Genomic DNA, 56,084 nt, shown 5'->3' on the forward strand with positions numbered 1-56,084 from the left:
CCCTGTACACCCCCCGTGCACCCCCCGTACATACGGAATGACCGAAATTCGACGGGCTGCACGGATCGGCAGGGAGAACGGCGATGAAGATCTACAACGGCGGGTGCCTGTGCGGGGCGGTGCGAGTAACGGCGCAGGGCGCGCCGCTGCGTGTCGGGCTGTGCCATTGCCTCGACTGCCGCAAATTCCACGGGGCGCTCTTTCACGCCTCGGCCATCTTCCCGGCGGCGGCGGTCGAGATAACCGGCGAGACCGGCCAGTATGAGGGCCGCGCCTTCTGCCCGCGCTGCGGATCATCGGTTTTCTCGCAAAGCGGGGACGAGCCGTTTACGCGCCAAGACGCAGTGATAGCGGTCGTTTCGCGCCGCTGACCAGAGTCGCATCCACCCGGAGTGCAGGGCTACGTACCCCGAGATTGCCCCAGATGCCGTTTTCGGGCAGGCTGTGCCTTGGGACTGGCTTGCTTTGCACGGACTGATCAGCTGCGAACCGGACCCGCCTCCGAGGGTGGGCTCCGCGCGGGGATCGCCTGCTCATGGATGTCCCGTTCGGCTCATGGGGGACGCAGAAGTTCATTGCTGGCCTCACCGCCGATGCCATGATCGCGCCCTGGGTGATAAAGGGGGCGATAGATGGCGCGGCCTTCGCGGCCGACGTCGAAAAGGTGTTGATCCCGGAACTGGACCCCGGCACCGTGGTCATTCTGGATAACCCGGCCACGAATAAGAAAGCGGTCGCGGCCAAGGCGATGCAGAACGCTGGTTGCTGGTTCCCCTTTCTTCCGCCCTACAGCTCCGACCTCAACCCCATAGAGATGGCGTTCTCCAAGCTCAAGGCCCAGCTCAGGCACATCGGCGCGAGGACGTTCACCGACATATTCGAGGCCATCGCTCGGGTGTGCGATCTCAACACGCCTCAAGAATACCGGAATTGCTTCAAGGCTGCAGGATATGTCTCAGGTTATTGGCGGTGTGCTTTAGCGGCACTTCGCGTCGAAAGCGCAGAGAGTTCCCCACGCCCCTCAGCGCAACCCCGCTGAAGGGCCGGACTCAGCAAGCCCGCAACCGTCCCCGAAACCGGGGGGGCTCCAACTCCGGAGAGAAGCCTCCCAAGCCGCGAGAATTGAGACTGGAGGTTACGGCGCGCGATCTCGCGGTATTGTCTGAACAGGGTGTCTTTCGCAGGCTTGAAGGGTGCCGGCAGGTCCGGTCGCAAGACTTATGGGAGGAAGACATGACACTCAAGAAAGCTTTGGTCGCAACCGCGATCCTCGCGGTTGGCGGCCTGGTCGGCCAGGTCGCGGCAGCAGACGAAGACCCGATCAGGATCGGTGTCTTGGTCACGCAGGAAGGTACCTTTGCCAATGCTGGTTCCGACGGGTTGCGCGGTTTTGAGCTGGCGCTGCGCGAGGCTGGCATGGAGGCCGGTGGCCGCAGCATCGAGTGGGTTCTGGGCCCGACCAACGGCACCCCCGACTCGGCCTTGCGGGCCGCACGCCAGCTGGTTGATAGCGACGACGTCGATCTAATCATCGGGCCGCTTTCGGGGTCTGAAGGGATTGCGATGCGCGACTACGCCCATACCGTGCCCGAGATCACCATCATCAACGGCGTCTCGTCCGCGATGGAAACCACCTTCGTCGATCCGGCCGAGAACTTCTTTCGCTTCAATATTCAGGGCGCGCAGGCCGGGTATGGTCTGGGCAGCTACGTCGTGAACGAGCGCGGCTGGACCCGCGTCGCCACCGTCGCCGCGGACTATTCCTTTGGCTACACCAACTTCCTGGGCTTCGCGGCGGATTTCTGTGCAGCGGGTGGCGAGATCGTCGAGCGTTTCTGGGTGCCGCTCGGCAGTTCGGATTTCGGGGCCGTCATCGCGGCGCTGCCCTATGACGTGGACGCGATCTACCTGGGCATCGGTGGCACCGACGCGATCAACTTCCTGAACCAGTACGAACAGGCGGGCGCCGAGACCAACCTGATCGGCTCGTCGATCATCGCCGACCAGAGCGTTCTGACCGCGCGCGGCACGGCCCGTGACGCCCTGATCGGCACCCCGGCCGCCGGGTGGCAGGCTGCCGATTCGGACCTGCCCGAGTGGCAGGCCTTCGTTGCCGCTTACCAGGCTGGCTGGCCCGAAGACGAGCGGTTCCCGTCGCCGTCGCTCTATGCCACGCTCTACTACAACGCGACCGTCGCGGCGCTGACCGCGCTGGACGAGGTCGGCGGCGATCTGAGCGACGGACACACGGAGTTCCGCGCGGCCCTTTCTGCGCTCGAGATGGACTCGCCAATCGGGCATATCAGCCTCGACGAGAACCGCCAGGCGGTCGGCTCGGTGTTCATTTCGGAAGTGGTCGAGAATGCCGAAGGCACGGGCCTGACAACTCAACTGGTGTCACGGACCGATGGCGTTAACGCCACCTTCGGCCTGCCGACGGACCAGTTCATGTCCATGGTCGGGCTTCCGTCGCGTGACACGCCCGATTGCGACGCGCTGCGTGACGCGGCGAACTGAACCGGGCCTTGCGCCCCACGTGCGGGCGGCCGCCTCTGTGGCCGCCCGCGTTTCAGCTTTGCCAAAGGCGTCTCGGGTATGAGAATGGCCCCTTACAGACCGCGCATACACCTGCTGGAAACCGGGCTGGATGACGTGCTTCAGGCCGAGCTCGATTCTCTCGGCATCTATCGTCCGCTTGTGGTTACCGATGCCCCGTGGGGCACATCGGCGTATCTGGCCGAGGCGTTGGACGTGTTGTTCGCGGAGCGTGTCGAAACAGGCGCGGCGATGCATCTGTGCGAGGGTGGCTGCACGCTGAGGCAGGCGCGAGCCGCTGCCCGGCGCCTGTTCGCCGAGGGGCGCGACGGGGTGGTTGCAATCGGTGGTCGCGCGGCGATCGACCTTGGAAAATACGCCGCCCGCGAGTTTTGCCGCGTCCGGCCCGACATGCGCCAAAGAACCCGGGACTTCCGGCCCATGCCGTTGATCGTCATCCCCGGCAGCCCGGAGGATGGTGCGGGTCTGCGCGCCAGCGTTCGGGTGCGCGATGGCGATGGCCGGTATCTGAGCCTGCAGGACGAGGCCTTTGTGCCTGCAGCGGTGATCTGCGACATGCACCTGCACGCGACCCTGGATGATCGTGCGGCGCTCTGCGCCGATCTGGACGTTGCGATGCATTGCATCGAAACCCTGACCCGCAGCCGCATCAGCCCCCCGGCCCGAGGCATGGCGATTGATGGTTTGCGCCGCGCGTGGAGGATGCTGGGGCGGCGTGCGGCGGGCGCGGTAGCCCCGCGAGCCGCCGAAGAGGTTTTCTCGGCCGCGGTGAATTCCGCGCTGGCCGAAGACGGCGGCCTTGGGGCTGTCCATGCTCTTGGGCTGGCCATCGAGGAGGAGCTGAACGGCCCCGAACCGCATGGGTATTACCATGCGGCGGTGTTCGGGCCGGTAATGACGTTCAACGCCCCGGCCATCGCCCGGGCGATCCCCGATATCGAGGAGGCAATGGAGGTCTCGGGCGGGGTCGCAGGGATCGCCGCCGCAATGACCCGGATCGCTGAGCGTCTGGGATTGCCGGTCACGCTGGACAGTATCGGGCTGGATCGCGCGGCCCGTGCCCGCATTGCCAGCACCGTTTCGACCGATGCGGCCAACGTGACCAATCCAAGGCATGTCAGCAAGGCCGACTATCGGTCGATTCTGAGCGGTAGCATTTGACAGGTCGCGCGAAACGACGACACTTGTCGGGGCGCATAACAAACGAGAGAGAAACTGAAGACGAACGAAGACGCGGAGGGGAAGATATGAGCAAGGCACTGGCGGCGTTTCGCGGCACCTACGGACGGGTGTTCCTGTTTCAGCTGGACCGGGAACTGGTGGTGCATGCCCATCGCGAGGGGCATCTGCTGTTTCACATCGACGGCGCGCCCGCCGAGATGCATGTCGAGGATCAGGCCCACGCCCTGCGCGTCGGGCACGCCGTGGCGGTCAACCCGTGGCAGCCGCATTTCTTCCGCCCCTGCCACCCCGGCGAACAGACGTTGATGTTGGTTCTCTATATCGACCAGGAGTGGTTCTTGCAGGCCAGCGGTCCGCATTCGCCATCGCTCCGATACGGACGCCCGGAGATCAAGGTCGACGGGTTCCTGCGCGCGGCGAAGCACAACATGGTCCGCGGCATGATGGATCCGACGTGTCAGAACGCCGTGCTCGAAGACCTGTTTCGTCAACTCGCCTGCGGCAGCTATGAGCAGAGCTGGCAATGGACCCCGGACGCGGACATCGCACAGCGCAATCAGTCCAAGATGATCGATTTTCGCATACGCAAGTCGATCCGCCTGCTGGCCGAGGTCGCCTTCGACGAGGCCTCGATGGACGAGGTTGCGCGCCAGGTGGGCCTGTCGCGCGCGCATTTCTATCGCATGTTCCGCGACCAGATCGGCGTGACCCCGAATGTCTATCTCAACGCGCTGCGGATGGAGAAGGCCATCGACCGGCTGTTGCTGACCACCGACACCGTATCCGAGATCGGCCACGACCTGGGCTTCTCCAGCCAGGCCAGTTTTACACGCTTCTTCACCTCGAACGGCGTTCTGCCGCCCAGTGAATACCGGCGGGCGGTGGTCTGCGAAGCGCACTGACGCCGCTTTTTGCGACCTCGGGCGCAACGGTGAGACTGCCGGGTATGCCCAAGCCGCACGGCGTTTTCTATCCTCCCTGCACATAACGCGGAAATGCGACGCGGTCCCCGGATCGCGCCTTGGGAGGGCACCATGCGCGAGTTCGCTCGACAGCACCCGGTCTGGTCCGGGATCGCAATCGTTGTAGCATTGTTTGTCATTTGGGCGATCTTCGCCCCGTGGCCGGAAGGCTTCGAAGCCATCTTCGGGCGGAAGCGGGTTTTCCTGAACGCGGTGTTCAGCGGCATCACCCTGGGTGCGCTGTATTTCCTGGTCGCGTCGGGGTTCACGCTGATTTTCGGTCTCATGCACAACGTCAACCTGGCGCATGGCTCGCTCTACCTGCTGGGCGGCTATCTGGGCTACGAATTCGCCGAGTGGACCGGATACTGGCTCCTGTCCTTTGTCCTCGTCTTCATCGTTGTCGGTTGCGTGGGCATGGCCATGCAGGTCCTGGTGTTCCGCCGCCTTGAGGGGCAGGAGCTGCGCCAGACACTGGTGACGATCGGCATCTCGGTGGTCGCCGCCGACCTGATGCTGTGGGCTTGGGGCGGCTCGTCCTACCAGGTCATGTCGCCCGACTGGTTACGCGGGCCGATGGAGCTGCCGCTTATAGCCGGATACGGTCGCGACGGAGAGCTGGTCTACCTGCGATATCCCAAGGTCCGCATCGCCATCCTTTTCGCCGCAATCGTCATCGGCATTGGCATCTGGATGGCGCTGAACCGCACCCGCATCGGGATGATAATCCGCGCCGGGGTCGATGATCGTGACATCCTGGGCGCCATGGGCATTCCGATCAGCCGCGTATTCTTGGGGGTCTTTGCTTTCGGTGCCGGTCTCGCGGGGATCGCCGGTGTCGTCGGCGGCACGTTTCAGTCCATCGCACCGGGCGAAGACACCCGCTTCCTCATGGCCTCCTTGGTGGTGGTGATCGTCGGCGGCATGGGGTCGTTGCAGGGCGCGGCCATCGGCGCGGTACTGATCGGTCTCGCCGAGCAGCTGGGCTCGGTCTACATGCCGACCTATGCGGTGGTGCTGACCTTCCTGATCATGGCCGCCGTGCTGGCTTTCCGCCCACAGGGCCTGATGGGGCGGAGGGGCTGAGCGATGTCGTCGAACACCCCCCCGAACCAGACGCTCGCCAATCCGCAGGCCCCGCGCTGGTGGTTGTGGCTGGTCGACCGCGTCGCCGCCATCCCCGCCCATGCCTGGGCAGTCATGCTGGTGCTGCTGGTGATGCCGCTGGTCGCGGACGATTTCTTCCTGTTCCAGATCTTCGGCTGGACCTTCATCCTGGGTATCGTGGCGCTGTCGCTGATGTTTCTGGCCGGATATGGCGGCATGGTCAGCCTGATCCAGATGTCCGTTGCCGGGCTGGCGGGTTACATGGTGGCTCTGTTCGGTGACAGCGGCACCACCATCAGCCTGGGTCTGCCGTGGTGGTTCGTGGTGCCGCTGGCGATGGTCATCGCCACGCTGTTCGGGTCGCTGGTCGGCCTGCTGGCAGTGCGGACCGAGGGGATCTACACGATCATGATCACCCTCGCGATGGCCTCGGCCTTCTACTACTTCACACGCCAGAACTACACGATCTTCAACGGCTACACGGGCTTCAACCTGGTGCTGCCGCCCGACCTGTTCGGCGTGAACTGGCGCGAACCCGTGCCGTTCTATTACCTGACGCTGGTCGCTGCCGGGCTTTGCTTTCTGCTGGTGACCTACGTCTCGCGGGCACCGTTCGGGCTGGCCTTGCAGGGGGTGCGCGACAACCCGCGGCGCATGGCGGCACTGGGGTTCAACGTCACGGCGCACCGGGTTGCGGCCTATGCCTTTGCCTCGGCGCTGGCCTCGGTGGGAGGGATTCTGCTGGTCTGGCAAAACGCCCAGATCGCGCCGGGCACCGCCGGGATTCATGCCACGTTCGACATCCTGATCATCGCCGTGATCGGTGGCCTAAGTCGTCCTAGCGGCCCATTCCTGGGGGCATTCCTGTTCGTCTTGCTGTCGACCTTCGCGCCCGACGTTCTGCGCGCGATCGGCGCCTCGGGCGAGCGCTACAAGATGCTGATCGGGGGGATTTTCCTGTTCGTCGTCTTCGTCTCGCCCGATGGCCTTCTGGGCCTGTGGGAGCGCTGGAAAGCGCATCTGACACGCGATGACATGGCCCGTGGCAAGGGGGAGACGAGGCCGTGACCACCGAAACCATCAAGTCGCCTGCCGCCGCTACCAGTTCCGCCGGACACGCGCTGGAACTGCGGGGCGTGTCGAAACTCTTCGGGGCGCTCGCGGCGCTGAGCGACATCGACCTTGCGATCCGCCCCGGTGAACGGCGCGCGGTACTAGGCTCGAACGGGGCCGGCAAGACGACGCTGTTCAACTGCATCACCGGCGATTTCCTGCCCAGCACCGGCGGGATCCGCCTGTTCGGCGAGGATGTCACCCGCTTTCCAGCGCAGGAACGCATTCGGCGCGGTCTGCGTCGGACCTATCAGATCTCGCTGCTTTTCAACGGGTTGACGGTGCGCGACAATGTTTATCTGGCGTGTCGGGGCGTATCGCGCGGGCGCTTCAGTTTCCTGAGGTCGCGTGCCGATGACAGCCTGATGCAAGCCGCCGAGGACCTGGTCGCCGCGGTTCATCTGAGCGACCTGATCGACACCCCGGTTTCGGTTCTGGCCTATGGCCAGCAGCGGCAGCTGGAAATCGCGCTGGCGCTGGCCGGGGCGCCGCGCCTGATCCTGTTCGACGAACCGGCGGCGGGGCTTTCTCCGACCGAGCGCAAGGACCTGGTCGAGATCCTGACCGGCCTGCCCGCGCATATCGGCTACGTCATCATCGAGCACGACATGGACGTGGCCCTGCGTGTCGCCGAGCGGGTCACGATGATGCACAACGGGCGCATCTTCAAGGAAGGGTTGCCCGAAGAGATCGAGAACGATCCCGAGGTGCAGGCGCTCTATCTTGGAGACGGCCATGAGTGAGCTACACAAGGGCAGCGCCCCGGCGCTCGAAATCAAGGGTCTGAACGTCTATTACGGTGCCAGCCATGCCTTGCAGGGGGTCGACCTGGGCCTTCATGGCGGGGTGCTGTCGGTGGTCGGGCGCAACGGCATGGGCAAGACCACGCTGTGCAAGGCGATCATGGGGCTGGAACCCGCCAGTTCGGGCACCATCAGCTTCGGTGGGCAGCTACTGAACGGAAAGACCCCGGCCGAAATCGCGCGGCTGGGTGTCGGATACGTGCCGCAGGGGCGGCGGCTCTGGCGCTCTCTCACGGTCGATGAACATCTGCGGCTGGTGGCGCAACCCGGCGGCAACTGGTCCGTCGAGCGGATCTATGACAGCTTTCCGCGGCTGGCCGAACGCAAGACGAACGGTGGCGCGCAACTCTCGGGCGGCGAACAGCAGATGCTGGCCATCGGACGGGCCCTGCTGCTGAACCCCCGGCTGCTGGTGATGGACGAGCCGACCGAAGGCCTCGCCCCCGTGATCGTGTCGCATGTCGAGGACATGCTGATCAAGCTGGCCGCCGAGGGCGATATCGACGTTCTGGTGATCGAACAGAATATCGGCGTGGCCACCAGTGTGGCCGAAACCGTGGCCGTCATGGTCAACGGCCGCGTCAGCCGGATCGTCAAATCACGAGAACTGGCCGCCGACCGAGACCTGCAACAGCGGTTGCTGGGGGTTGGGCAGCATGCGCATGACGAGGAACCCGATGTCGCCCCGACCGAGGATGGGCCGGAAGGCGGCGCTCTTGTGCAGCACTATCGCGCGGCCAGCCACGCCTTGCCGCAGCTGACCCGTTGGTCGGCGATCGACAGTACGGTGACACCGTTGGGCAAGGCCGTCTCTGCCGATGCCGAAAGCGTTTCGGGGGTGCTGGTGCTGGCCGCGATGGACCGGGCAGGTGCCCAGGCGGGTACCGTCGCCGCAAGTCTGCGCGCTGTGGGTCAGAAGGTGACGACCGTCGATATCTCGGCCCGGTCGGGGCTGGCTGCGCTGGCGGATATGCCGGCCCATCAGTTGGCCGCTTGGCACCCCAGGGGCGCGGCGGGGATTCATGATGGCGGCGATGGCGACCCGCGGCTCGGTATCGCCGAAGCCTTGCAGCGGTTTCTTCTGGTGACGCCGCAGGTCGGCGGTATTGTTGCCCTGCTGGATCTGGGCGAGGCGCTGACGATGGTGCCGGCCCTTGTTTCGGCTCTGCCAGCGACGCCGATTGCTCTGGTCAGCGAGGCCCGCGCCAGCGATCTGGGGGTTCAGGGCGACACACTGCTGACCCTGACCGCCCATGACGAGGCCGCGCGCGGTCAGGCCGCTTGCGCGGCGGCCGCGGCAATGGCGGAATTGCTGGCGCCGGCAACCGTGGACCTACGGGCGCGGCATCTTGCGCTGATCTCGGGCCTCGGCGGCGATGCCCTCGGTGGCGCACTGGCTGCGCAACTGGGCAAGGGGCACCGCTTGCTGCGCTATGCGCCCACCCGGGGCGGCACCGCTGCCGCCGCTCGGGCGCTGACCAGCGGTGCGGCGCAGGCGGTGCTGGACCTTGACCAGTCCGACTTTGCGGATCGCCTGTTTTCGGGCCTGATCGATGTCGACCCCACGCGCGTCTCGACGCTCTGCGGTGCCGGGCGGCCCTACATCGCGGTGTTGAACGGCGGCGAACGCGTGCATCTGCGAGACAAAGAGAGGCAGGGGCTGTCGCAACGCAGCCTCGACCGGGCCGAGGCCGAGGCCGTCGGGCGTGCCTATGCCGAGGCGCTGACCGGGGCTGCTGGCGAGATCACGGTGATCGTGCCCACCGCGCGCCGTGACACCGCCGCAGCCTGGCTCACCGAGGCGTTCCTGGGGGCGTTCGGTGACGGTGAAGGACGGACCCTGCTGCGATCCCCCGCAGGTCCGCTGGCCGCCGAGACATTGCAACAGGTGCGTCGCTGTCTGGACGCCGCGCCACCGGTCGGATCGGCGCGCAAGGCGCGATTGCCCGGCGGTGCCTACGCGGTCAACGCCCGATGAACCCGAAACACAGACACTAAACGATTACGCCGAGGCATCGGCTCTGCCGTGCCTGAAGGGAGGACTGACATGGACGCCGGACAAATCATTGCGCAACTGATCCTTTGGTTGATCGTCGCGGTCATCGTGATCGCCATCATCTACTGGGTCATGCATTGGCTTTATCGCCGCTCGACCAAGGAAACCGCTTTTGTTCGCACAGGGTTCCTGGGCGAAAAGGTCGTCGTCGATGGCGGTGCCTTCGTCTGGCCGATCATCCACGACATCACGCCGGTGAACATGAACACGCTGGCGCTGCGCATCAGCCGCATCAACGATGCCGCGCTGATCTCGCACGATCATGTGCGCGTCGATGTCGAGGCGGATTTCTTCGTGCGTGTCGCTCCGGACCGCGAGTCGGTCTCGGTTGCGGCCAGCCGGTTGGGGCGGCGCACGATGAACCGCGACGAGGTGCAGGGCCTGCTAGAGGGCAAGTTCGAGAGCGCCCTGCGGTCGGTGGTTGCCGAATTGGACCTCGTGGACCTGCAAGAACAGCGCCACAAGGTCGTGCAGCGGATCAAGGAGACGGTCCAGGAAGACCTGCGCTTTAACGGGCTCGAACTGGAAACCGTGGCGATTCTGGATATCGACCAGGCGTCCCTGGAGTTTTTCAACCCCGCGAACCGGTTCGACGCCGAGGGCATGACTTTCCTGATCCGCGACATCGAGGAAAAGCGCCGGCTGCGCAACGACATCGAGCAAAGCGCGATGATCCAGATCCGCAATCGCAACCTCGAGGCCGAACGCGAGGCCCTGAGCATCGACCGCGAAAGCGAACACGCGCGTCTGGAGCAGGAGCGCGAGATCGAATTGCGCCGCGCCCAGCAGCAGTCGGAAATCGCCCGCGAGCGCGCCGAGCGCGAGACCGAGGCCGAGAATGCCCGCATTGCGGCGCGCGAGGCGATGGAAACCGCCCGGATCGCGACCGAGCGCGCTATCCGCAGCCACGAGATCGCCCGCAACCGGCAGATCGACGCCGCCGAGATCGAGGCGCGCGAAGCGACCGAGCAGGCGCGCCTGGCCCAGGATCGCAGCCTGACCGCCGCGCGCATTACCCATGAACAAGAGATCAAGGCGCTGGAGATCGCGCGGACCGAGGCGCTGGAGGCCGCCGAGATCGCCGCGCAGGAAGCGACCGAGCGTCAGCGGATCGCCCAGCAGGCCAAGATCAGCGAGATGCGCATCAGCGAGGATCAGCGCGTTCGGGCGCTGGAGATCGAGCGCAAGCGCCTGGTCGAGGAAGCCGAGATCGCCGCCAACCAGGCGGTCGAAGCCGAGCGTATCGCGCAGCGCAAGGCGTTGGAAGCGGCCCGGATCGAGGCCGAAAGCGAAACCCGCAGCAACGAAATCGCGCGCAACCGTGCCGTGGACGAGGCGCGCATCGCAGCCGATGAGGCGCTTGAGGCCGCCCGCATCGCGCAGCGCAAGGCCGTCGAGGCCAAGCGCATCGCTGTCGAGGAAGAGTTGCAGACCCGCCAGATCGAGCGCGAGCAGGCCAATGAGCACGCTGCTCTGACCATGCGTAAGGCCATAGAGGCCGAACGTATCGCGGTGGAAAAGGCCGTCGCCGCCGAGCGCATCGCCGCTACGTCAGAAACGAGCCAGATGGAGATCGACCGCAACAAGGCGATCGACGAGGCCCGCGTTGCCGCCGATGAGGCGATCGAGGCCGCGCGCATCGCTCAGGCGGCCGAACTTGCCGCGCGGCGGATCGCGACCGAGGAGGCCACCCGCTCCCGCGAAATCGCCCGCGACGAGGTTCTGGATGCGGCCGTGATCGCTCAGCGCGAGGCCGTGGAACGCAAGCGCATTGCCACCGAGCTGGCGTTGGAGCAAGAGCGTATCGCCAGCCAGCAGACCCGCGAGATCACCGGTATTCGCAGCCGCGAAGAGGTCGAGGCCGCCGAGATTGCACGCGAGGTGGAACTGTCCGCCAAGCGCAGCGCCAAGGCCGAAGCCGACGCCAAGTGGCGCCGTGCAGAGGTCTCGGCCCGTGCCCAGGTGGAATCGGCCGAGGTCGAGCGCGAGAAGGTTCTGGAGGCGGCGCGCGTCGAGCGCCGCCGGGCACTGGAGCAGTTGGAAGTCGCCCGGCACCAGACCCTCCGCGAGGCCGAGATCGCCAGCCACGAAGAGATCGAACGCGCCCGGATCGCATCCGAGCGTGGGCTCGACGAGGCCCGAATCGGCCACGAAACCGAGCGTCGGCAGCTGGAAATCGGCCGAGAGAAGACGGTCGAGGCGGCGAATATGGAAAAGGCCATCGCTCTGTTCCAGAAGTCGCTGGAAGAATCCGCTGCCCGCGCCGAGGCCGAACTGGCCAAGGCCCGCGCGGTTGAGGCCAGCGAGCAGGTTCAGACCGTCAAGGATACCGAGGCCGCCCGCCGCAAGAGCAGCATCGACGTGCTTATGGCCGAGAAGGCCGCCAAGGAGGCCACGCTGGCCGCCGAAGCCGCCAAGATCCGCACCGCCGTCGAGGCCGAAGCACAGCGCCTGATGAACGAAGCCGAGAACGTTCTAACCGATCCGGCACGCATGTCCCTGTTCCGTCGCAAACTGCTGGAACATGTCGAGGGCATCGTCTCTGCCTCGGTCAAGCCCCTGGAAAAGATCAACGATATCCGCATCATGCAGCTGGATGGCATAGCCGGTCGCGGGGCGGGTGGCGATGGCGGAACCGACGGCAGCCCTACTGACGAGGTGATCAACTCGGCGCTGCGCTATCGCGTGCAGGCCCCGTTGGTTGACAGCCTTCTGGCCGACATCGGCATCGACGGGGCGAACATCGCGCGTCAGGGCGGGTTGCTGCGTGAGGCGTCGGATCTGAACCGCATCGTTCAGGATCAGCAGCGCCAGGCCCGCAAGTCCGATGGCAAATCGGGCGGCGCCGGTGGCACGGCCAAGGGCAAGGAGTGACCATGCCCCGCGTGTTTCACTCGGCAATCCTGAAGCCGTCGACCGATCAGGTCTGGCAGGTGCTGCGCGACTTTGGCGGGGTTCACCGCTGGTTGCCCGGCATTGACCGCTGTGACGTCGAGAACGGCCTGCAGGGCGACCAGGTCGGCGCGGTCCGGCACCTGGTGACACGGGACGGAACCCGGTTTCGCGAACGGCTTCTGGCGTTGTCCGATTATGACCTGACCCTGGCCTATGCGATCATTGAGGCGCCTTTGCCGGTCAGCGATCACCTGGCCGAGATCCGGGTGATCCCGGTGACCGAGGGCGGGGGCAGCTTCCTGGCCTGGTCGGCCGAGTTCGCCTGCCCAGACGGAGAGCACGACCGTGTCACGCGCTTCATGCTGGACGAGGTGATCCGCCCGGGTCTGGCGGCGCTGGAACGGGGGCTTGCGGCATGATCCGGGCGTCGCGTGCCATTGCCATTGCGGCACCGGTCGACACGGTCTGGCAGGCCCTGCGCGATCTCGGTGGCCTGTCCGCCTGGCACCCCGCCGTCGCGCGCTGCGAGATGCTGGGAACCCCACCGGACCGGGTCGGCGCGCTGCGTCGTGTGCAGACCCGTGACGGGCTGAGCATGGACGAAGAGCTGGTGGCTATGCGCGAGCACGAGCGCCGGATCGAGATCCGTGCGCGGGCCATGCCCTTTGCGGTGACAGAGGTCTGGCAGGCTCTTTGCGTGTTCGGCGTGGTCGAGGGCGGCGGCAGTCTGCTGCTGTGGGAAATGCGCGCCGATGCCGTGGCAAAGTCACGTGCTGCGGTGCGCGACTGGTTTGCAGACGGATACATGCCAGCCGGTTTGCGCGGGTTTGCCCGGCATATCGCACCCGGCGCAATGAACGACTTCATCTGAAACAAGATCGATCCAACAAGGAGGACACCCAATGGCGTTGGAAATCAAGGTTCTGGACTATGGCGACATCGAGCTTGAATCGAGCTTCCTGGTGCTCGGTCACGATTGTGGGCGGGTCAAGCGGGTGCCGGTTTACGGCTTCCTGATCCTGGGCGGCACCCATCCGGTGCTGGTCGATACCGGCTATCGTGACAACGCGATCATGGAATCGCTTGGCATGCGCGGCCTGCAGTTCCACGAGAACATGATCGAGAACCAGTTGGCCAAGCACGGGCTGAAGCCCGGCGATATCCGCTATATCTGCCACACCCATCTGCATATCGACCATGCGGGCAAGGACGACAAGTTCCCGATGAACACAACGGTGGTGGTCAACCGGCGCGAGATGGAATGCTCGGTGTCCGGGCTGATGCATCCGCAATACCCGATGCCAGACATCCAGCACCTGGTCGAACGCATCCACACCCCCGGCGCGCTGCGCTTCGAGGACCTGGAACTGACCGGCGAGATCGAGCTCATCCCCGGCGTGACCCTGGAGGCGGCGAATGCCCATACGGAGGGCTCGATGAACGTGCATGTTCAGACCGCCGAAGGGCGCGCCACGATCTGCGGCGACGTGATCTATGACATCAACACGCAGATCGTCGAACCTTTCCGCCAGACGCAGGATCACGAACCGCAGGTGACCGGCAACCATGCCGGATCCAAGCGGGCCGAGAAGGCGGCGATCAAGAAGCTGCTGAACAGCTCGGACTTCCTGCTGATGGTGCATGACAAGCCCGCAAAGGTGGTCGACAAGCAGATTGCCGGGCGCTTGGACATGCAGGTGCCGGGGCCGATGGTTTCAAGCCTGCCCAAGCGCAACTGGTTCCCGGTCTGAGCCATGCAGGCGGGTATCGGAGAGGTCGGCGGTCATCTGATAGATGGATGCTGGGAATGCGGGGCGGGCGAGGTGTTCGCGTCAGAACCGGCAACGGGTGCTCCGCGCCGCTTTGCCTCGGCCACGGCGGCCGAGGTGGAGGCGGCGGCGCGCGCTGCCGAGGACGCTTTTGGGGCCTATTCGGTCACGACCGCGCAGCAACGCGCACGGTTCCTTGATCGGATCGCCGCCGAAATGCAGGCGCGTGAGGGCGACATCATCGCCATTGCCAGCGCTGAATCCGGCCTTCCCGAGGCCCGAATGAATGCTGAACTGGCCCGCACGACGGGCCAGATGCGGCTGTTTTCACAGCATATCTTGCAACGTGGGTGGCTGGACATACGCCATGATCCGGCGTTGCCGAGCCGCACACCGCCCCGCCCCGATCTGCGTCTGATCCAGCGTCCGGTTGGACCGGTGGCGGTGTTTTCGGCCTCGAACTTTCCGCTCGCGTTTTCTGTCGCCGGGGGCGATACGGCCAGCGCGCTGGCCGCCGGTTGCCCGGTGATCGTGAAGGCCCACCAGGCGCATCCGGCGACCTCGGAAATCGTGGCGCAGGCCATCGACGCCGCGCGCCGGGCCGAAGGCCTTCCCGCAGGTGTCTTTGCCATGCTGCAAAGCGCGACCCGCGCCACCGGCACGGCGCTTGTCACGCATCCGCTGATCACCGCAGTCGGGTTCACCGGTTCGACTGCCGGGGGCAGAGCGCTATTCGATCTGTGCGCCGCGCGGCCGGTGCCGATTCCCTTTTATGGCGAACTGGGGTCAGTCAATCCACTGTTCGTGCTGCGTGGCGCCGGGCTGCGGCGTGGCCGAGACATCGCTCGCGGTTGGGTGGCCTCGCTGACGCAGGGCGCGGGTCAGTTTTGCACCAAGCCCGGACTGGCGATCCTGCCCGCGGGTGAGATCGCCGAGCGGTTCCTGTCGGACGCGGCCGAGGCGCTGGCGCAGGTTCCGTTGCAATGCATGTTAAGCGAGACCATCGCCCAAGGTTTCCGTACCAGCATCGACCGGCTGCGGCAAAAGGCGGATGTTCAGGCGGTCCACGGCACCGACACGGTCGACGGGCGCGACATGGGGCCGATACTTCTGCGCGTGAAGGCCCAGGATTTCCTCGAGGATGCCGATATGAGCGAAGAGGCCTTTGGCCCGGGTGGACTGGCCATCACCGTCGCAAACCCGGACGAGGCCGCTGCGCTGGCCCGGTCGCTTCCGGGGCAACTGACCGCGACAATTCACGGTGATCCAGAGGATCACCCCGAGGCGCGTAACCTGATGCCGATCCTTGAACGCAAGGCGGGGCGGCTGGTCTGGAACGGCTTTCCCACCGGGGTCGAAGTCGCCGACGCGATGGTGCACGGCGGCCCTTACCCGGCCTCGACGAATTTCGGTGCGACCTCGGTCGGAACGCTCTCGATCCGCCGTTGGCTGCGGCCGGTCTGTTACCAGGACATGCCGGTCGAGATGCTGGCAACCGTGCCGCGATAGTGCCCGCAACGGCACGGGCCGAACGGCCACGCGGCCACGCTATAGCACCACCTCTGCCAGGGCCTTGGGGTGATGGGTCAGAGGTTCCCACCCATCCTCGGTGATGATGAAGCTGTCGCCCACCTGCGCGCGGAAGGTCTCGACCGAGACCGAGCCATCAACCGCCAGCACCATGCCGGGTTGAATGATCGTCGTGTCGCCCGTCACAAGCTGCGGTTTTTCAAGGAAGCTGAAGCCCGTCGCCCGCCCGCAGCGGAACGGGTATTCGAAGCCTGCGCCCTGGATCACCTCGGCATAGGCTGCGTGGACGCTTTCGGCGGTCACGCCGGGGCGCAGCGCGTCGAGCGCGGCTTTCTGGCTGGCCACCGCGACCTCGTAGACCGCGACCTGATCTGAGGGCGCGTCGCCGATCCAGAAGGTCCTGTCAAACCCCAGTTTGAACCGGTGGAAATTGGTCATCCCGCAGAAGCACAGGAACACCGGTTCGCCCCGCCGCATGATCCGGGTCGAGGCGCGGTGGTGGGTTTTGACGATGTCGCTACCCGAGGCCATGATCTGCAGGAAATGCGTGTTGGGCGACATGTCGGTGTCGTCGTAATGGGCGGCCAGCAGCTCTGCTGCTTTGCGGGTGCCCGCCTGAGACGTTGCGATGGCAACCTCGTATTCCGGCACCCCGTCGGCAATCGCGCCGCGCCCTGCAGCCATCATCGCATCGGCGACCTGCCCGGCATGGCGGGCCAGTTGCAGTTCCTGCTCTGACTTGATCATGCGCATGTCGGCAAGGTTCGGGGTCACGCTGGTGATGGTCTGGCCGGTGGTCAGCTCATCCACATAGGCCCGCACCAGCGGTGGCATATGATGGGGTTCAAGGCCGATGCTGGCGGTCCCCTTCAATGCACCGGGCAGCTCTTCGCGCCATTCAGCGCCCATGCCATCGTTCCACGCGGCGATCCGGTCCACCCGGGCCGAGGCCAGCGCAGAGTTGAGGTCGATCGTGGGGGTGATCAGAAGGCTGTCGCCGTCACGCGGAACCACAAGGATCGTGGGCCGCCCGAATTCCATATGAAGGTAGTCGTTATAGCCGGTCAGGTAATAGACATTGTCGTCATCGGTGATGAGCGCGACGTCCATTCCCGCATCGGTCATGCGGCTGCGCAGGGTTTGCAGGCGGCGTTCGAACAGGCTCATGGCGTCGTCCTTTTGCGCGGGTGTTCAGATCTCGGCGGCCACCTTGCGCAGTTCGAATTTCTGGATCTTGCCGGTCGAGGTCTTGGGTAGCTCCTGGAACACCACATGCTTGGGGGTCTTGAACCCGGCCAGCCGCTGGCGGGCGAAGGCGATAAGGTCGTCCTCGGTGACCTCGACCCCCGGTTTCAGTTCCACGAAGGCGCAGGGCACCTCGCCCCATTTGTCGTCGGGCTTGGCGACCACGGCACAAAGCAGCACGGCAGGGTGGTGCATCAGCGCGCCTTCCACCTCGACCGAGCTGATATTCTCGCCGCCCGAAATGATGATGTCCTTGGCGCGGTCGGCGATCTGGATGTAGCTGTCGGGGTGCTGCAGCGCGATGTCGCCGGAATGGAAATAGCCGCCCCGGAAGGCCTCTGCCGTGGCGCGGGGGTTCTTGTAATAGCCCTTCATCACCGAATTGCCGCGGATCATGATCTCGCCGGTCGCAGCGCCGTCCTGCGGGATCTGGTTCATGTCGCTGTCGGTGACGATGATGGGTTCCATATTGGGAAGCGCGACGCCCTGGCGGGCCTTGATCGCGGCGCGGTCTTCCTGGGCCAGTGTGCCCCATTCGTCATCTTTCCAGACGCATTCGGTGGCGTGGCCATAGGTTTCGGTCAGGCCGTAAACCTGGGTGACGTTGAAGCCCATGGGCTCGATCGCGGCCAGCGTTGCAGCGGCGGGGGGCGCGCCTGCGGTGAAGACCTCGACAATGTGATCGAAAGCGCGGCGGTCGGCCTCGGATGAGTTCACGATCATGTTCAGCACGATGGGCGCGCCGCCGAAATGGGTCACGCCCTCATCGGCGATGGCGTCGTAGATCGCCTTGGCGGTCACGTCGCGGCAGCAGACCACGGTGCCGCCAAGCGCGGGCAGCATCCAGGTGTGGCACCAGTTGTTGCAGTGGAAGAAGGGCACGATGGTCAGCAGGCGGGGATAAAGCGTCATCCGCCAGGAAATCGGTGTGCCCATGGTGACCAGATAGGCACCACGATGGTGATAGACGACGCCCTTGGGGCGGCCGGTGGTGCCGGAGGTGTAGTTGAGCGCGATGCTCTCCCACTCATCTTCGGGCATGATCCATTCGAAATCGGCATCGCCCTCGGCCAGCAGGTCCTCATAGGTCAGGTGACGGCCCGAGGCGGGGTAGCCGGCCTGATCGTCGGGCACCTCGACGATCAGGGGCAGGTCTTCGGATTCCATTTCCTTCATGGCCGCCTCGACGGAGCCCAGAAACTGGGTATCGACCAGCACGACAGAGGCTTCGCCGTGATCGAGGATGTAGCTGATCGTCCCGATTTCCAGCCGCGTGTTGATCGTGTTCAGCACCGCCCCGCAGGCGGGCACGCCAAAGAGCGCCTCGGCCTGGGCGGGGACGTTGGGCATGACGGTGGCGACCACGTCGCCGGGGGCCACACCGCGACCGGCAAGCGCCGAGGCCAGTTGCGACACGCGGGCATGGTATTCGGAATAGGTCTTGCGGAAGCTGCCATAGACCAGCGCCTCGACCTGCGGATAGACCAGCACGGCGCGTTTGAGATGCGTCAGCGGCGTCAGCGGCACGAAATTCGCGGCGCGTTTTTCCAGCCCGGTTTCATCCTTCATCCAGCCCATGCGGTGTCCTCCTGCCGGTCGTCGATGCGATGCTCGGGATGTTTGGCAGAGATTTTTCAAAAGAAAAGAGTTTGTGTGACGCAACGGCATCAAATGTCGGACATTTGGCGGTCCTGTACCTTGAACAGTCGCTAACGCAGGCTGCCGATGCACCGTGAACCGGGGCGCGCGCCGCCCGTGCAGGTGCTGTCCTGTATCGGCCAGCGAATCGCGGGGCATTTGCGGCGGGACGTCCGCCGAGCGGCGGTCGATCCGGGTGGCGCTTTGCATGATGCTTCATTCAAAAAGCCGGAGATGCCTTTTAAAGGGAAATGATCCGTTAATTATTATTGCTCAAAGTTTTTCATATTTTCGCCATTCTGGATCTCAATAAGAAACTCAATCAAACAATGGAATCGAGCGTGACCAAGCAGATCAGACACAGGGCCGTTGGAAAGGCCATCATTCCCGGTGCGGCAATGCTGACCGGGTTCGGCGGTGAGGCCTTGCCCCTTGGGTTGCAGGGGCGGACACCGGTGCAGACCCCCTATGGCGATCTGCCGGTCAGCGAGCTGACGCCGGGGACATTGGTGGAAACCTTCGAGGATGGATACAAGGAAATCCGCGCCATCATCCAGCGCCGGGCCTGGGCCAGCCCGTCCGAACGCTGCATGGAGCATTGGCCCTTCGAAATACCCGCAGGGGCGCTGGGCAATTGCGAGCCCCTGCAACTGATGCAGCATCAGGCGGTCATCTATGAAAGCGATCTGGTGGAAAAGATGACCGGCGATCCCTTCGTTCTGCTGCCAGCGAAGGCGCTGGATGGCTATGGCGGGATCAAGCCGGTGGAACCCGTGGGGGATCAGCTGGTCTATGAACTGATCTTCGATCAGCCACAGGCGATCTGCGTGGGCGGCGGCACCTATCTGCTGGCCGACGATGCGCTGAGTTTCGAGGTGGCACTGGGGCATCTGAAGATCGTGGACAACTGCAAGGCGCTGAGCTGGGAAAAGGCGCGATTGCTGATGAAGCATATCGAGGCCGGGACATTCGCCGAAGGCCGGGCGATGGTCGCGGCAGAGGCGGACTAGGCCGGTCTCGGCTTGCCTTTCCTGCCGGGTGCAGGGTAGGCTTCGCCCTGACAACAGGAGTGCTCTGCCAGTGATCAAGTAAGGCCCAACCCGTATCTCAGGCCCCGCCGGGGGCAAGTTGGACCTTGTTTGAGGAGCACTTGAATGCATCCCGTTATCTATGACGTGGCCGTGTCTGTGGACGGCTATATTTCCGGTCCCGAAGGGGACATTTCCGGTTTTGCCCATGAGGGGCCGGTGGTGGAGGACTATGTCGCCCGACTGGCAGGCTATGCCACCGCCATCATGGGGCGTGGCACTTACGAGTTCGGCTACCGCTTTGGCATGGAGCCGGGGCAGAACCCCTACGGCCACATGCGGACCCATGTGTATTCCGAGCGGCTGAACCTGCCGGAAAAGCGGGCGGTGATCCTGCATCGCGGGGCAGGGCGGGCGCAGGTTGCGGAGGTGATCCGTGGGTCTGACGGGCCGGTCTACCTGTGCGGTGGTGGGGCATTTGCCGGGGCGCTGCTGGGCTGGGGGCTGATCGACAGGCTGCGGGTGAAACGCGCGCCGATTGTTCTGGGCGGCGGTACGCGGTTGTTCGGGGGCTGCCCGGTGCAACCGGACCTGCGGCTTCATGCGCAGACCGTCTATGACGGCGGCTATCTGTATCAGGATTTCGAGGTCATCCATTAAGGAATGACATGGGGCGAGGCGGTGTGATCGCCTCGCCCTGTTGGTCTGCCGGTTTACGCGGCTGTTTGCGCCTTCGGGCCGAAGCGGCCGTAGAAGCTGTGGCCCTTGCCTGCCATCTCGCGCAGAAGATCGGGGGTGGCGAAGCGCGCGCCATAGGTCTCGGTCAGCTGGTCACAGCGTTCCGCCGCATAGGGTGTGCCGAGCATGTCGAGCCAGCTGAACGGACCGCCGGACCAAGGGGCGAAGCCCCAGCCCAGGATCGCGCCCACGTCGCCTTCGCGGATGTCTTCCAGCACGCCTTCCTCCAGCGCGCGGACCGCTTCCAGAACCTGCGCGAAGAGCAGGCGGTGCTGGACCTCGATCAGCTCGGGCTGCGCGTCCGCCTCCGGGTACTTCGCGGCCAGACCCTCCCACAGGCCCTGACGCTTGCCGTTGTCGTCATAGGCGTAGAAACCGGATTTGGACTTGCGGCCAAGGCGGCCCTCGTCGGCCATCCAGAAGAGCACGTCATCGACGGCGGCATCGGGATAGGCGTCGCCCATGGCAGCCTTGGTGGCCTTGGCGATTTTCACGCCGAGGTCGATGGAGGTTTCATCGACCAGCTGCAGCGGGCCGAGCGGCATGCCCACCAGTTTCGCCGCATTCTCGATCAGCGCCGGGGCCACGCCCTCCTTCACCATGCGAATGCCTTCGTTGATGTAAGGAATGATGCAGCGGTTGGCGTAGAAGAAGCGGGCGTCATTGACGACGATCGGCGTCTTGCGGATCTGGCGCACATAGTCGAGCGCCTTGGCCACGGCGCGGCTGCCGGTTTCCTTGCCCTTGATGATCTCCACCAGCAGCATCTTGTCGACGGGGCTGAAGAAGTGGATGCCGATGAACTGCTCGGGGCGGGTGCTGGCCTTCGCCAGGTCGCTGATCGGCAGGGTCGAGGTGTTGGTGGCGAAGATCGCGCCTTCGGGAATGACCGCTTCCGCCTTGGCGGTGACGTCGGCCTTGACGGAGGGGTCTTCGAACACGGCCTCAACGATCAGGTCGCAGCCTTCGAGCGCGGCATAATCGGTGGTCGCGGTGATGCGCGCCAAAAGCTCCGCCTTCTGGTCCTCCGTCACCTTGCGGCGGGAAATGCCCTTGTCGAGGATGCCGGTGGAGTAGGATTTGCCCCGGTCGGCGGCTTCCTGCGTGCTGTCGATCAGCACCACCTCGATGCCCGCCTTGGCCGAGACATAGGCGATGCCCGCGCCCATCATGCCCGCGCCCAGAACGCCGACCTTCTTGACGGTTTCATCGGCCACATCGGGACGGTTCGCGCCTTTTTCAAGCGCCTCCTTGTTGACGAAGAGGCTGTTGATCATGGCAGAGGACGAGGGGTTCATCAGCACATTGGTGAACCAGCGCGCCTCCACCTGCAGCGCCGTGTCGAAGGGCACCAGCGCGCCTTCGTAGACAGCCGAGAGCAGCGCCTTGGCCGCCGGGTAGACGCCCTTGGTCTTGCCGTTCACCATGGCCGATGCGCCCACGAAAGTCATGAAGCCCGAGGGCGAATAGGGCGCGCCGCCGGGCATCTTGTAGCCCTTCTGGTCCCACGGTTTGACGATATCTGCGTCCTTGGCGTTCAGAACCCACTCCTTTGCGGCAGAGAGCAGCTCGTCTGCCGGAACGACCTCATCCACGATGCCCGCGGATTTGGCTTTCTTCGGGTCGGAAAGCTTGCCTTCCAGCAGGAAGGGGCTGGCCGCCATCGCGCCCATCTTGCGCGTCAGCCGGGTGGTGCCGCCCGCGCCGGGGAAGATGCCGACCATGATCTCCGGCAGGCCGATCTTGGCCTTGGGGTTGTCGGCGGCGAAGATGCGATGGCACGACAGCGGGATCTCCAGACCAATGCCAAGCGCGGTGCCGGGCAGGGCGCAGGCGATGGGTTTACCGCCCTTCAGCGTCTTGGGGTCCATGCCCGCGCGCTCGATCTTGCGCATGATGCGGTGGGCATTCATGATCCCGTCAAAGAGCCCCTGGGCCGGGTTGTCGCCCGCCATTTCCTTCATCTTGGCGATGACCTTGAGGTCCATGCCGCCCGCGAAGCTGCCGGGCTTGCCGCTGGTCAGGATCACGCCCTTGATGGCGTCATCGGCCAGCGCCTGGTCGATCAACTGGTCCAGCTCGTCCCAGCCCTCCAGCGTCATCACGTTCATGCTCTTGCCCTGGGTGTCCCAGGTGATGGTGGCGACGCCGTCGGCGTCTGTTTTCATGGTGAAATCGGTCATTTGTCGTCTCCCTTCAGCGGGGTGCCGTCTTTGCGGGTGAAGGTGAAACCGGTCGCGTCAACGCTGATTTTCAGGTCGATATCGCTGTACCAGCCGGTCTCGGTTTCCGTGCGGGTGCCGATGACGAGGAAGCGGGCCTCGTCGCCGGTGTTGTTGATGAAGCAGTGGCCGTTGGGATCGCCCGCCTTGAAGGTGGCGCAGTCGCCTGCGGTCATCTGGGTCTCGCCGTGGTCGTCGACCAGCGTGCAGGTGCCCTGCGTGACCATCACGAATTCATCCTGCTGTTCGTGCCAGTGGCGCAGCGAGGATTTCGCACCGGGGGCGAGGATGACGATATTCGCCCCGAACTGCGTCAGCCCGCCCGCATCGCCCACGCGCAGCGAACTGCGCCCCTGCATCTCCGCATCATAAGGAGCGGGGTAGATGGAGCCGGTGCGGGCTTCCAGTTTGGTAAGGTCGATCTTGGGCATCAGACGCGCTCGATGATGGTGGCAGCGCCCATGCCGGAGCCGATGCAGAGCGTCGCAAGCCCGGTTTCCTTGTCGGAGCGTTCCAATTCGTCCAGAAGCGTGCCGAGGATCATCGCGCCGGTGGCCCCAAGCGGGTGGCCCATGGCGATGGAGCCGCCATTGACGTTGATCTTGTCCCAATCCGCGTCGAACGCCTGCTGGAAGCGCATCACGACCGAGGCGAAGGCCTCATTCACTTCGAAGAGGTCCAGATCGCCGATGGTCATGCCGGATTCGGCCAGGATCTTCTGGGTCACCGGAACCGGGCCGGTCAGCATGATGGTGGGATCGGTGCCGATCTTGGCGGTGGCCCGGATGCGGGCGCGGGGCTTCAGCCCCATGGCCTCGCCGTATTCCTTGTTACCGATCAGAACGGCGGCAGCGCCATCGACGATGCCCGAGGAATTGCCCGCATGGTGGATGTGGTTGATCCGCTCCAGATGCGGGTATTTCATCAACGCCACAGCGTCGAAACCGGGCATGACCTCTCCCATGTCCTTGAAGGAGGGCTTGAGGCCACCGAGCGACTGCATGTCGGTGCCGGGGCGCATGTATTCGTCATGATCGAGGATCGGCAGCCCGTTCTGGTCAAAGACCGGCACGATGGATTTGGCGAAGCGATTGTCATCCCACGCCGCTTTCGCGCGTTTCTGGGATTCCACCGCCAGCGCATCCGCCTGATCGCGGGTGAAGCCGTATTCGGTGGCGATGATATCGGCGGAAATGCCTTGCGGGACGAAGTAATTGTCCATCGCAATGGCGGGATCGACGGCAATTGCGCCGCCGTCCATGCCCATGGGGGTGCGGCTCATGCTTTCGACGCCACCGGCGATATAGGCATGGCCCGCGCCGCCCTTCACCTGGTTGGCGGCGAGGTTCACGGCCTCCAGCCCGCTCGCGCAGAAGCGGTTGATGGAGAGGCCGGGGATCGATTCGTCAAGGTCAGAGGCCAGAACCGCGGTGCGCGCGAGGCAGGCGCCCTGTTCGGCCACTTGCGTGACATTGCCCCAGATCACGTCCTCGACGGCATGGCCTTCGAGATTGTTGCGGTCTTTCAAGGCGTTCAGCGCAATCGCGGACAGCCGCGCGGCGCTGACTTCGTGCAAGGAACCGTCCTTGCGGCCCTTGCCGCGCGGGGTGCGGATGGCGTCATAGATATAGGCGTCGGTCATGGGGAATCCTTACGTCTCAGGTCTGTGGCAGGTCGGATGGTAGCGACCAATGAGTGTCGACATGTTCTCTGCAAGCGCGGGCAGCGCTGCGGGTTTCGGTTGCGGTGAAGCAGGCCCTGTGAAGGCTTTCGCGCGCCTCCCGGAAGCCCTGGGAGGCCCAGAAGACCGTGGCCAGAGCCGACAGGGTAGCGAGCGCTAAGCCCGCGAAGATCAGCGGTGCGTCACGCGGCAACCGCTCCGCCGGGATGAGAAGCGGCAGCGCCGTGATCCCCCCCGTGCCGAAGAAGAGCAGCAGGGTTGCCGGGGCTTCGTAGTCGATCAGGCCGAGAAACACCGCTATCGCAGGCAGCGCGGCCAGACAGGTTGCGCCGAAGAGGAGGGCAAAGGCGCTGCGGGGCAGCGGGTCCGTCCGCCCGCGATAGGGTTTGAGCACGCAAGCAAGGCTCGCGCCCCCCACCAGCCCGCCGCACAGGGCGATGGCGGCCATGATGGCGAACGCCTCGGTCATTTGGACGCCTCATTGTCCGCCAGGGCGCGCGGCATCAGGTCGTAGGGGTGTTGCCAGCCCGGGCGTTCGGACAGGCGGGTGAGCCAGGCGTCGATATGGGGCCAGTCGGCCCGGTCAAAGCCGAAGGGCTCAGGGTAATAGAGATAGCCGCAGCAGGAGAGATCGGCATTGGTCAGGCTGTCGCCCACGATCCAGTCGCGGCCTTCCAGATGGGCGTTGAGCGTGGCATAGGCGGCTTTCAGGCGGCCCTGCATGAAGGCGATCACGTTGGGGTCGCGGTGCTTCTCGGGCAGGAAGTTCATCAGGAAACGGGTCATGCCGGCCTGGGAAGACAGCTTGTGGTTGTCCCACAGGACCCAACGCAGCACTTCGTAGCGGTCTTCGGGCGCACCGCCGTGCCTGCCGCTCTTGTCGGTCACGTATTGCTGGATGGCACCGGACTGGGTGAGCCTGACGTCGCCATCGACCAGAACGGGTGCCTCGCCCATCTCGTTGATATTGGCGCGGTAGTCGGGCGTGCGGGTCTCGCCGCCGAAGAAATCGACATAGACCGGTTCCCAATCGAGGCCGGACAGCTCAAGCGCCAGCGCCGCCTTGTAGGCATTGCCGCTCTCGCCGAAACAGTAGAGCTTGATCGTCATGCGCCATCCTCCCTGGCCAGTGTCGCGCCTGCGGGGGATTTCACACCCCCCGCACCCCCCGTGGAGTATTTCAACCAAGAAGAAGGCTCGTAACGAGATATTAAGGTTAACCGCCTAGCTTCTGACTCGCGGTACAGGCTGGAGAGCCGATGACCGCCCAAGGAGAAGGCACTCTGCGTATCCGATCCTCCGCGTGCCGGGCCGGTTTGGCCTCCGATGCGGGGCTACGCGGAATGGCAGAGTGTTTCTTCCCTTCTTCTTGGTTCAAATACTCAAAACTCCTCGCTTTCCCCGGGCGCTGCCGCCCGAGGTCATTTCTTGCGGACCTCCAGCTCCGAGTTGAACAGCCGGATGCGGTGGGTGAAATTGTCCTCATCCACCACGCTTTTCCAGTTCTCGAAGAGAAAGGACAGAAACTCCCCCTCGTCGAGCCCGGCCTCGCCCGCAAGCGCCCTCAGCTTGCGATACCCGTCTTCGGACATCGCGATATTGGGGCGGCGGGTGAGGCGCAGGCGTTTGGGCATCGGGTTTCCCTTCAGAACTGGTCCGCGGTCAGGCCCATGACGGTGTCGGCACCGGACTGGATCCGCGCCAGATGCATGCCCGTGGCGGGCAGTTGGCGGGTCATGTAATAGCGCGCGGTCACGAGCTTCGTCTCATGAAAATCAGGGTCCTCGGTGCCGTTTGCAAGGGCCTCAAGCGAGGCTTTCGCCATCCGCGCCCACATCAGCGCGAGGCAGACATGGCCCATCATATGCATGAAGTCGGTCGATCCGGCGAGGGCGGCGTTGGGGTTTTTCATCCCGTTCTGCATGAAGAACATACCCGCGGCCTGAAGGTCCTTCGACGCCTGCTTGAGCGGGGCCACATAGGGCTCCATCGCTTCGTCGCCATTGTCCTTGCAGAAGCCCTTGACCATCTCGAAGAAGGCCATCACGTGCTTGCCGCCATCGGCTGCCAGCTTGCGGCCCACGAGGTCCAGCGCCTGCACGCCGTTCGCCCCTTCGTAGATCATCGCGATGCGGGCGTCGCGGGTGAACTGCGACATGCCCCATTCCTCGATATAGCCATGGCCGCCATAGACCTGCTGGGCCTGAACGGTCATGTCATAGCCCTTGTCGGTCAGGAATCCCTTGATGACCGGGGTCATCAGCGAAATCAGCCCGTCGGCATCGGCGTCGCTGTCGCGATGCGCCTGGTCGATCAGGGTGGCACCCCACAGGATGAAGGCGCGCGCGCCCTCGGTGAAGCTTTTCTGGTCCATCAGGCTGCGGCGGATATCGGGGTGCACGATCAGCGGATCGGCGGGGCCGTCGGGGTTTTCAACACCGGTCACGGCGCGGCCCTGAAGCCGGTCCTTGGCATAGGCCAGCGCGTTCTGATAGGCCACTTCGGCCTGGGCGAGGCCTTGCATGCCGACACCGATGCGGGCCTCGTTCATCATGGTGAACATGGCGCGCATGCCCTTGTGCAGATCGCCAAGCAGCCAGCCCTTCGCCCCGTCATAATTCATGACGCAGGTGGAGTTGCCGTGGATGCCCATCTTTTCTTCGATCTTGCCGCAGGCAACCCCATTGCGCGTGCCGAGGCTGCCATCCTCGTTTACAAGGAACTTGGGAACGATGAAGAGCGACACGCCCTTGATGCCATCGGGGCCGCCGGGGATCTTGGCCAGAACCAGGTGGATGATGTTGTCGGCCATGTCATGTTCACCGGCCGAGATGAAGATCTTCTGCCCGGTGATAGAGTAGCTGCCATCGTCTTGCGGTTCGGCCTTGGTGCGCATGAGACCCAGATCGGTGCCGCAATGGGGCTCGGTCAGGTTCATGGTGCCGGTCCAGTCGCAGGCAATCATCTTGGGCAGATAGGTTGCCTTCTGATCGTCCGAGCCATGGGCCAGGATCGCAGAGGCCGCGCCATGGGTCAGGCCCTGATACATGGCAAAAGCCTGGTTGGAACCTGCGAACATTTCCAGCGTGGCCGCGCCCATGACGAAGGGCATGTTCTGGCCGCCGAACTCTTCGGGCATGTCGAGCCCCGGCCAGCCGCCTTCGCGGACCTGATCGAAGGCCGCCTTGAACCCGGTGGGGGTGCGCACGACGCCGTTTTCCAGCACGCAGCCCTCTTTGTCGCCAACCACGTTCAACGGGGCCAGAACCTCGGCATTCAGCTTGCCGCATTCTTCTAGGATGGCGGCGGTGAAATCGCGGTCCAGCTCGTCATAGCCGGGGATGGATTGCTCGGTCACCTTCAGCACGTCGTGCAGGATGAATTGCATGTCCTTGGTGGGGGCGGTGTAGCTCGGCATCTGGTCCTCCCGAAGAAGCAGAAAAAGGGTGTCAGGCTGATTTCTGGCCGCCGGACAGGCTGGCCAGCATGTCATCGACCATGCCCATCTGAGATTTCATCTCGTCGATGGCATCGTCCAGTTCGGCGCGGCGGCGTTCCAGGTCGTCGAGCCGTTCGCGCGCCACTTCCAGCGTGCGCTTGAGCTGCGTTTCCTGTTGGTCGCCGACATAGTAGAGTTCCAGAAGCTGCCGGATTTCCTCCAGCGAGAAGCCAAAGCGCTTGCCGCGCAGGATCAGCTTCAGCCGCGCCCGGTCGCGCCGGGTGAACAGCCGTTTCTGGCCTTCCCGGATCGGGAAGAGCAGTTCCTTGGACTCGTAAAAGCGCAAGGTGCGCGGCGTCACATCGAACGCATCGCACATCTCGCGGATCGACATGGTTTCGGGATCCATGAGGTCACCTGTGGTCATAAACATCGTTGCGTGGGTCCCGATTTGCGATTCTCGGGGACAGCTTACAAGAGAAGTTTACGTTAACGTAAAAGAGACGTCGCGTCACTTTTGAAATTGACGGCGCGTCAGCGGATTTTTGCGCGACTCCTGCCTTCGCCACAGAATACCCGGTGACGCCAACCTATCCCGGAACCCGCCGATTCTATCGGCTTCAAACAGGGGATGCGTGGGCGCAGGACGCGGTGGAAACGCAGTTCGACGATGGCCCGTCGCGCGACTTGCTTTCGATTATCGGGCGCAGTAGCGTGCGGCATCAGATTGCTCTTAAGGTCTTCACGATTTTGATACAGATCGCCAAACGGGTTTTCTCCCGCGCGGTAAAGCGCCTGGGTATCTCGTACAAGCTTGGGACGCATTTGCATCTGGCGCCGATCAATTGGCTGCGGAGCGATGCGGGCATGCCGCCCATGCCGTTCAATCAACCGTCTCTCGTTCTTCCCCATCTGGCCAATCGGCCCCGCTGGTCACATCTGAAGGATCTGCAAGAGGCAGACCTGTGCGCCCACGCCAAGCCACTGGATCGGGCCATTGATCCGCTTCCGACGTCAATTGCCGAGCCATTTGCGCAGGCCCCCAAGATCGCACGCCTGCATCTGGCTGGGCCGCAGCAGGTGAAAACGGCAAGGGTGCATGTTTTCCAGGATGTTCTGTTTGCCAATCGCGGAGATCGCTTCTGTATCATGCGAGGCGACCGTGTTGATGCCCAATCCACGGCTCTGCCCGGCCCGGCAATGGCGCAGCAGATCGCTGCGGGAAGGGTGACGCCAATCCGGTTGATGGCCTATTGTGGCGACCGCCATAATCCTGGAAATCCGGCCCATTTCGTCGCTGATCAACTGAGCAGAGGGCTGATCCTGCGTGACACCTATGGCGTGGCGTCAGAAGACATCTACCTGCCCGAAACCTCGGCCCCGCTGAACCAAGTGATGCAGCACGCCCTTGATCCCGGTTTTCAGACGGCACGCCCGGGTCATGTCTACAGCGTGGGCACTCTGGTGATGAGCAGCGATTCACTGGGCGCGCATAGCCACAGTCACCCGTTCCACTATTGTGATGCGGATCTGATGGCGGAAATGGCAGCCGCTGCAGAGAGTGCGGTCGGAGCTGCTTCGGGTCATGGCGGGAAGATCTACCTTTCGCGCATGGGAATGCGCCGGAGGCCGTTAAGCAATGAAGCCGAGCTGCAGGCCGCATTGGAGGCCGAAGGATTCACCACGATCCGGATGGAGGCGCTGGATGGCGTCGGCCAGCTTGGGGCCATCATGGAAGCCGATGTCATCGTTGCGCCTCATGGGGGTGCTCTGACCTCGCTCTTCGCGGCAAAGCCCGGATCGCGCTGTATCGAGATGTTCCATCCGCAAAAGGGAACAGCGGCCTTTGCAATGATCGCCGCCCGACGCGGCCTGAACTATGCGCCTGTATTCGGAGAACCGCTGTCAGGCGATGCCTGGCGCGTCGACATCCCCGAGGTGCTCGCGGCGATCCGCGGGGACTAGATCGACCGAAGCGAGGTCAGCCCTTCAGGCCATTCACTTTGTATGACCGTCGCTACTTGAAAACATCGCGCATGCGTTCCAGTTCGACGATGATCTCGTCCAGTTCGTCCCGGCGGCTGCGCAATTCATCCAGCTGTTTGCCAGCCATTTCCATCCAGACCTTGCGTTGCAGGCGCTGTTCCGGGTCGGCGTTGTAAAGCTCCAGCCACTGACGCAGGTCTTCCAGCTTGAAGCCGAAGCGACGGCCCCGCAGGATCAGCGTCATGCGGGCCACCTCGCGCGGGCCATAGAAGCGCTGGCGGCCTTCCTTCTCGGGAAACAGCAGCTCGATATACTCGTAGTGCCGCAAGGTGCGCGGGGTCACGTCGAACCGTGCGCACATCTCTTTGAATGTCAGCCTTTCCTCAGCCATGGTCGCCCCGATCTGTCCTGACTCTTGCCGTAACGGGATTGTGCATCAGGGTTGCGGGGAATGCAAAACCGTGTTCCCTGTTTCATAGTTCGAATACCCGAAAGAAGAGGGAAGGGACCGCCCATGACGCTGAAAGCCGGCGAAAAAGCCCGCATCGCCAAGCAGTTCATCGAGGCGATTCCGTTTTCCAAGGCTCTGGGCATGAACCTTGACGATATCGGCGACGGGTTTGCCGTGATCTCTATGCCTTGGTCGGAGGATCTGGTGGGCGATCCGCAAAGCGGTGTCATTCACGGCGGGGCCGTCTCGGCCTTGATGGACACATGCGGCGGCGCGGCGGTGATGAGCCACCCCGACGCGCCCGCAGGTACCGCGACGATTGATCTGCGCATCGACTACATGCGCCCGGCAACCCCCGGTCAGCGAATCATCGCACGGGCGGAATGCTATAATGTCACCCGCTCGGTTGGCTTCGTGCGCGCCAGTGCCTTTGACGAGGATGAGGATCGGCCCGTGGCCACCGCGGCAGGGGCCTTTACCGTGGAACGCCCGAAGGAGGCCAAGGCATGAACCGCCCCCGCCCCGAACCCGTTCAGGTCGTCAAGGAACGCCGCGACCGCGCGCTGGAGCTTCTGGTGAAGGGCGTGCCCTATGCCCGCTTCATGGGCATCGAGTTCGACCGGCGCGGCGATGAGCTGACCGCGATCATGCATTATGACGAGAAGCTTATCGGCAACCCGTTCCTGCCGGCGCTGCATGGGGGGGCGATTGCGTCTTTCCTGGAGATGACAGCGATCATCGGGCTAAGCTGGCAGACCCTGTGGGATGATATCGAAACCGGTCGCACCGCCGCCGAGGATCTGTCGCCCGAAACCATGCCGCGCCTGCCCAAGACCATCGACTTCACCGTCGATTACCTGCGCGCCGGGCTGCCGCGCGATGCCTATGCGCGGGCGCGGGTGAACCGGTCGGGCCGCCGCTATGCCAGTGTCCATGTGGAGGCGTGGCAGGACAATCGCGACAAGCTTTTCGCGCAGGCCACGGGGCATTTCCTGATGCCATCGCGCAATGGCAACGGGGCGCGTGTTGGCTGAGAGCGCGGGCGCGGCTGACGCCATTTCCCACAAACGGGTTCTGAAGATCGCGCTGCCGATCATGCTGGCCAATGTGACGGTGCCCATACTGGGTGCGGTCGATACCGGCGTGGTCGGGCAGATCCCCGAGGCCGCGCCGATTGCCGCCGTGGGGGTGGGCGCCATCGTGCTGTCCGCCATCTACTGGATCTTCGGCTTTCTGCGCATGGGCACCACCGGGCTGACCGCGCAGGCGGCAGGCGAGGGCAACGGGGCCGAGATCGTGGCGCTGCTGACCCGGGCGCTGTTGATCGCCCTGGCCGGGGGGGTGGTTCTGATCGCCCTGCAATGGCTGATCTTTGCCGGGGCCTTCTGGGTCACACCCGCCAGCGAAGAGGTCGAGGGGCTGGCGCGCGGCTACATGGCGATCCGCATCTGGTCGGCCCCTGCGGCGATTGCCATGTACGGGATCACCGGCTGGCTGATCGCACAAGAGCGGACGCGGGGCGTTCTGATGCTGCAGCTCTGGATCAACGGCGTGAATGTGGTCCTGGACCTCGTCTTTGTCCTGCAATTGGGATGGGGGGTGAACGGCGTCGCCTTCGCCACCTTCATTGCGGAATGGTCGGGGCTGGCTGTGGGACTGTGGCTGTGCCGGGGGGCGTTCGCCGGGCCGGGCTGGAAGGACTGGGGCCGGGTCTTTGACCGCGTTCGATTGAAGCGCATGGCGGTGGTGAATACCGATATCATGATCCGCTCGCTGCTCTTGCAGACGATGTTCGTCTCGTTCCTGCTGCTCGGGGGGCGGTTCGGGGATGTGACGCTGGCCGCCAACCAGGTGCTGCTGCAGTTCCTGCACATCACGGGCTATGCGCTGGATGGCTATGCCTTCGCCGCCGAGGCGCTGGTGGGGCAGGCCTTCGGTGCCGGGCGGCGGGGGCTGCTGCGCAAGGCGGCTGTGCGCAGTTCGGCCTGGGCCACGGGAACGGCGGTTTTGCTGGCCATGGGATTTGCGGTGCTGGGTCCATGGCTGATCGGGGTGATGGCCAAGGATGCGGAGGTGCAGGCCGAGGCGTTGCATTACCTGCCGTGGATGATTGCCGGACCGATCAGTTTCCTGGGGTTGATCATGTTCGACGGGATCTTCATCGGCGCCACGCGGTCCGCCGATATGCGCAACATGATGATCGTCTCGGCGCTGATCTATTACGCGGCGTTGTGGCTGTTGCTGGAGCCGATGGGCAATCACGGGTTGTGGCTGGCGCTCCACATTTCCTTCATTGCCCGTGGCGTGACGCTGGGGTTACGCTATCCGGCCCTGGAGCGTGCTGTGGGCTAGGCGCGGGGAAGGATTTTCGAAAATCCTTTTTTTGAAAAATCTTCGAAGATTTTTCCACCGCCCGGCCGCAATCGCAGTGTTCAAATCCAGTCGCTGCGCCCGGTTCCCACGGCGTCGGCAACACTGGCGTAACCGTCTCGTTCCAGCAGATGGTCCAGACCCCGGACGATATCAGCCGCAAGGGACAGCCCGCCATAGACCAGCGCCGTATAGAGCTGAACAGCCGACGCGCCCGCGCGGATCTTGGCATAGGCCTGTTCCGCCGATCCCACGCCACCCACACCAATAAGCGGCAGCTTGCCCTCGGTCAGCTGCGAGAGCCGCGCCAGCACCCGTGTGCTCATCTCGAACAAAGGCGCGCCGGAAAGGCCGCCCATCTCGCCCCTATGTGCGCTTTTCAGCCCGTCGCGGGACTTCGTCGTGTTGGTGGCGATGATGCCCGAGAGGCCAGAGCCGAGTGCCACCTCCGCGATGTCCTCAATTTCGGAGGGGTCCAGATCGGGGGCGATCTTCAGGAAAACCGGGATCGGATTCGCCAGGGCCGCGCGCGCCTCCATCACGCCCGCGAGCAGCGCCTCCAGCGCCGCCTTGCCCTGCAGGTCGCGCAGATTCTCGGTATTGGGCGACGAGACATTGACGGTGGCGAAATCCACATGCGCCCCGCAGCGGGTCAGCACGCGGGCGAAATCGGCGGATCGGTCGTCGCTGTCCTTGTTGGCCCCAAGGTTCAGCCCCACCACCGCGCCCTTGGGCCGGGTCGCCAGCCGGGCGGCAATCGCCTCCATCCCGTCATTGTTGAAACCGAAGCGGTTGATCGCGGCGCGATCCTCGGTCAGGCGGAAGAGGCGTGGTTTCGGATTTCCGGGCTGGGGGCGGGGGGTGGCGGCGCCCACTTCGATAAAGCCGAAGCCTGAGCGCGACAGCGGGGTCAGAGCGGTTGCGTTCTTGTCGAATCCCGCCGCAAGACCCACCGGGTTGGGCAGGGTCAGGCCCGCAACGGTCGTGCGCAGCTGGTCAGAGGTCACGACACCCGGCAGGGGCGCAAGGCCCATGTTCAGCGCCTTCAGCGCCAGCCCATGGGCGGTTTCCGGGTCCATCCGGCGCATCAGCGCCATGCCCATCCGTTCCAGCATCTCAGCCCTCCAGATCGGGGAAAACGTGGTGCCCGTCGACCAGCGGCAGGGGCTTGGACCAGAGAACATCCGCCAGCCGCAATGGCGCGTAGAGATGCGGGAACAGCGCCCCCCCGCGCGACACCTCCCATTTCAGGGCGTCTCCAAGCGCATCAGTCTCCAGCGCCAGCAGCAACAGCCCGTCCGCGCCCGCAAAATGCTTGGCGGCAGTTTCGGCGGCCTGCTCTGCGGTGGAAAAATGCACGAACCCGTCGGCGATATCCACAGGTGCCCCGGCGCTTTCGCCTTTGGCCTGCAACTCGGCCCATTCCGGGGCCCGGAGGATCTTGTAAATCAGCATGGGCCGCACTTGGCCCGAGAGCGACCCGGCGTCAAGTGTCACATCATGGTCACCGACCCCCTTTACTTGCGCGATGGCCCCAGCCAAGCTGTGGGGATAACACATAACAGGGAGTCTTTTCCGATGTTTGCTCGAATCCTGTGTTCGACGGCCATGCTGGTTGCCCTTGGCACCACAGCCTCTGCCGACGTGACCCTTCATATTCTGCATATCAACGACCTTCACAGCCGCATCCAGCCGATCAACCGCTTCGACAGCACCTGCTCGGCCGAGGATGACGCCGCGGGCGAATGCTTTGGTGGCGTGGCGCGGGTCGCTACCGCCATCAATACCCTGCGCGACGAGCTGACCGCCGCGGGTGAAAACGTCATCGTCATGGATGCGGGCGACCAGTTCCAGGGCTCGCTGATGTACACGACCTTCAAGGGCGACGTGGAAGCCGAGATGATGGAGGCCATCGGCTTTGACGTCATGGCCGTGGGCAACCACGAGTTCGACGACGGCCCCGGCAACTTCCGCCGTTTCCTCGATACGGTCAGCTTCCCGGTGATCTCGGGCAATCTCGACCTCAGCCAGTCCGAGGAACTGAACGGGCAGGTGGAAAGCTATGTGGTCCTGGACGTCAATGGCCACCAGGTGGGCGTGATCTCGGCGCTGGCGACCGATACGGCGGAAACCTCCAGCCCCGGTCCCAACGTGATCTTCCAGGATGAGATTGATGCGATCCAGTCCGATGTGGATGAGCTGACCGAGATGGGCGTTGGCATGATCATCGCGCTGACCCATGTGGGCCTGCCGCAGGACATGCGGATTGCCGAAGCCGTGACCGGGCTCGACCTGATCGTGGGCGGCCACTCGCATACTTACCTCTCGGCCGATGATCCCGACCGGCACGGGCCTTATCCGACCTGGGTCGATGGCCCCGATGGCGCGATGGTGCCGATCGTGCAGGCCTATGCCTATTCCAAGTATCTGGGCCACCTCGAGGTGACCTTCGACGATGATGGCAACCTGATCTTCGCCGACGGCAACACCATGCTGCTCGATGCCTCGGTCGAGCCCGACGCCGCCATTGCGGCGCGTGTGGCGGAACTGGCGGCCCCGATCGAGGAAGCCATGGCCGAGGTCGTCTCGGAAAGCACCGACGTCATCGACGGCTCGCGCGACAATTGCCGGGCGCGGGAATGCCAGATGGGTGTTCTGGTTGCTACGGCCATGCTGGAACGCACCCGCGATCAGGGCATGGATGTTGCCATTCAGAACGGCGGCGGCCTGCGGGCGTCGATTGACGCCGGTGAGATCACCATGGGCGAGGTCTTTACCGTTCTGCCCTTCCAGAACACCGTGGCGACCTTCCAGCTGTCCGGTGCCGGCATCATCGCGGCGCTGGAAAACGGCGTGAGCCAGGTCGAGGACGGCGCGGGCCGCTTCCCGCAGGTGGCGGGCATGCGCTATACGTGGAACCCGGCGGGCGAACCCGGCAGCCGCATCGTGTCGGTCGAGATCGAAACCGCCGATGGCTTTGTGCCGATCGACCCGGAGGCGATCTATGGCGTCGTGACCAACAACTATATGCGGTCCGGCGGGGATGGTTACCGCATCTTCTCGTCCGACGGCATGAATGCCTATGACTTCGGTCCGGGACTGGAGCAGGTGGTTGCCGATTACCTGGCCGAGAACAGCCCCTACATGCCGACGCTTGAGGGCCGGATCATCGAGGCTGAATAAGCTGATCGACATTGAAGGATTGGGGCCGGGCAGGCGACTGCCCGGCCCTTTTCATTGCCATGCAATTCACGCAACTCGGGCTTCGCGGCTTGGCAATTGTCGTTTCTGTTGGCGCTAACATATTTGGCGTATCGAAACGCGAAACCTGAAGGGAGTTACCGATGTCCTTCGCTCATACCAAACTTGCCGAAGATGTCCGCAAATACGCCGCCTACCGCCGCACCCTGCGCGAGCTGAGCACTTTGCCGCTGCAAACCCGGCTCGACCTCGACATCTATTCCGGCGACATCCGCAAGATCGCGCATAAGGCCGTTTACGGCGCCTGATCCGTCAGGATGCGAGACCAGATGAGGGCCGGGCATCCGCTCGGCCTTTTTGCGTTCGGCCTGCTTGCGGGGGCGGCCATGCGCGCCTAACGTCTGCCCATGTGCGGACGCATGACCATTACCCACAAGGTCGACGCGATGGCGCGGTTCGTGTCTGCCGCGCCGGCCAATGACCTGCCGGACGGGCCCCGGTTCAACGTCTGTCCGACGCAGGCGGTTGGGGTGGTGACCTCTGCCGAAGGATCGCGGCTCTATCGCCCCATGCGCTGGGGGTTCCTTCCGCGCTGGTACAAGACGCCGACGGACGGGCCGCTCTTGATCAACGCCCGCGCCGAGACCATCGCCGAAAAGCCCGCCTTCAGGGATGCCTGCCGCCAGCGTCGCTGCCTCGTGCTGGCGACGGGGTTCTATGAATGGACCAAGGATGCCGATGGCAAGCGACTGCCGTGGTATATCCGGCCCGCCGATGGCGACCCACTGGTGCTGGCCGGGATCTGGCAGGACTGGGCGCAGGGGGAGGACGCGTTCACCACCTTCGCCATTGTCACCTGCCCGGCGGGCGAGGGGCTCAGCCATATCCACCACCGCGAGCCTGTCAGCCTTGCGCGCGAGGATTGGGGCAAGTGGCTCGGCGAAGACGGCAAAGGCGCGGCGCTTTTGATGAAACCGGCCCCGCCGGATCGGTTCGAAAGCTTCCGCGTCGATCCGAAGGTCAATTCCAACCGCTCTGAGGGACCTGACCTGATCGAACCGATCTGAGCCATCTTGCCGGATCATGCGCCTGTTGCTAGGGCGAGGGGCAGCTTTCGAAAGGCCCCCGACATGACCCGCACCACCGCCACCGGCGTCGGTTTCATCGCCATTCTTCTCTGGGCGCTTCTGGCCTATTTCACAGCTGCCAGCGGGCAGGTGCCGCCGTTTCAGCTGACCGCGATGAGCTTTGGCATCGGCGGGCTGGCCGGGGCGCTGACATGGGTCGTGCGCCCTCAGGGCATTGCCGCCCTGCGCCAGCCCGCCAAGGTCTGGGCGCTTGGGATTGTCGGGCTCTTTGGCTACCATTTCCTCTATTTCACCGCGCTGCGGAACGCGCCCACGGTGGACGCGAGCCTGATTGCCTATCTCTGGCCCCTCCTGATCGTGCTCTTATCCGCCCTCGGACCCGGTGAACGGCTGGGGCTACATCACATCATCGGGGCACTGATGGGATTTGCAGGCGCGGTGCTGATCGTGACGCGGGGGCAGGGGATCGCGCTGAACCCGGACTACGCCTTCGGCTATGGCATCGCCTTTCTGGCGGCGTTCTTCTGGTCCTCCTATTCGGTGTTGTCGCGCCGCTTTCGCGAAGTGCCGACCGATGTGGTGACGGGGTTCTGCCTTGTGACCGCGCTGCTGGCGACCATAGCGCATCTGATGCTGGAGGAGACGATCTGGCCGCAGGGCATGGGCCAGTGGCTGGCGGTCGCGGGCCTCGGGATCGGTCCCGTCGGACTGGCCTTCTTCGTCTGGGATATCGGGGTGAAGCACGGAGATATCCAGGTGCTTGGCGCGGCGAGCTACTCGGCGCCGCTGCTGTCCACGCTGCTGCTGGTCGCGCTTGGGGCAAGCCCCTTTACCTGGGTCATCGCCATTGCCTGCCTGTTGATCACTCTGGGGGCCACGGTTGCGGCAAAGGACATGATCCTGCGCCGCAAACCCCAATAGAAACAGGCCGCCCACGAAGGGCGGCCCAGTGTCAGTCCAGGGAGGAAATATTTGGACGGCTGCTCGATCATTGTTGATTCTTTTCCGTCTCGTAAACAATAGCAATCAATAATGGCCGAAATGGGGCGATTGTTTCCACTTTCGGCTTGCTGCCAATCCGTGGCCGATTCCACGAGGTGGAACTCCTGCCTCGCCGGTGCTGTGTTGCCTGCGCCTGTCTTGTTCCCGTGGCCCGACCGAAGGCTGAAATCGCTGCCCATTTCCGACAGCTTTCCCGCCCCGAGGTCGCAGAAGACCCGTGACGGCGGGCCAGTCCTGTCCTATCTGCCGTAGGGCGAACAGGACGGAAGGAAGAGGGCCATGGCCTATCTGCTCGGCGTGGACACGGGCGGCACCTATACGGATGCCGCGATCATCGACGAGGCGGCGCAGAGCGTGATCGGTGCGGCCAAATCCCTGACCACGCGGCACGATCTGGCCATCGGCATCGGCGGCGCGGTGGATGCGGCACTGGCGGGGGCCGGGATCGGCGCCGATCAGATTGCGCTGGTGTCGCTGTCGACGACGCTGGCCACCAATGCGCTGGTCGAAGGGCAGGGCGGGCGCGTGGCGCTGGTCTCGATCGGGTTCACGGAAAAGGATCTCGACCGGGGCGGGCTGACCGAGGCGCTTGGCCGGGACCCTCTGGTGTCCATCACGGGCGGGCACGGCCATGACGGGCGCGAGGCTGCGCCGCTGGATGAGGCCACGCTGCTGGCAGAGGTGACCAGGCTGAAATCAGAGGTCGAAGCCTTCGCCGTCGTGTCCCGCTTCGCCACCCGCAACCCGGCCCATGAAAAACGCGCGCGCGACCTGATCGCCCAGGAAACCGGGCGGCCCGTGACCTGTTCCTATCAGCTGTCGGCCAAGCTCAATGGCCCCAAACGGGCGCTGACGGCGCTGCTGAACGCACGGCTCGTCGGCTCCATCGCGCGGCTGGTGGCGGCTTGTGAACGGCATCTGGCCAAGCTGGGGATTTCCGTGCCGCTGATGGTGGTGCGGGGGGACGGGGCGCTGATTTCTGCCGCCATGGTCAAGGAACGGCCCATTGAAACCATCCTCTCCGGCCCCGCCGCCAGCCTTGTCGGCGCGCGCTGGCTGACCGGGGAGCGCGATGCGCTGGTCTCTGACATCGGCGGCACCACAACGGACGTCGCGCTGCTGCGGGATGGATTGCCAGAAATCGACCCCGAGGGCGCGCTGGTCGGTGGTTTCCGCACCATGGTCGAGGCGGTGGCGATGCGCACCACCGGGCTTGGCGGTGACAGCGAGGTGCATGTGCTGTCCGAAGGGTTGCTAGGGGGCGTGCGCCTTGGCCCCCGGCGGCTGATGCCGCTGTCGCTGCTGGCCCATGACCATCCCGAGATGGTGATCGAGGCGCTGGAAAAGGCGCTCAATGCCGAGGTGGCGCTGGACTATGCGGGCCGCTTCGTGGTGCCGATGGCGGGCGATCCGGCGGGCCTGCCGCCGCGCGACGCGGCGCTGCTGGAGCGGATTACCGGCCCGATGCCGGTGCAGGGCCTGTTGAAATCCCGGCTGGAAGGCGCGGCGCTGGACCGGCTGGTGGCCCGCGGGCTGGTGATGCTGTCTGGCGTCACGCCGTCCGATGCGAGCCACGTTCTTGGCACCCTCTCGGATTGGAATGCGCAGGCTGCCCGACTGGGATTGCAGCTGATGGCGCGCAAGCGCGGGGGCAGCGGCAATCGGCTGGCGGACGGGGCCGAAACACTGGCCCGGATGATCGTGGGTCAACTGACCGAACAGACCGTCGATTGCCTGCTGGAAGCTGCCTTTGCCGAGGATCGCGCGTTCGCCGACCATGCCCCCGCCACCTTGGCCCGCCACGTTCTGACCCGCTCGGGCCTGACCCCACATCGGGGGATCGTGCAACTGACCACGCGGATCGGGGTGCCGGTGATCGGGCTCGGGGCGTCTGCCCCCAACTATTACCGTGCGGTTGGCGAGCGGCTGGATTGCAGGATGATCCTGCCGGAACATGCCGGTGTCGCCAATGCCATCGGCGCGGTGGTGGGGCAGGTCCGGCAGGTTGTGTCGGGTGTGGTCACCAGTGCAGGCGAGGGCCGGTATACCGTTCACCTGGCCGAGGGGCCGACGCTTTTTGCGGATCGCGATGCGGCACTTGATGCGCTGCAGGCCGCGTTATCGCACCAAGCCAGCGACCGGGCGAAACGCGCCGGGGCAGAAGACCTGACCCTGACCAACACCCGCGACATCCGCGAGGTCGAGATCGAAGGCCGGTCGATGTTCGTGGAGGCGGAAGTGACCGTCACGGCCACTGGCCGCCCCCGCATCGCCCATGGCTGAGATCAGTCGCAGGCGGCGGTGACGATCACCTCGACCTTCAGCACGTCGCGGGCGAGCTTTGCTTCGCCGCAGGCGCGGGCGGGCGCGTGGCCCTCGGGCACCCAGGCATCCCAGACGGCGTTCATCTCGGCGAAATCGGCCATGTCCGACAGCCACACGATGGCCTGAAGGATACGGTCGCGCGACGATCCGGCCTGTTCCAGCAGCGCGTCCACGCGGGCAAGGCAATCCTCGGTCTGTTCGGTCACGCTGTCGCCTGCGCCGACCTGACCACACAGATAGGCCACGCCGTTATGCTTGACGATCTTGCTCATGCGCTGGCCGGTCTCGATCCGCTCGATCATGTCATTCTCCTTCCGGGTTCGTTGCCCCTGTCTCGGCCATTGCCGCCAGTTCCGCAAGCGTCACCGGTTTCAGGGGGGGACGGATTCGGTAATAGCCCGTTTCGTCGGGGCTTTGCCCGGTCGTTTGGGACAGGATGGCTGTCACCGTCAGCCCGCAATAGCGCCCCTGGCACGGCCCCATGCCCGCACGGGTGAAGCTTTTGGCCTGATTGGGGCCAAGGCAGCCGAGCGTGGCGGTCTGGCGAATCTCGCCCGCCGTGACCTCTTCGCAGCGGCAGATGAGTGTGTCGTCATCCGGGCGCAGCGCCCCCGGATAAGGCGGATAGGCCGCATCGAGGAAGGGGCGAATGGCCAGTTCCCGCGCGCGGGCGCGCAGCAGAGGCGCGGCGCGTCGGTCACGTTCCGATATGCCCAGGTGCCCGGCCTCTTCCGCCAGTTTCAGGGCGGCCAGACGCCCCGCGATTTCGGCCACCATCGCCCCGCTGATCCCGGCCCCGTCACCCGCGATGAACAGGCCGGGCCGGTCAGTGCCGCCCCATGCGTCCAGAACCGGCGTGAACGTCTGTTGTGCGCTGGACCAGCGGTGGCTGACCCCAATGGACCTTGCCACCTGCGTATTCGGGACAACCCCGTGATGCAGCAGCACAGTCTCACAGGCAATGCGGTGATCCTCGCCCCCTGCACGGAAGCAGAGGGCCTCGGCCCTATCCATGCCCTCCACCTTCAGCCTGTCCGCCCCGGTGAACCGCTTCACCCCGGCGCGGCGCAATTCGCGTATCAGGCCCAGCCCCTTCGCCAGACCGCGCCACCCCCGCAGGGCGCCGGGCATGTGCCGAAGCGCGCCAATCATGTCCCTGGTCGATTGCGTTTCCACCAGCGCCAGTGGCGGCACACCGGCCCTGACCATCTGCGCGGCCACGAGGTAGATCAGCGGCCCGCTGCCTGCCAGAACCGCCTGTCGCGGCACGATGCCGGAGCCTTTCAGCAAGATCTGAGCCGCGCCTGCGGTCATGACGCCGGGCAGGGTCCAGCCGGGTATTGGCAGGGGACGTTCCAGCGCGCCGGTGGCGATGAGCACCCTTCGCGCACTCACCTGCGCTGCGGTGCCATTGGCGGTGTAGGACAGCCGGAACCCGTCTTCGATGGCCCAGACAACGGCCCCGTGGATATGTTGCACGCCGCTCTCGGCCAGAGCCGTCGTCAGGCCCCTACCAAGGGCGTAGTCCGCCCCCAGAACCCGAACTCGGTCCGCGCTTGCCTGGCTGACATTGCGGTAAATCTGGCCGCCGGGCCGGGGCTGTTCGTCCAGCAAAGCCACGCGCAAGCCCGCCTTGTCGGCAGTCACAGCCGCCGCCATTCCCGCCGGACCTGCCCCGATGATCGCAAGATCGAACTCAGCCATGGGTGGTCCCTTTGAGGCGGGCTATCACCATCCCTTCTGCGACACTCAGCATGCAGGCCTGACGCTGGATACCGTCGATCTCTACAAGGCAGTCGAAACAGGCCCCCATCATGCAGAACGGTGCGCGGGGGGCACCGGAGACCGGCGTCTCGCGAAAGCTCCGGACCCCGGCGGCCAGCAGCGATGCGGCCAGGTTTTCGCCCTCGGGCAGCATCAGCTCCGTTCCGTCGAGTTGCACGGGGACGAGCCGTTCCTTACGGTTCAGGGCGATGAAGGGGGCGTCGGCGGGCATGACGGTTTCCAGACGGGCAGGGGGCCGCAGGACAACTCGTAGCGCAAGGCGATACGCAAGGTCTACCGATCACCTTCGCCTAATGTCCGTAATAGGCCGTATAGATCCCGACCGCGCCCACCAGAACGAGGCTGAGCGCCCAGACAATGTCGAGGTTGAACCAGGTGCGGGACAGGAATTTCAGGCCAAGCCACAGGTAGATGATCACGGCGATGATCCCGCCCGCCAGCGTCATTGCGAAGGTGTGGACAAGGGCCACAACGAAGGCGGTCAGCACGTTCTGGCCCATCAGGGCCTGCGCGGCCTCGTGCCCCTCGGTCGGGCCTGTGTCGATGCCGCAGATACCCAGATAGATCGGCACCAGCATCAGCCCCGCCCCATGGGCGAGCGCGGCCAGAAAGGACCAGAGCGCCAGCCGCGCGGGATGGACACGGGCCAGAAAGCGCGGGTGTTTGCGGTTGATCAGCAGGTAGATGCCCATGGCCACCACCAGCACGCCCGCGCCGATACGGATTTGCGTTTCCCAGCTGACAAGGGCCGTCATCAGGGAAAAGGGCAGCAGGATTGCCGTCATCGACAGGAAATGCCCGGCGGCCAGCGCCACAAGGGCCTTGCCCATGGCGCTGCGCTTGCCCTCCATCAGCGCGGCGGACACGGCAAGGGGCCAGCCCATGCCGGGGTTCACCCCGTGATAGAGGCCAGACAGAATGACGGCCCCCCAGAGGGCCGTCAAAGTGGTCATATCCGTGCCCATTCAGACGTTCGGATAGCAGAAGCTGTCGGTCGAGCAATCGCCGCCTTCCAGACGGATCTGATGCGCGCGTAACCCTTCGGGGAAATTGATGTAGAAATTCGGGTCAAGCTCCAGCCCGCCATTCTCGCCCACATTCGCCATGACCATCTGGCCGCCTTCCGCACCGGGATAGAACTGCTCATCCCAGGTGGAATAGAGCGAGTTGGTCCAATAGACCCGCTTGCCGTCGCGGCTGACCTCGACCATCTGCGGGCCGAAGGCGAACTCGCCGCCGCCCGGATGTTTGGCGTTGCGCGCGATGCCGCCCAGTTCCACCTTGCCGGCGAGCTTGGGGTTCATCGGGTCGCTGACGTCGTACTGGTGCATCTCGCCCAGTCCCCAGCAGGCGACGTAGAGATACTTGTCGTCGAGGCTGAGGTCGATATCCGTCACCAGCGGTGGCACGGCGGCAAAGCCTTGCAGAAGCGGCGGCAGGTTCTCCGGGTCTTCCGGGCGTGGGTCGATGGTGATGGTCTTCTTGGCCTGCCAGGTGCCGTCCTCGCCCCGCCACCAGGTAAAGATCGCGCCTTGCAGGTTGGTGGTGTCGACCACCACGCCACAGAACCCGTAGGATTTCTTCGGGTCATGGGCAGGTCGGATTTCCAGCGCCATCTGGTGGTTTTCGCCCAAGTCGATGGTCTGGATGTTCTTGCGCTTGCGCAGGTCCCAGAAATGGATCGAATGGCCGTATTTGTTGGACAGCAGATCCTCCGCCACGATCCCGTTCTCGAACTGCGGCGGCAGGCCCCATTCGGAACTGACCATGTAATCCTGCGGCAGGTTCCACCAGAAATCGTAATGCTTGTCCTGCTTGCCCCGGTCCATTTCATACTGGCCGATGATCTCGAAGGTCTCGCAATCCATGATGAAGATGCCCGGAGGTCCGTCAGTGCCATCCTCGCCGCCGCCGCCAAGCGTCGAGACATAGATGCCTTCAGGCCCGCAATGGATGGTGTGGGGGCGCGAATAGCCGGTCTTGGCGAAGACCTCCTCGGGTTCGATGATCTTGTGAATGCTGGCCTTAAGCGGGTCCTTCACATCGATGACATAGATCCGGGAGGACCGGATGCCCGGCACGATCAGGTAGCGCCGCTCAAGGAAGGCGTGGCCGGTCAGGGGCGACAGAGAAGACGAACAGGCGTTCCAGCCGAAATGGTGAAACTCGTCGCCCTTGTAGGGCATCATCACTGTGTGGACGATGGTGCCGTAGCTCTCGGATTTCGGGTCGAGATCGACCACGGCGATGCCGTCGGGCTGAGAGCCGTCGGGGCTCAGCATCACGGTAAAGCCGTAGGTTTCCACCGGGGCCTGCATGGCAAGCTGCGCGGTGGCGTGGAATGTCGGATCAGGTCTGAGTGTCATTATTTCCTCCCTTGAATGAACAATGCCCTTTGGGCGCGACGTGAATTTCCTTCCCTTGTTGTCGCGGTGCGGCGCGGGTCTCCTCAAACCTCGGCCACATTGCACAGTTGGATGGCACCGCTGACGCGGTTTGCCAGATCGATGAGTTTCAGGCCGATCTCGGCCCGGTAGTCCGTTCCGAACCGCCGGATCGGCCCGACAGCGCCCACGCTGAAGGTCGCCCCGATATTGCCAACGGAAACCGGTGCGGCGACGCTGGCGATGCCAAGGTCGATTTCCTGGTCGCAATCGGCAAAACCGCGCTGCACGATACGGGCGAAATCGGCACGCAGGTCAGCTTCGGTGGTCTTGGTGTGTTCGGTATAGGCCTTGAGCGTGCCGTTGATGATGCATGCCTGAAATTCCGGCTCGGTGAAGGCGGCGATGGCCTTGGAACAGGAACAGGCATGCATGGGCCGCACGCCCAGCCCGGGATGGATGAAGGCGCGGCCCGGGTCATCGGGCGTTTCCACGTGGATGATTTCCACCTGGCTGTTGCGGAACCGGGCCAGAAACACCGTTTCGTTGAAGTTCACCGCGGCGGCCTTCAGCAAAGGCGCAGCGGCCTTGCGCACGTCGATATCGGACTTTCCAAGCAGGGCGATGCGAATGAGCCGCTCACCGATCACCACGCGCCCGTCATCGGCAGGGGAGTCCACCAGCCCCTGATCCTGCAGGGTCTGCATCAGCCGGTAACAGGTGGGCTTCGGCAGGCCCGTCGCCTTCTGAATCTCGCTCGCCGTCACCGGCCGCCCGGCAACGGCGACAAGCTCCAGAATGGCGATCAGGCGGTCCAGATGCATGTTGACGGAATCATTCCATGTTGCGAGACTTGGTCTCAAATCATGATAACTCGTATTCAAAAATCAAGATAAATCTGGGAGGGATCGAAAATGCGCACACGTGCGGCGGTTGCCTTGGAGGCTGGGAAGCCTCTGGAGGTTATGGAGGTGAACCTTGAGGGCCCGAAGGCGGGCGAGGTTCTGGTGGAGATCAAGGCGACGGGGATTTGTCATACGGATGAGTTCACGCTCTCGGGTGCCGACCCGGAAGGGATGTTCCCGGCCATTCTTGGCCACGAGGGCGCGGGCGTGGTGCTGGAGGTTGGGCCGGGGGTCAAAAGCCTCAAGCCCGGCGACCATGTGATCCCGCTCTACACGCCCGAATGCCGGGAATGCGAGTATTGCCTGAGCGGCAAGACCAACCTCTGCCAGGCTATTCGCGTGACGCAAGGCCAGGGGCTGATGCCCGACGGGACCAGCCGGTTTTCCATGCTCGATGGCACGCCGATCCTGCACTACATGGGGTGTTCCACCTTCTCGAACCACACCGTCCTGCCCGAGATTGCGCTGGCGAAAGTGCGCCCCGACGCGCCCTTCGACAAGATCTGCTATATCGGCTGCGGCGTGACCACGGGGATCGGTGCGGTGATCAACACGGCCAAGGTGGAAATCGGCGCGCGGGCGGTGGTCTTTGGCCTGGGCGGCATCGGGCTGAATGTGATCCAGGGGCTGCGGCTCGCTGGCGCCGACCAGATCGTCGGCGTCGACCTCAACCCCGACAAGGTGGAGATGGCCAAGCGCTTCGGCATGACCGATTTCGTCAACCCGAAAGAGGTTGAGGGCAGCATCGTCACCCACCTGGTGGAGCTGACCGGCGGCGGCGCGGATTATTCCTTCGACGCGACCGGCAATGTGCAGGTGATGCGCGACGCGCTGGAATGCGCCCATAAGGGCTGGGGCGAGTCGATCATCATCGGCGTGGCGCCCGCGGGGGCCGAGATCTCCACCCGGCCCTTCCAGCTGGTCACCGGCCGCGTCTGGCGCGGCACGGCCTTTGGCGGCGCAAGGGGCCGGACGGACGTGCCCAAGATCGTCGACTGGTACATGGACGGCAAGATCGAGATCGACCCGATGATCACCCACACGCTTTCCCTCGACGACATCAACAAGGGCTTCGACCTGATGCATGCAGGCGAGTCGATCCGGTCCGTCGTCGTGTATTGATCCGGGACCACCGGACCCCTGCGTCACTCGAAACAGGCGCCCGCCGGATCATCCGGCGGGCGTTTCCATTGCATCCCCGACCGGGCGCGCTGCACGCCAACGAGTACACAGCGTCGGAATTCCCGCTTGGGCGCGGGACAGGGGCCGAAACGCACGCGTCAGGAGGCGGTCGGCGTCCTGCTGTCCTGCACCGCATCCCAACCAAGGTCAGCCGACAGCCCTTGCGCGATCCGGGCGATCCGGGGGCCGAGCGCTTCGCGGAACGTCGAGGTGAACACGCGTGTCGATCCCGTCGCACCGATGGACAGCGTGGCCCCCGGACCGCGCGGCGCAAGCGGGGCCGCGACCGAACACATGCCGCGCTCGATCTCTTCCACGCATTCGGCAAAGCCGCGCTTGCGGATGATGTCGAATTCGGCTTCCAGATCCTGAACGCTTGTCAGGGTGAACTCGGTATAGGCGCGCAACCGGCCCTCCATCTCGCCGGTCGGAAAGACGTCCGGCGAAAAGGCGGCGACGGCCTTGGAACAGGAACAGGCGTGTAACGGACGCTTGCCGAGGCCGGGATGCAGATAGGACACGCCCGTGTCCGGGGTTTCCACATGGATGATCTCTACCGACCTGCCGCGAAGACGTGACAGGAAGAACGCGACGCCGATCTCGGTGGCGGCCTGCTTCAGGACCGGGGCGATCAGATCCAGCAGCGCGCGGTCGGACTGGTCGCTATGCGCTATCCGCTTCAGCCGGGTGCCGAGCGTGAAACGCCCCCCACCGACCGGTTCCAGCAGCCCAACCCCGACAAGATCCTGCACCAGCCGGTAGGCGGTCGGTTTGGGCAGGTCCGAATGGGCGCAGATCTCGGCCACCGTGACCGTGCCCTTCTGGCCGACGATTTCAAGAATGAGGGTGAGGCGTTCGAGATGCATATTTTTTACTTTGTGAGAATCTGATTCTCGATGTACGAGAAGTATGTCTTGGTCGCAAGGGAGGAATGTGATGATGGACGGCACATGTTGCGGACCGGGCTACGCAAGCCCGGCCGAGGCCATCAAGGCCCCCCGCGAAAAACTGCTCTACACGATTGCCATCTACACCGGCACCGGCATTCAGAAACCGGATTACCTTGCGACGGTGGATGCGGACCCAGACAGCCCGACCTATAGCCAGGTCATCCACCGGCTGGAAATGCCCGGCATCGGGGACGAGTTGCATCACATGGGCTGGAACGCCTGTTCCTCCTGCCACGATGACAGCTCCATGGCGCGCAAATACCTGCTGGTTCCGGGCGTGCGGTCGAACAATATCCACGTCATCGACACGGCCACCGATCCCTATGCGCCGCGCCTGCACAAGGTGATCGACGGGGCCGAGATCAAGGCCAAGGCCAATCTCAGCGGGCCTCACACCGTGCATTGCCTCGGGTCCGAGATCATCATTTCGTTCCTTGGCGACGCGAAGGGTGAGGCGCCGGGTGGCTATCTGCACCTGAACAAGGATTTCGAGATCGTCGGCCGGTGGGAAGAGACCATGGGCGACATCAAGTTCGGCTATGATTTCTGGTACCAGCCCCGCCACAACGTGATGATCAGTTCCGAATGGGCCGCGCCGAATACCTTCATGCCGGGCTTCGATCTGGAAGAGGTCGGCCACCTGAAATACGGGCGCGAGCTGCATATCTGGGATTTCGAGAAACGAACGCCGATCGAGAGCATGTATCTGGGCGAGGACGGGCTGATCCCGCTGGAGGTCAAGTTCCTGCACGATCCCGACAGCACCCATGGCTTCTGCGGCGCGGCGCTGTCCACCAATGTCATCCATTTCTGGAAGTCCGAGGCAGGCAAATGGGAATGGGAAAAGATCATCGACGTGGACAACGAACCTCATCCCGAATGGCCCATCCCGGTGCCGGGCGTGATGAGCGCGATCCTCGTGTCGATGGATGACAAGTACCTCTATCTCAACAACTGGTTGCATGGCGACATGCGCCAGTATGACATCACCGATCCGCATAACCCGAAACTGACCGGCCAGGTCTGGATGGGCGGGCTTCTGGGCAAGGCGCCTCAGGTCAATGGCGTCGACGTCGCGGGCGGGCCGCAGATGTTCCAGCTCTCGCTGGACGGCAGGCGTCTGTATGTGACCACCTCGCTGTTCTCCACATGGGACAACCAGTTCTACCCGGAGATCCGCGAAAAGGGCGGGGTCATGGTGATGATCGATTGCGACGTCGAAAACGGCGGCATGACGATCAACCCCGATTTCATCGTCGATTTCGGCAAGGAACCGAACGGGCCGAGCCGCTGCCACGAAACCCGCTACCCCGGTGGCGACTGCACCAGCGATATCTGGCTGTGACCGGAACCCGGACCATCACGCTCGCCAACAGGGGCGGTGCGACCTACCGGGTCGAGGCCCGCCGCCCGCTGCTCGATACCCTGCGCGAACAGGGGGTCGATCTGCCCTATGGCTGCAAATACGGCGGCTGCATCACCTGCGCGGCCAAACTGACCGCGGGGGAGGTGGATCAGCGCCGTCAGGTGGCCCTGAACAATCGACAGATCAACAATGGCTACGTCCTGCTATGCGTCGCCCGCGCCGTCACCGATTGCACCCTGGAGATCGGCGTCGACAGCCATGACAAGCTGTATCGAAACCCGTTCCTGGACCCGCTGGAGCCGCATGAGCTGAAGGCGGATATCGCCACGTCCCGGCCCTCGGCCAGCGAAGCCGCAGGACAAGAGAACAAGGATCAATGACATGCCGGCAACCGCGCTTGACGAGCTTTACGACTACGACCAGACCTTCCTTGCCGATATTCTGAAATCGGTCAGGACCATCGCCATGGTGGGTGCCAGCGCCGACAAGACCAAGTTCAGCTATGGCGTGCTGCGGGTTCTGCATGAAACGGGATATGACATGATCCCGGTCAACCCGAACCCGAACCTGACCGAGATCCGCGGCATTCCGGTGTTTCATTCGCTGGAGGAGATCGACCGCCCGGTCGACATGGTCGAGGTCTTCCGCCCCAAGGAAGAGCTCTACGCCATTACCGAACAGGCGATTGCCATCGGGGCCAAGGTGCTGTGGGGGCAGATCGGTGTCTATGACGACCGGGCGGCGGCGCTGGCCGAAGAGGCCGGTCTCAAGGTGGTGATGAACCGCTGCCCAAAGATCGAGCTGTTCCGCCCGTTCTGGAAACCCCGCCTCGATCTGGCGATCTGATCCCGGACGGTGCCGGTGAGGGCGATCCGCTCAGCGATCCGAGCGGATCATGTCAGCGGCCTTTTCGGCGATCATGACCGTGGGCGAATTGGTGTTGCCCGAGGTGATCGTCGGCATGATCGAGGCATCGACGACGCGCAGCCCGTCCATCCCGTGGACCTTCAGCCGTGCATCCACGACCGCGCCGGGGCCGTGGCCCATGCGGGCGGTGCCGACGGGGTGAAAAATGGTCGTGCCGATCTGGCCCGCGGCCTCGATCAGTTCGGACTCTGATGCGTATTCGGAGCCGGGGCGGATTTCATGCGGCTTGAACTGCGCCAGCGGGGCCTGAGCGACAATCCGGCGGGTCAGCTCGATGGAGCGGGCGGCGGTGATCCGGTCGGCCTCGGTCGACAGATAATTGGGCCGGATCGCGGGGGCGTCGGACGGGTCGGGGGATTTCAGGCGGACATCGCCACGCGAGCCCGGCCGCAGGTTGCAGACAGACGCGGTGAAGGCCGGGAACGGGTCCAGATCCTCGCCGAACTTGGGCAGGGAGAGCGGCTGGACGTGATATTCCAGATCGGGTGTTTCCAGCGCGGGATCCGACTTGGCAAAGGCCCCGAGTTGAGAGGGCGCCATCGACATCGGTCCCCGGCGTCTCAGCGCATAGTCCAGCCCGATCCTGGCCTTGCCGAACAGGGTGGAGGCCATCTGGTTCAGCGTCTTCACGCCTTCAACCCGGTAGGACAGGCGCAATTGCAGATGGTCCTGCAGGTTGCCGCCGACACCGTCCATGTCATGCGCCACGGCGATCCCGTGGTCCTGCAAATGCTGCCCCGGTCCGATCCCCGACAGCATCATCAGTTGCGGCGAGCCGATCGCACCGGCTGACAGGATCACCTCTCGCCCCGCTTTCGCCATCGCGGGCTGGCCGTCCTTGAGAAAACGGATGCCAGTGGTCCTGCGCCCCTCCAGCATCAGCCCCTGCGCCTGCGCGCCGGTCAGCACGGTCAGGTTCTGCCGGTCGCTGGCGGGCCGAAGAAATCCGCGCGCCGTGGACCAGCGCCAGCCGCGCCGTTGGTTGACCTGGAAATAGCCCACGCCCTCGTTATTGCCCCGGTTGAAATCGTCGGTGCGCGGGATGCCCGCGGCCTCGGCGGCGTCTGCGAACCGGTCGAGGATTTCCCAGCTCAGGCGGGGCTGTTCCACCCGCCATTCGCCGCCCGCACCGTGGTGCTCGCTTGCCCCTGCGAAGTGATCCTCGGATTTCAGGAAATAGGGCAGCACATCGTCCCAGCCCCAACCGGCATTGCCCATCTGCCGCCACTGGTCATAATCGCGCGCCTGTCCGCGCATGTAGATCATGCCGTTGATCGCCGAACAGCCGCCCAGAATGCGCCCGCGCGGATAGAGGATCGACCGCCCACCAAGTCCGGGTTCCGCCTCGGTCTGAAACATCCAGTCGGTGCGCGGATTGCCGATGCAATAGAGGTAGCCCACCGGGATCTTGACCCAGATGTAGTTGTCCCGGCCCCCGGCCTCCAGCAGCAGAACGCTGACGCGCGGGTCTTCGGACAGGCGATTGGCCAGAACGCAGCCCGCCGTGCCCGCGCCCACGATCACGTAGTCGAACTGTCCGTAGTCTTTCATCTGCACGCCCCTCGCCGTTTCTGGCAGAGTTCCCCATTTTTCCAGCGGGGTAAACGGGGGACATGGCCCCCGGCGCTACAACACCGAAGGCAGCCAGAGCACAATTGCCGGGAACATGATCAGCACCACCACGCGCACGATCTCGGCCCCGAAGAAGGGCATGACGCCCTTGAACGTGTCGATCATCGGCGTGTCCTTGGCGAGCGCCGATATGACGAAGACGTTCATCCCCACGGGGGGCGTGATCAGCCCCAGCTCGACAACGATCAGCGCCAGTATCCCGAACCAGATCTTCAGCTCCTCCGTGCTCATCCCGAAGCCGGTGTCGGGGCCGAAGGCATAAAGCCCGCCATTGAGCTCGACCAGCACCGGCCAGAAGAACGGGATGACCAGCAGGATCATCGACAGCGAATCCATCAGGCAGCCCAGAAGCACGAGCGCGATCAGGAGCAGGATCAGAACCGTCATCGGTTCAAGGCCGGAACCCGAGATCCATTCCGCCGTGGCCTGCGGCATCCGGATGCGGGACATGAAGATCTTCATCAGTTCCGCCCCCAGAAGGATCAGGTAGATCATGCCGGTGGTCTGCGCGGTTTCCTTCAGGCTGTCGATGGTGTCGGTCCAGGACAGGCTGCGCCGGGCAAGCCCGTAGACGGCCACCAGAAACACGCCCATGGCCGCGCCGGGGGTAGGGTTGTAGAACCCGCCATAGATGCCGCCCAGGACGAGGGCGAAAATACCGACCACGGGCAGCACGCCAAGCGTGGCGGCAATGAATTCGGCCCGGTCCGCGGCGCCGCCCTTGGGGCCTGCCTCTGGACGGATCAGCACGTAGAGAAGGATCGTGATCAGGAAGAAGAACACCGCCATGATGCCGGGGATCATCGCGGCCATGAACATGGTCACGATATTGGCCTCGACGATGATCGAATAGATGATCAGCACGACAGAGGGCGGAATGAGGATGCCAAGCACGCCGCCTGCCGCGAGCGACCCGGTGGCCAGCGACCCCGAATAGTTGAAGCGCCTGAGTTCCGGCAAGGCGATGCGGCCCATGGTCGAGGCTGTGGCCAGCGACGATCCCGACACCGCGCCAAAGCCCGCGCAGCCCGCAATCGCGGCCATGGCGGTGCCGCCCGGTGCCCATCCGAGCCAGGCATTCGCGCCCCGGAACAGCGCCTTGGACAGACCGACGCGGGATGCGATGGCCCCCATCAGCACGAACATCGGCACCACCGACAGCCCGTAGTTGGAGAACTGTCCATAGGCCAGCGTCTTGAGCTGGTTCAGAACCGTGAACGGCCCGTTCATCAGGACCGTTCCGATCCCTCCGACAAGGATCATCGCATAGGCGATCGGCATGCGCATTGCGATCAGCAGGATCAGAACGACCAGGCTGACCAGCCCGAGGGTGATGGGATCAAGCATAGGGTGTCAGTTCCCGCCCCGGGTCGTCTTGCCGAGGTTTTCGATGAGCGTGATGAACGAGGCCAATGCCAGCAGAGCCAGTGACAGAAGACAGGGCAGGTAGGCCCACCAGATTGGCACCTGCAAGATGGCGGTGGTGTAGTTGTACTGGCGCTGGCTCAGCATGCCGCCATACATCGCGTAGAGCAGCAGAATGCCGAAGATCAGGGCCACGACCGACGCAACCAGCGCGAAGATGGCGATCCAGAGGGGCGAGGCGCGCGAGGTGAAGATATCGGCGCTGACATTGGCGCCCGAGATCTGGCAATAGGGCAGAAAGGCGAAGGCCGCGATGGCGATGCCCATCTGGGTCAGTTCGAAGTCGCCCTGAAAGGTGATGGCCGCCTCGGGAAACAGGATTTCCCAGAAGGCCAGCGCGCTGACCACGGACCAGACATTCATCAGGACAACGGCCAGCACCATCACGCCGCCCAGGATGGCCCAGGTGGTGATCACGGTTTCCGCCGCACCGGTCCAGCCGGTGCGACGGGTATCCTGGGCGACCGCCTCCATCACATGTCGGAAGCGTTGGCGGCGATGGCGGCGCGGGCGTGCGCGACCAGTGCGGCGCCGTCGATGCCCATGCCGGACACCTCTTCGATCCAGCGATCGACAACCGGTTCCAGAGCGGCCTGGAAGGCGGCGGTTTCATCGTCGGTCAGGGTGACATGGGTATTGCCCGCGTTCACAGCCATGTTGATGCCGAAATCATCCGAGGCACGCCAGATTTCACCCACTTGGCCCCACCATTCGCGGTTGGAGGCCTCGCGGAAGGCGGCCTGGATATCCTCGGGCAGGCTGTTCCAGCGGTCGGCATTCATCGACACCTGGAAGGTGGTGGTGCCGAAGCGGGCCATGTCGGCACCTTCGATCTGGTATTCGGTCTGTTCCTGAATGCGCAGCGGCGGGATGATTTCCCATGGGATGAAGGCCCCGTCCACAACGCCGGTTTGCAGCGCCTGCGGCAGTTCCGGCACCGGCATGGCGACGGGCGTCGCGCCGAGCGCCTCGATGATCCATGCCCCCGTGCGGGTCGGAATGCGCATCCGAAGGCCATCAAGGTCGGCGGGGCTGCGCACCTCGCGGTTGACCATGTGAATACCCTGGCCGGCATGGACATGCAGGAACATCACCTCGACACCCTGGTATTCCTGACGCAGGTCGCTTTCGAACATGTCGTACATGGCGAGATTGGTGGCCACCGGATCGTTCACGTAGACGAAGGGCAGTTCGAACACCTCGGTCCGTGGGAACAGACCGGGTGTATAGCCGTTCACCGTCCAGATCAGATCGACGACGCCGTCACGGGCCTGGCTGATCAGTTCGGGCGGACGGCCGCCGAGGGTCATGGCCGGGAAGATCTCGATATCGACCTGCCCGCCGGACAGTTCCTCAACGCGGGCGGCCCAAGGTTCCAGCATCTGGGTGTGGGCCGGGGCCTGGGCGCTGAGCAGGTGATGCAGGCGGAACGTGTGGTCCTGGGCGCTGACGCTGCTGGCCAGCCCCATGACAGCGGCGAAGGCGCCGATGGCGATGGTGGTTCTCATGTCTTTCCTCCCTTTGGTGGCTGGCTTTCGGAACTTGACCGGACCAGCTTTTCCACGGTTCAGTCAACCGCGAATTCTTGACGTTGTCACGCATCTGGTGCCCTGCCGGGCGCTAGATCTGCGTGTCGGGCAGGTGCAGAACCAGCCCGTCGAGTTCTTCCGTCATCGTGATCTGGCAGGACAGGCGGCTGGCAGCGGTCACCGTGCTTGCTGCAAATTCCAGCATATCCGCCTCGGTGTCTTCTGCCGGGCCGACCCGGTCTGCCCATTCATCCGCAACATGCACGTGGCATGTCGCGCAGGCCATGGCGCCGCCGCATTCGGCGGTGATCCCGTCGATGCCATGGGCCAGGGCGGTCTGCATGGCACTGTCACCGGACCGGGCGTCAACCGTCCGGGATGTTCCCTGCGATGCAATGAAGGTGAGCCTTGGCATTATTTCGGCAATCCTTGCACAGTTCAGTTCAGCCGGACCGGCAGGTTCAGCGGCCCGCGAAAGCCGAAGCCCTTCCAGATCACGGTTTCGGGCCGCACCAGTTCCATGTTCGGGAAGCGGTCGAAGATCATTGGAAGCATGATCTTCCCCAGCATCATTCGCGCCAGATGGGTGCCCATGCAGTGATGCGGGCCAGAGCCGAAACTCTGATGCGGGTTGCGGGCCCGGAAGGCGTTGAAAAGATGTCCGTCCTCGAACAGGTCCTCGTCGTGGTTCGAGGACGCCTGACAGGTCATCACCACTGTCCCCTTGGGGATGTCGATGCCCCGGATCTGGGTGTCACGCGTGGCGCGGCGGGAACTGACCTGAATGGGCGCGACCCACCGGATCGCTTCCTCGAACGCAGAGCCCCACTGACCCGTGCTCCTGATCTCGTCCAACTGGTCGGGGTTGGTCAGCAGGCCGTAAAGAACCGTCAGCAGCGCGTCGCGCGGCTCATTGATGCCGCCGCCGATGGCGATCTTGATATTGGCGACGATCTGGCTCCACGCGATGGGGTCATCAGCATTCACCATCACGGATAGCGCGGTTTGATCGGGATTGGCGCGGTAATACTCCGCCTTCCGCTCCATCAGGGCATCCATCGCCAGATGAGCGCGGTCCACCCGTTCGAAGGGTTCATCGAACCAGCCGAAATTTCCCGCCCCGTCAATCAGCGCCTGCGACCAGAACTGCATATCGTCATCGCTGGCCTCGGACAGGCCCAGAATATCCGCAAGGATCCGGGCGGCCAGCGGGCCTGCCAGCGTCGGGAAGAGATCGACCACCTCGCCCTTCGGCAGACGGTCCAGATACTCGCCCGCCAGCTTTTCATAGGCCGGTCCCCAGAGCGTCTTCAGATTGCGCGGCGAGAAGGTGGGCATCATGGCGTTGCGTTCGCGCAGATGCTCTTCGCCGTCCTTGCGCATCAGCGTGTGGGCATGGAAGGCGCGTTTCATCGGGGTATCGGGGTCGTCGGACGACCATGTTTCGGGATCGTCCTTCACCGCGCGGGTGTCGGCTGCCTTGGTCAGCATCACCCGGTTGACCGCGCTGACCGACACGACCGGGCTGCTCGCGCGCATCTGCCGGTAGAACGGATAGGGGTTGTCGATCAGTTGCGTGATCGTCACCGCGTCATTGACGGGTGCCAGCGGC

At 64.3% G+C, this 56,084-nt stretch carries 53 protein-coding genes and 2 pseudogenes (1 of these 55 running past the window's edge); 29 read left to right on the plus strand and 26 right to left on the minus strand.

The genetic code is table 11. The features are described 5' to 3' along the window. Positions 1-83: 83 nt before the first annotated feature. The 14 genes and pseudogenes from RBB16_RS05955 to RBB16_RS06020 form a co-directional block, all read left to right on the plus strand. Positions 84-323 (plus strand): annotated as a pseudogene (locus RBB16_RS05955) (GFA family protein); the annotation flags it as partial. 179 nt (positions 324-502) lie between these two features. Next, positions 503-1,039, plus strand: a pseudogene (locus tag RBB16_RS05960) (transposase); the annotation flags it as partial. A 194-nt stretch (positions 1,040-1,233) separates the two neighbouring features. Further along, on the plus strand, positions 1,234-2,517 hold the full coding sequence (locus tag RBB16_RS05965) for an ABC transporter substrate-binding protein (protein ID WP_306045290.1): 1,284 nt from the start codon (positions 1,234-1,236) through the stop codon (positions 2,515-2,517). Between the two features lie 84 nt (positions 2,518-2,601). Further along, complete coding sequence (locus RBB16_RS05970; RefSeq protein WP_306045291.1) at positions 2,602-3,717, plus strand: iron-containing alcohol dehydrogenase; 1,116 nt, start codon at positions 2,602-2,604, stop codon at positions 3,715-3,717. 86 nt (positions 3,718-3,803) lie between these two features. Next, entirely contained in the window at positions 3,804-4,640 is an 837-nt protein-coding gene (locus RBB16_RS05975) for an AraC family transcriptional regulator (RefSeq protein WP_071690788.1), read from the plus strand. Positions 4,641-4,772: 132 nt separating this feature from the next. After that, a complete protein-coding gene (locus RBB16_RS05980; RefSeq protein ID WP_306045292.1) occupies positions 4,773-5,786 on the plus strand; it encodes a branched-chain amino acid ABC transporter permease in 1,014 nt (337 codons plus the stop codon). Between the two features lie 3 nt (positions 5,787-5,789). Next, positions 5,790-6,875, plus strand: a complete 1,086-nt coding sequence (locus tag RBB16_RS05985; RefSeq protein WP_306045293.1) for a branched-chain amino acid ABC transporter permease — start codon at positions 5,790-5,792, stop codon at positions 6,873-6,875. Continuing rightward, positions 6,872-7,663 (plus strand): ABC transporter ATP-binding protein, encoded by a 792-nt coding sequence (locus tag RBB16_RS05990; RefSeq protein ID WP_306045294.1) that lies wholly within the window; start codon positions 6,872-6,874, stop codon positions 7,661-7,663. Before RBB16_RS05985 ends, RBB16_RS05990 begins: the two co-directional genes overlap by 4 nt. Further along, positions 7,656-9,701, plus strand: coding sequence for an ATP-binding cassette domain-containing protein (locus tag RBB16_RS05995; RefSeq protein WP_306045295.1), 2,046 nt, complete (start codon positions 7,656-7,658; stop codon positions 9,699-9,701). The genes RBB16_RS05990 and RBB16_RS05995 overlap by 8 nt, the downstream gene beginning before the upstream one ends. A 69-nt stretch (positions 9,702-9,770) precedes the next feature. Beyond that, positions 9,771-12,653 (plus strand): flotillin family protein, encoded by a 2,883-nt coding sequence (locus RBB16_RS06000; protein WP_306045296.1) that lies wholly within the window; start codon positions 9,771-9,773, stop codon positions 12,651-12,653. Between the two features lie 2 nt (positions 12,654-12,655). Next, positions 12,656-13,093: an SRPBCC family protein gene (locus RBB16_RS06005; RefSeq protein ID WP_306045297.1), complete on the plus strand. Its 438-nt coding sequence runs from the start codon at positions 12,656-12,658 to the stop codon at positions 13,091-13,093. After that, positions 13,090-13,545, plus strand: a complete 456-nt coding sequence (locus RBB16_RS06010; RefSeq protein WP_306045298.1) for an SRPBCC family protein — start codon at positions 13,090-13,092, stop codon at positions 13,543-13,545. The genes RBB16_RS06005 and RBB16_RS06010 overlap by 4 nt, the downstream gene beginning before the upstream one ends. A gap of 31 nt (positions 13,546-13,576) precedes the next feature. Further along, on the plus strand, positions 13,577-14,425 hold the full coding sequence (locus tag RBB16_RS06015; protein ID WP_071690781.1) for an N-acyl homoserine lactonase family protein: 849 nt from the start codon (positions 13,577-13,579) through the stop codon (positions 14,423-14,425). A gap of 3 nt (positions 14,426-14,428) precedes the next feature. Next, positions 14,429-15,952: an aldehyde dehydrogenase (NADP(+)) gene (locus tag RBB16_RS06020; RefSeq protein ID WP_306045299.1), complete on the plus strand. Its 1,524-nt coding sequence runs from the start codon at positions 14,429-14,431 to the stop codon at positions 15,950-15,952. 39 nt (positions 15,953-15,991) lie between these two features. Here the strand turns inward: RBB16_RS06020 and RBB16_RS06025 are convergent, their stop codons facing one another. Both RBB16_RS06025 and RBB16_RS06030 read right to left on the minus strand, forming a co-directional pair. Continuing rightward, positions 15,992-17,134: a M24 family metallopeptidase gene (locus RBB16_RS06025; RefSeq protein ID WP_371931219.1), complete on the minus strand. Its 1,143-nt coding sequence runs from the start codon at positions 17,132-17,134 to the stop codon at positions 15,992-15,994. Positions 17,135-17,164: 30 nt separating this feature from the next. Further along, on the minus strand, positions 17,165-18,796 hold the full coding sequence (locus tag RBB16_RS06030; protein ID WP_306045301.1) for an AMP-binding protein: 1,632 nt from the start codon (positions 18,794-18,796) through the stop codon (positions 17,165-17,167). Positions 18,797-19,197: 401 nt separating this feature from the next. Here RBB16_RS06030 and RBB16_RS06035 point away from each other — a divergent pair, with 401 nt between their 5' ends. Both RBB16_RS06035 and RBB16_RS06040 read left to right on the plus strand, forming a co-directional pair. Next, positions 19,198-19,866 carry a Hint domain-containing protein gene (locus RBB16_RS06035; RefSeq protein WP_306045302.1) on the plus strand — a complete coding sequence of 223 codons (669 nt, stop codon included), beginning with the start codon at positions 19,198-19,200 and terminating at the stop codon, positions 19,864-19,866. Positions 19,867-20,010: 144 nt separating this feature from the next. Beyond that, positions 20,011-20,544, plus strand: coding sequence for a dihydrofolate reductase family protein (locus tag RBB16_RS06040; protein ID WP_306045303.1), 534 nt, complete (start codon positions 20,011-20,013; stop codon positions 20,542-20,544). 53 nt (positions 20,545-20,597) lie between these two features. Here RBB16_RS06040 and RBB16_RS06045 read toward each other — a convergent pair whose 3' ends face one another. The 8 genes from RBB16_RS06045 to RBB16_RS06080 all read right to left on the minus strand — a co-directional run bounded on the left by RBB16_RS06045 (position 20,598) and on the right by RBB16_RS06080 (position 28,373). Beyond that, positions 20,598-22,805 carry a 3-hydroxyacyl-CoA dehydrogenase NAD-binding domain-containing protein gene (locus RBB16_RS06045; protein ID WP_306045304.1) on the minus strand — a complete coding sequence of 736 codons (2,208 nt, stop codon included), beginning with the start codon at positions 22,803-22,805 and terminating at the stop codon, positions 20,598-20,600. Further along, positions 22,802-23,275, minus strand: coding sequence for a cupin domain-containing protein (locus RBB16_RS06050; protein ID WP_306045305.1), 474 nt, complete (start codon positions 23,273-23,275; stop codon positions 22,802-22,804). The genes RBB16_RS06045 and RBB16_RS06050 overlap by 4 nt, the downstream gene beginning before the upstream one ends. After that, positions 23,275-24,486, minus strand: a complete 1,212-nt coding sequence (locus tag RBB16_RS06055; RefSeq protein WP_306045306.1) for an acetyl-CoA C-acetyltransferase — start codon at positions 24,484-24,486, stop codon at positions 23,275-23,277. Before RBB16_RS06055 ends, RBB16_RS06050 begins: the two co-directional genes overlap by 1 nt. A 16-nt stretch (positions 24,487-24,502) precedes the next feature. Further along, positions 24,503-24,994 (minus strand): hypothetical protein, encoded by a 492-nt coding sequence (locus RBB16_RS06060; protein WP_306045307.1) that lies wholly within the window; start codon positions 24,992-24,994, stop codon positions 24,503-24,505. Beyond that, a complete protein-coding gene (locus RBB16_RS06065) occupies positions 24,991-25,635 on the minus strand; it encodes a glutathione S-transferase family protein (protein WP_306045308.1) in 645 nt (214 codons plus the stop codon). Before RBB16_RS06065 ends, RBB16_RS06060 begins: the two co-directional genes overlap by 4 nt. A gap of 311 nt (positions 25,636-25,946) precedes the next feature. Continuing rightward, positions 25,947-26,159: a hypothetical protein gene (locus tag RBB16_RS06070; protein ID WP_306045309.1), complete on the minus strand. Its 213-nt coding sequence runs from the start codon at positions 26,157-26,159 to the stop codon at positions 25,947-25,949. An 11-nt stretch (positions 26,160-26,170) separates the two neighbouring features. Next, positions 26,171-27,943 (minus strand): acyl-CoA dehydrogenase C-terminal domain-containing protein, encoded by a 1,773-nt coding sequence (locus RBB16_RS06075; RefSeq protein WP_306045310.1) that lies wholly within the window; start codon positions 27,941-27,943, stop codon positions 26,171-26,173. A 31-nt stretch (positions 27,944-27,974) separates the two neighbouring features. Continuing rightward, positions 27,975-28,373: a MerR family DNA-binding transcriptional regulator gene (locus RBB16_RS06080; RefSeq protein ID WP_071690766.1), complete on the minus strand. Its 399-nt coding sequence runs from the start codon at positions 28,371-28,373 to the stop codon at positions 27,975-27,977. A gap of 170 nt (positions 28,374-28,543) precedes the next feature. Here RBB16_RS06080 and RBB16_RS06085 point away from each other — a divergent pair, with 170 nt between their 5' ends. After that, on the plus strand, positions 28,544-29,929 hold the full coding sequence (locus tag RBB16_RS06085; RefSeq protein WP_306045312.1) for a glycosyltransferase family 61 protein: 1,386 nt from the start codon (positions 28,544-28,546) through the stop codon (positions 29,927-29,929). Between the two features lie 52 nt (positions 29,930-29,981). Here RBB16_RS06085 and RBB16_RS06090 read toward each other — a convergent pair whose 3' ends face one another. Next, positions 29,982-30,341, minus strand: a complete 360-nt coding sequence (locus RBB16_RS06090) for a MerR family DNA-binding transcriptional regulator (RefSeq protein WP_071690764.1) — start codon at positions 30,339-30,341, stop codon at positions 29,982-29,984. 123 nt (positions 30,342-30,464) lie between these two features. On the opposite strand from RBB16_RS06090, the gene RBB16_RS06095 reads away from it, so the two are divergent. From RBB16_RS06095 to RBB16_RS06105, 3 genes are all read left to right on the plus strand, one after another. Next, complete coding sequence (locus tag RBB16_RS06095; protein WP_306045313.1) at positions 30,465-30,911, plus strand: PaaI family thioesterase; 447 nt, start codon at positions 30,465-30,467, stop codon at positions 30,909-30,911. After that, entirely contained in the window at positions 30,908-31,435 is a 528-nt protein-coding gene (locus RBB16_RS06100) for a PaaI family thioesterase (RefSeq protein WP_071690762.1), read from the plus strand. Before RBB16_RS06095 ends, RBB16_RS06100 begins: the two co-directional genes overlap by 4 nt. Before the next feature lie 61 nt (positions 31,436-31,496). After that, positions 31,497-32,753, plus strand: a complete 1,257-nt coding sequence (locus RBB16_RS06105) for an MATE family efflux transporter (protein WP_306045372.1) — start codon at positions 31,497-31,499, stop codon at positions 32,751-32,753. 80 nt (positions 32,754-32,833) lie between these two features. On the opposite strand, the gene RBB16_RS06110 is transcribed toward RBB16_RS06105, so the two are convergent. Next, a complete protein-coding gene (locus RBB16_RS06110) occupies positions 32,834-33,886 on the minus strand; it encodes a quinone-dependent dihydroorotate dehydrogenase (protein ID WP_306045314.1) in 1,053 nt (350 codons plus the stop codon). A gap of 1 nt (position 33,887) precedes the next feature. Continuing rightward, positions 33,888-34,226 carry a DUF952 domain-containing protein gene (locus RBB16_RS06115; protein WP_306045373.1) on the minus strand — a complete coding sequence of 113 codons (339 nt, stop codon included), beginning with the start codon at positions 34,224-34,226 and terminating at the stop codon, positions 33,888-33,890. Between the two features lie 123 nt (positions 34,227-34,349). On the opposite strand from RBB16_RS06115, the gene RBB16_RS06120 reads away from it, so the two are divergent. The 5 genes from RBB16_RS06120 (at position 34,350) to RBB16_RS06140 (ending at position 40,345) form a co-directional block, all read left to right on the plus strand. Continuing rightward, positions 34,350-35,954, plus strand: a complete 1,605-nt coding sequence (locus RBB16_RS06120; RefSeq protein ID WP_306045315.1) for a bifunctional UDP-sugar hydrolase/5'-nucleotidase — start codon at positions 34,350-34,352, stop codon at positions 35,952-35,954. A gap of 161 nt (positions 35,955-36,115) precedes the next feature. After that, positions 36,116-36,280: a hypothetical protein gene (locus tag RBB16_RS06125; protein ID WP_164744763.1), complete on the plus strand. Its 165-nt coding sequence runs from the start codon at positions 36,116-36,118 to the stop codon at positions 36,278-36,280. Between the two features lie 99 nt (positions 36,281-36,379). Then, entirely contained in the window at positions 36,380-37,039 is a 660-nt protein-coding gene (locus tag RBB16_RS06130) for an SOS response-associated peptidase (protein ID WP_306045316.1), read from the plus strand. 63 nt (positions 37,040-37,102) lie between these two features. Continuing rightward, a complete protein-coding gene (locus RBB16_RS06135; RefSeq protein WP_306045317.1) occupies positions 37,103-37,981 on the plus strand; it encodes a DMT family transporter in 879 nt (292 codons plus the stop codon). A 360-nt stretch (positions 37,982-38,341) separates the two neighbouring features. After that, entirely contained in the window at positions 38,342-40,345 is a 2,004-nt protein-coding gene (locus RBB16_RS06140; protein ID WP_306045318.1) for a hydantoinase/oxoprolinase family protein, read from the plus strand. Between the two features lie 2 nt (positions 40,346-40,347). Here the strand turns inward: RBB16_RS06140 and RBB16_RS06145 are convergent, their stop codons facing one another. From RBB16_RS06145 to RBB16_RS06170, 6 genes are all read right to left on the minus strand, one after another. After that, on the minus strand, positions 40,348-40,689 hold the full coding sequence (locus tag RBB16_RS06145) for a RidA family protein (RefSeq protein WP_071690755.1): 342 nt from the start codon (positions 40,687-40,689) through the stop codon (positions 40,348-40,350). Position 40,690: 1 nt separating this feature from the next. After that, complete coding sequence (locus RBB16_RS06150) at positions 40,691-42,091, minus strand: NAD(P)/FAD-dependent oxidoreductase (protein ID WP_306045319.1); 1,401 nt, start codon at positions 42,089-42,091, stop codon at positions 40,691-40,693. Then, positions 42,084-42,383, minus strand: coding sequence for a (2Fe-2S)-binding protein (locus RBB16_RS06155; protein WP_306045320.1), 300 nt, complete (start codon positions 42,381-42,383; stop codon positions 42,084-42,086). The genes RBB16_RS06150 and RBB16_RS06155 overlap by 8 nt, the downstream gene beginning before the upstream one ends. 79 nt (positions 42,384-42,462) lie before the next feature. Continuing rightward, on the minus strand, positions 42,463-43,125 hold the full coding sequence (locus RBB16_RS06160; protein WP_306045321.1) for a hypothetical protein: 663 nt from the start codon (positions 43,123-43,125) through the stop codon (positions 42,463-42,465). Between the two features lie 12 nt (positions 43,126-43,137). Then, positions 43,138-44,538, minus strand: a complete 1,401-nt coding sequence (locus tag RBB16_RS06165) for a selenium-binding protein SBP56-related protein (protein WP_306045322.1) — start codon at positions 44,536-44,538, stop codon at positions 43,138-43,140. Between the two features lie 83 nt (positions 44,539-44,621). After that, positions 44,622-45,380, minus strand: a complete 759-nt coding sequence (locus tag RBB16_RS06170) for an IclR family transcriptional regulator (protein WP_306045323.1) — start codon at positions 45,378-45,380, stop codon at positions 44,622-44,624. A 90-nt stretch (positions 45,381-45,470) separates the two neighbouring features. Between RBB16_RS06170 and RBB16_RS06175 the strand changes: the two genes are divergently transcribed. Further along, the gene (locus tag RBB16_RS06175) at positions 45,471-46,583 is read left to right on the plus strand and encodes an S-(hydroxymethyl)glutathione dehydrogenase/class III alcohol dehydrogenase (RefSeq protein ID WP_306045324.1); all 1,113 of its coding nucleotides are present in this window, start codon (positions 45,471-45,473) and stop codon (positions 46,581-46,583) included. Positions 46,584-46,741: 158 nt separating this feature from the next. Here the strand turns inward: RBB16_RS06175 and RBB16_RS06180 are convergent, their stop codons facing one another. Then, positions 46,742-47,509, minus strand: coding sequence for an IclR family transcriptional regulator (locus RBB16_RS06180; RefSeq protein WP_306045325.1), 768 nt, complete (start codon positions 47,507-47,509; stop codon positions 46,742-46,744). 70 nt (positions 47,510-47,579) lie between these two features. Here RBB16_RS06180 and RBB16_RS06185 point away from each other — a divergent pair, with 70 nt between their 5' ends. Genes RBB16_RS06185 through RBB16_RS06195 form a run of 3 tightly spaced genes read left to right on the plus strand, consistent with a single transcriptional unit; the run spans position 47,580 to position 49,805 of the window. Continuing rightward, a complete protein-coding gene (locus tag RBB16_RS06185) occupies positions 47,580-48,938 on the plus strand; it encodes a selenium-binding family protein (protein ID WP_306045326.1) in 1,359 nt (452 codons plus the stop codon). Then, complete coding sequence (locus RBB16_RS06190) at positions 48,935-49,339, plus strand: 2Fe-2S iron-sulfur cluster-binding protein (protein ID WP_306045327.1); 405 nt, start codon at positions 48,935-48,937, stop codon at positions 49,337-49,339. The genes RBB16_RS06185 and RBB16_RS06190 overlap by 4 nt, the downstream gene beginning before the upstream one ends. Position 49,340: 1 nt before the next feature. Further along, on the plus strand, positions 49,341-49,805 hold the full coding sequence (locus RBB16_RS06195; RefSeq protein ID WP_306045328.1) for a CoA-binding protein: 465 nt from the start codon (positions 49,341-49,343) through the stop codon (positions 49,803-49,805). A gap of 30 nt (positions 49,806-49,835) precedes the next feature. Here RBB16_RS06195 and RBB16_RS06200 read toward each other — a convergent pair whose 3' ends face one another. The 6 genes from RBB16_RS06200 to RBB16_RS06225 all read right to left on the minus strand — a co-directional run. Beyond that, positions 49,836-51,437, minus strand: coding sequence for a GMC family oxidoreductase (locus tag RBB16_RS06200; protein WP_306045329.1), 1,602 nt, complete (start codon positions 51,435-51,437; stop codon positions 49,836-49,838). Between the two features lie 75 nt (positions 51,438-51,512). Then, entirely contained in the window at positions 51,513-52,865 is a 1,353-nt protein-coding gene (locus RBB16_RS06205) for a TRAP transporter large permease (protein ID WP_306045330.1), read from the minus strand. Positions 52,866-52,871: 6 nt separating this feature from the next. Beyond that, the gene (locus RBB16_RS06210; protein WP_306045331.1) at positions 52,872-53,417 is read right to left on the minus strand and encodes a TRAP transporter small permease; all 546 of its coding nucleotides are present in this window, start codon (positions 53,415-53,417) and stop codon (positions 52,872-52,874) included. Next, positions 53,417-54,451 (minus strand): TRAP transporter substrate-binding protein, encoded by a 1,035-nt coding sequence (locus tag RBB16_RS06215; RefSeq protein ID WP_306045332.1) that lies wholly within the window; start codon positions 54,449-54,451, stop codon positions 53,417-53,419. Before RBB16_RS06215 ends, RBB16_RS06210 begins: the two co-directional genes overlap by 1 nt. Before the next feature lie 112 nt (positions 54,452-54,563). Continuing rightward, positions 54,564-54,887, minus strand: a complete 324-nt coding sequence (locus tag RBB16_RS06220; protein ID WP_306045333.1) for a 2Fe-2S iron-sulfur cluster-binding protein — start codon at positions 54,885-54,887, stop codon at positions 54,564-54,566. A gap of 23 nt (positions 54,888-54,910) precedes the next feature. Next, on the minus strand, positions 54,911-56,084 hold the 3' portion of the coding sequence (locus RBB16_RS06225) for a cytochrome P450 (RefSeq protein ID WP_306045334.1). It continues 2 nt past the right edge of the window; only the last 1,174 of its 1,176 coding nucleotides appear in the window; the start codon is cut by the window's right edge — 1 of its three bases falls inside, at position 56,084; the stop codon is at positions 54,911-54,913.

Origin of the sequence: Nioella sp. MMSF_3534, from assembly GCF_030732985.1 — a bacterium.
Classification (GTDB): Bacteria; Pseudomonadota; Alphaproteobacteria; order Rhodobacterales; family Rhodobacteraceae; genus Nioella.

Bases quoted from the DNA above. Each gene is read 5' to 3' on its own strand.
- RBB16_RS05965 (WP_306045290.1), top strand. From the start codon at position 1,234: ATGACACTCAAGAAAGCTTTGGTCGCAACCGCGATCCTCGCGGTTGGC.
- RBB16_RS05970 (WP_306045291.1), top strand. From the start codon at position 2,602: ATGGCCCCTTACAGACCGCGCATACACCTGCTGGAAACCGGGCTGGAT.
- RBB16_RS05975 (WP_071690788.1), top strand. From the start codon at position 3,804: ATGAGCAAGGCACTGGCGGCGTTTCGCGGCACCTACGGACGGGTGTTC.
- RBB16_RS05980 (WP_306045292.1), top strand. From the start codon at position 4,773: ATGCGCGAGTTCGCTCGACAGCACCCGGTCTGGTCCGGGATCGCAATC.
- RBB16_RS05985 (WP_306045293.1), top strand. From the start codon at position 5,790: ATGTCGTCGAACACCCCCCCGAACCAGACGCTCGCCAATCCGCAGGCC.
- RBB16_RS05995 (WP_306045295.1), top strand. From the start codon at position 7,656: ATGAGTGAGCTACACAAGGGCAGCGCCCCGGCGCTCGAAATCAAGGGT.
- RBB16_RS06000 (WP_306045296.1), top strand. From the start codon at position 9,771: ATGGACGCCGGACAAATCATTGCGCAACTGATCCTTTGGTTGATCGTC.
- RBB16_RS06005 (WP_306045297.1), top strand. From the start codon at position 12,656: ATGCCCCGCGTGTTTCACTCGGCAATCCTGAAGCCGTCGACCGATCAG.
- RBB16_RS06010 (WP_306045298.1), top strand. From the start codon at position 13,090: ATGATCCGGGCGTCGCGTGCCATTGCCATTGCGGCACCGGTCGACACG.
- RBB16_RS06015 (WP_071690781.1), top strand. From the start codon at position 13,577: ATGGCGTTGGAAATCAAGGTTCTGGACTATGGCGACATCGAGCTTGAA.
- RBB16_RS06020 (WP_306045299.1), top strand. From the start codon at position 14,429: ATGCAGGCGGGTATCGGAGAGGTCGGCGGTCATCTGATAGATGGATGC.
- RBB16_RS06030 (WP_306045301.1), bottom strand. From the start codon at position 18,796: ATGGGCTGGATGAAGGATGAAACCGGGCTGGAAAAACGCGCCGCGAAT.
- RBB16_RS06040 (WP_306045303.1), top strand. From the start codon at position 20,011: ATGCATCCCGTTATCTATGACGTGGCCGTGTCTGTGGACGGCTATATT.
- RBB16_RS06045 (WP_306045304.1), bottom strand. From the start codon at position 22,805: ATGACCGATTTCACCATGAAAACAGACGCCGACGGCGTCGCCACCATC.
- RBB16_RS06050 (WP_306045305.1), bottom strand. From the start codon at position 23,275: ATGCCCAAGATCGACCTTACCAAACTGGAAGCCCGCACCGGCTCCATC.
- RBB16_RS06055 (WP_306045306.1), bottom strand. From the start codon at position 24,486: ATGACCGACGCCTATATCTATGACGCCATCCGCACCCCGCGCGGCAAG.
- RBB16_RS06060 (WP_306045307.1), bottom strand. From the start codon at position 24,994: ATGACCGAGGCGTTCGCCATCATGGCCGCCATCGCCCTGTGCGGCGGG.
- RBB16_RS06065 (WP_306045308.1), bottom strand. From the start codon at position 25,635: ATGACGATCAAGCTCTACTGTTTCGGCGAGAGCGGCAATGCCTACAAG.
- RBB16_RS06070 (WP_306045309.1), bottom strand. From the start codon at position 26,159: ATGCCCAAACGCCTGCGCCTCACCCGCCGCCCCAATATCGCGATGTCC.
- RBB16_RS06075 (WP_306045310.1), bottom strand. From the start codon at position 27,943: ATGCCGAGCTACACCGCCCCCACCAAGGACATGCAATTCATCCTGCAC.
- RBB16_RS06080 (WP_071690766.1), bottom strand. From the start codon at position 28,373: ATGGATCCCGAAACCATGTCGATCCGCGAGATGTGCGATGCGTTCGAT.
- RBB16_RS06090 (WP_071690764.1), bottom strand. From the start codon at position 30,341: ATGGCTGAGGAAAGGCTGACATTCAAAGAGATGTGCGCACGGTTCGAC.
- RBB16_RS06095 (WP_306045313.1), top strand. From the start codon at position 30,465: ATGACGCTGAAAGCCGGCGAAAAAGCCCGCATCGCCAAGCAGTTCATC.
- RBB16_RS06100 (WP_071690762.1), top strand. From the start codon at position 30,908: ATGAACCGCCCCCGCCCCGAACCCGTTCAGGTCGTCAAGGAACGCCGC.
- RBB16_RS06105 (WP_306045372.1), top strand. From the start codon at position 31,497: ATGCTGGCCAATGTGACGGTGCCCATACTGGGTGCGGTCGATACCGGC.
- RBB16_RS06110 (WP_306045314.1), bottom strand. From the start codon at position 33,886: ATGCTGGAACGGATGGGCATGGCGCTGATGCGCCGGATGGACCCGGAA.
- RBB16_RS06115 (WP_306045373.1), bottom strand. From the start codon at position 34,226: ATGCTGATTTACAAGATCCTCCGGGCCCCGGAATGGGCCGAGTTGCAG.
- RBB16_RS06120 (WP_306045315.1), top strand. From the start codon at position 34,350: ATGTTTGCTCGAATCCTGTGTTCGACGGCCATGCTGGTTGCCCTTGGC.
- RBB16_RS06125 (WP_164744763.1), top strand. From the start codon at position 36,116: ATGTCCTTCGCTCATACCAAACTTGCCGAAGATGTCCGCAAATACGCC.
- RBB16_RS06130 (WP_306045316.1), top strand. From the start codon at position 36,380: ATGTGCGGACGCATGACCATTACCCACAAGGTCGACGCGATGGCGCGG.
- RBB16_RS06135 (WP_306045317.1), top strand. From the start codon at position 37,103: ATGACCCGCACCACCGCCACCGGCGTCGGTTTCATCGCCATTCTTCTC.
- RBB16_RS06140 (WP_306045318.1), top strand. From the start codon at position 38,342: ATGGCCTATCTGCTCGGCGTGGACACGGGCGGCACCTATACGGATGCC.
- RBB16_RS06145 (WP_071690755.1), bottom strand. From the start codon at position 40,689: ATGATCGAGCGGATCGAGACCGGCCAGCGCATGAGCAAGATCGTCAAG.
- RBB16_RS06150 (WP_306045319.1), bottom strand. From the start codon at position 42,091: ATGGCTGAGTTCGATCTTGCGATCATCGGGGCAGGTCCGGCGGGAATG.
- RBB16_RS06155 (WP_306045320.1), bottom strand. From the start codon at position 42,383: ATGCCCGCCGACGCCCCCTTCATCGCCCTGAACCGTAAGGAACGGCTC.
- RBB16_RS06160 (WP_306045321.1), bottom strand. From the start codon at position 43,125: ATGACCACTTTGACGGCCCTCTGGGGGGCCGTCATTCTGTCTGGCCTC.
- RBB16_RS06165 (WP_306045322.1), bottom strand. From the start codon at position 44,538: ATGACACTCAGACCTGATCCGACATTCCACGCCACCGCGCAGCTTGCC.
- RBB16_RS06170 (WP_306045323.1), bottom strand. From the start codon at position 45,380: ATGCATCTGGACCGCCTGATCGCCATTCTGGAGCTTGTCGCCGTTGCC.
- RBB16_RS06175 (WP_306045324.1), top strand. From the start codon at position 45,471: ATGCGCACACGTGCGGCGGTTGCCTTGGAGGCTGGGAAGCCTCTGGAG.
- RBB16_RS06180 (WP_306045325.1), bottom strand. From the start codon at position 47,509: ATGCATCTCGAACGCCTCACCCTCATTCTTGAAATCGTCGGCCAGAAG.
- RBB16_RS06185 (WP_306045326.1), top strand. From the start codon at position 47,580: ATGATGGACGGCACATGTTGCGGACCGGGCTACGCAAGCCCGGCCGAG.
- RBB16_RS06195 (WP_306045328.1), top strand. From the start codon at position 49,341: ATGCCGGCAACCGCGCTTGACGAGCTTTACGACTACGACCAGACCTTC.
- RBB16_RS06200 (WP_306045329.1), bottom strand. From the start codon at position 51,437: ATGAAAGACTACGGACAGTTCGACTACGTGATCGTGGGCGCGGGCACG.
- RBB16_RS06205 (WP_306045330.1), bottom strand. From the start codon at position 52,865: ATGCTTGATCCCATCACCCTCGGGCTGGTCAGCCTGGTCGTTCTGATC.
- RBB16_RS06210 (WP_306045331.1), bottom strand. From the start codon at position 53,417: ATGGAGGCGGTCGCCCAGGATACCCGTCGCACCGGCTGGACCGGTGCG.
- RBB16_RS06215 (WP_306045332.1), bottom strand. From the start codon at position 54,451: ATGAGAACCACCATCGCCATCGGCGCCTTCGCCGCTGTCATGGGGCTG.
- RBB16_RS06220 (WP_306045333.1), bottom strand. From the start codon at position 54,887: ATGCCAAGGCTCACCTTCATTGCATCGCAGGGAACATCCCGGACGGTT.